The organism is Streptosporangium nondiastaticum, from assembly GCF_003011965.1.
Taxonomy (GTDB): domain Bacteria; phylum Actinomycetota; class Actinomycetes; order Streptomycetales; family Streptomycetaceae; genus Streptomyces; species Streptomyces nondiastaticus.
In genome coordinates, this window is the sequence record NZ_PXWG01000053.1 from 1 (window position 1) to 41,195 (window position 41,195).

A 41,195-nucleotide genomic window follows, 5' to 3' on the forward strand; every position below is an offset into this window, starting at 1 on the left:
GGTTCCCCGCCACCTGTCCTGGCGGGGAACCGGCCCCCCTTCGGGTTCCGTGGCGCTGTCAGGTGACAGGGAACGCCGCCGTCATGATCGTGAGGTCAAACGGCTCCGGAAGATCGACATCCTCGCCGAACTTCCCTGCGTGCAGCACACGGTAGACATCGTCCTTCGGCTCACCGTAGAGGGTGATCGTCGGGCCTCCCGGAGCCCATCGGTCGACCAGCAGATAGAGCGGCACCATCGCCCGGGCGTAACCAGCAGCCTTCTTGATCCGGTCATGGTTTGCGTTGGTCTTCGAGGTGATCTCGACGATCAGCTCGGCACCTGCCGCCGGAACGAAATTGTCGGACTCCACACGCAGAACAGCCTTGGGTACTACCGCGATATCCGGGATGAAGAGGCCGCTGCGCGAGGGAACGGACGTCCCCAGCGTCTGGTAGATGCCCCAGTCCTCGGGGATCACCTGGTACAGGCGGCGTTGGATGATGTCGGCGATGTCGTTGTGATCGATGGCGGGTGCGGGCGACACGGTGATGATCCCCTCGATGATCTCCACCTTGCAGCCCTCGGGCGCGTCCGTCTCCTGCCAGATACGGACGAGCTCCTCCCACTCGGGGTCGGAACCCGGCGAGTAGTCGAGAGGGAGTGCACTCATGGCGGTCTCCTTTTGTCGGAACATCACCGAGCCCAGCATGCCGAACGGGACCGGCGGAGGTCCACCGGTCCCGTTCACCCGTACGAGTAAGACAGCTGGCGCTTACGCGATCCGGTCCAGCACGATCGGGTTCGCCGTGAAGTCCGTGCCCTCGGGGGCGATCTCCACGCCGCCCTCCAGGGCCTTCAGCGCGTAGTCGAACTTCTCGGGGGTGTCCGTGTGGAGGGTCATGAGGGGCTGGCCCTCGGTGACCTTCTCGCCCGGCTTGGCGTGCATCTCGATGCCCGCGCCGAACTGCACCGGGTCCTCCTTGCGCGCGCGGCCCGCGCCGAGGCGCCAGGCGGAGACGCCGACGGCGTAGGCGTCGAGCTTGGTGAGGACGCCGGACGCGGACGCGGTCACCACGTGCTGCTCGCGGGCGACCGGGAGCGCCGCGTCGGGGTCGCCGCCCTGGGCCTGGATCATGCGGCGCCAGTGGTCCATGGCGGTGCCGTCGCGCAGGGCCTTGGCCGGGTCGGCGTCCTTGATGCCGGCCGCGTCGAGCATCTCGCGGGCCAGGGCGATGGTGAGCTCGACGACGTCGGCCGGGCCGCCGCCGGCGAGGACCTCGACGGACTCGCGGACCTCGAGGGCGTTGCCGGCGGTGAGGCCGAGCGGGGTGGACATGTCCGTCAGGAGGGCCACGGTCTTGACGCCGTGGTCGGTGCCCAGGCCCACCATCGTGGACGCCAGCTCGCGCGCGTCCTCGATGTTCTTCATGAAGGCGCCGGAGCCGACCTTCACGTCGAGGACGAGCGAGCCCGTACCCTCGGCGATCTTCTTCGACATGATGGAGGACGCGATCAGCGGGATCGCCTCGACCGTGCCGGTGACGTCGCGCAGGGCGTAGAGCTTCTTGTCGGCCGGGGCGAGGCCGTCGCCCGCGGCGCAGATGACGGAGCCGACGTTGCGCAGGACGTCCATCATCTCGTCGTTCGAGAGCAGCGCGCGCCAGCCGGGGATGGACTCCAGCTTGTCCAGCGTGCCGCCGGTGTGGCCGAGGCCGCGGCCGGACAGCTGCGGGACGGCCGCGCCGCACGCCGCGACGAGGGGCGCCAGCGGCAGCGTGATCTTGTCGCCGACGCCGCCCGTGGAGTGCTTGTCCGAGGTCGGGACGGGCAGCGAGGAGAAGTCCATGCGCTCGCCGGACTTGATCATCGCGGCGGTCCAGCGGGCGATCTCCGCACGGTCCATGCCGTTGAGGAGGATGGCCATCGCGAGCGCGGACATCTGCTCGTCGGCGACCTCACCGCGCGTGTACGCGTCGATGATCCAGTCGATCTGCTCGTCGGTCAGACGACCGCGGTCGCGCTTGGCGCGGATCACGGAAATGGCGTCCATCAGCACATTTTCCTTAAGTTCGTAGTCCTCAGGTCTTTCCGGGGCCGGAAAGTGACCCGGAGGGGCTGCTGCAAGAGCAACCCCTCCGGCGCTTAGGGACATCTTTAACGATTCAGGTCAGCGGGCCCAAACGCATCGGGCAGGAGCTCCGCCAACGGGCGGATGCCGGTCGCCGTGTCGACGGCCAGCTCCGGGCCGCCGTGCTCCCACAGCAGCTGCCGGCAGCGCCCGCAGGGCATGAGCACGTTGCCGTGCCGGTCGCAGCAGGTGAAGGCCACGAGCCGGCCGCCGCCGGAGGCGACGAGCTCCGAGACGAGGCCGCACTCGGCGCACAGGGCGACGCCGTAGGCGGCGTTCTCCACGTTGCAGCCGCTGACGATGCGGCCGTCGTCGACGAGGGCCGCCGAGCCGACGGGGAAGCCGGAGTACGGGGCGTAGGCCCGGGACATCGCGTCCCGGGCCTTCCCGCGCAGCTCCTCCCAGTTGGGGGAAGAGGTCACTTTCCTTGGCCCTTCCGGTAGGGCTTGCCGTTCGCCTTGGGCATCCGCAGGCGCTGCGAGGACACCGACAGGACGAGCAGCGTCGCCACGTACGGGGTCGCCACGACGAGCTCCAGCGGCACGGTGTCGGTCGTGACGTACCAGACGACCAGCAGGGCGCCGATCACACCGGCGATGGCCGCGGCCCGCATCTTGCCGGCCTTCAGGCGCCACGCGGCGAAGCCGACCAGCAGCACGGCCAGGAGCAGCAGCAGCGCGTGGACGGTCGGGCCGCCGGAGCGCAGCTGGAGGCTGTCCATGAAGCCGAACAGGCCGGCGCTCATGGCCACGCCGCCCGGCCGCCAGTTGCCGGAGATCATGGTCGCGAGACCGATGTAGCCGCGGCCGGCGGTCTGGCCGTCGGAGTACATGTGCGTGCCGATGGCGAGGAACGCGCCGCCGAGGCCCGCGAGGGCGCCGGAGACGACCACGGCCGCGTACTTGTACGTGTAGACGTTGACGCCGAGGGACTCGGCGGCCACCGGGCTCTCGCCGCAGGAGCGCAGGCGCAGGCCGAAGGCGGAGCGCCACAGCACGTAGAAGGTGCCGGCGAAGAGCAGCACGGCGACGATCGTCAGCCAGGAGACGTCGGTGACCAGGCCGCGGACGATGCCGGCGAGGTCGGAGACGAGGAACCAGTGGTGCTTCTCCACGGTGCCGAGCCAGTCGGACAGGCCCGGGATGGAGAAGTTCGGCATGTCGGCCATGACGGGCGACTGCTTGTCGTTGCCGCCCGCCTGCTGGGCCGCGCTGCCCTCCGCGCCGAACAGCAGCTTGGCGAAGTACTGCGTGACGCCGAGGGCCAGGATGTTCATGGCCACACCGGAGATGATCTGGTCGACGCCGAAGGTGACGGTGGCGACCGCGTGCACGAGGCCGCCGACCGCGCCGCCGATGACGCCGGCGAGCGCCGCGGCCCACGGGCCGTGCTGCCAGCCGATCCAGCCGGCGCAGAAGGTGCCGAGCATCATCATGCCTTCGAGGCCGATGTTGACGACGCCCGCGCGCTCGGCCCACAGCCCGCCGAGACCGGCCAGGCCGATCGGCACGGCGGCGGCGAGAGCGGAGCTGTACTGACCGGAGGAGGTCAGGTCATTGGCGTCCGTGATCATCCGCAGGACGGAGAGCAGGAGCAGGGCCCCCGCGATGATCAGCAGGACGACGGGGTAGGAGAGCTTGCGCCCGCCCTTGCTGTCCTTGTTCTTGCCGCTCAGCCGGTCGGCGAGGGCGGCGGTGAAGGTCGTACTCACGCGGAAACCTCCGCCTTCTCGCTCTTACGGGCCTGGGCGGCGAGCTCCTCGCCGACCTTGCGCTGCTGCATCTTGAGGCCGTACCGGCGCACGAGCTCATAGGCGATGACGACGCACAGGACGATGACGCCCTGGATGACTCCGACGATCTCCTGGGCGTAGCCCTCGAACTCCAGCTGGGTGCCGGTGCGGTCCAGGAAGCCCCAGAGCAGGGCGCCGGCCACCATGCCGATGGGGTGGTTGCGGCCCAGGAGCGCGATGGCGATGCCGGTGAAGCCGATGCCGGCGGGGAAGTCGGTGCCGTAGTTGTACGAGACGCCGAGCAGGGTCGGCATGCCGACGAGGCCGGCCATGGCGCCGGAGAGCAGCATGGCGGTGATCACCATGCGCTTGACGCTCACGCCGGAGGCGTGGGCGGCGGACTCGGACTGGCCCACGGTGCGCAGGTCGAAGCCGAAGCGGGTGCGGCCGAGCACGAACCAGTAGGCGAAGCCGGCGAGCACGGCGATGATCACGAAGCCGTAGATCGGCTTGGGCGTGGTCGGGATCTCGAAGAAGTGCGCCGAGTCGGGCAGGTAGGGCGTGTGAACGAGGTTGCCCTCCTTCACCGCGAGCCGGCCGTCCTTCAGGAAGTAGGCGATGACCGAGGCGCCGATGGCGTTCAGCATGATCGTGCTGATCACCTCGCTGACGCCGCGGGTGGTCTTCAGCAGACCGGCGATGCCCGACCAGAGGGCGCCCACCAGCATCGCGACGATGATGATGACCGGGATCTGGATGATGCCCGGCAGCGTGAGCGCGCCGCCGACGGCGGCGGCGAAGAAGGCCGCGATGCGGTACTGGCCGTCGACGCCGATGTTGAACAGGTTCATCCGGAAGCCGATGGCGACGGCCAGCGCGGACAGGTAGTACGGGGTGGCCTTGTTGATGATCCAGACCTGGCTGTCGGCCTTCGAGCCGAAGTCGATCATCACCTCGTAGGCGTGGAACGGGTCCTTGCCGGTGGCGGCGATGATGATCGAGGTGATCGCCATGGCGGCCACGATGGCCAGGAGCGGGGCGGCGATGCCCAGGATCACCTTGTTCTTGTCGAACTTCTTCACTTCTCGTCACCCTCCCCCGCGGTGTCGTCGCCCTTGGCGCTCTCTTCACCGGAGGCGTTCTTCTTGCCCTTGGCGGTGTCTTCGCCGGAGGCGGTCTCCTCGCCGGAGGCGGCTCCGCCTTCGGCGGACTCCTCGCCCTTGGCGGTCTCCCCGCCGGAGGCGGTCTCCGCAGTCTCTTCGGTCTCCTCGGTGTGTTCGAGGTGGCCGGTTGCGGCGCCGGTCATGGCCGAGCCCAACTCCTCCGGGGTGATCGTGGCGGGGTCGGCGTCGGCGACCAGGCGGCCGCGGAACATCACCCGCAGGGTGTCGGAGAGCCCGATCAGCTCGTCCAGGTCGGCGGAGATCAGCAGCACCGCCAGGCCCTCGCGGCGCGCCTCGCGGATCTGGTCCCAGATCTGCGCCTGCGCGCCGACGTCCACGCCCCGGGTGGGGTGCGCGGCGATGAGGAGCTTGGGCGCGTGGCTCATCTCGCGGCCGACGATCAGCTTCTGCTGGTTGCCGCCGGACAGGGAGGCCGCGGTGACCTCGATGCCGGGCGTGCGCACGTCGTACTCGCGCACGATGCGCTCGGTGTCGGTGCGGGCGGCCTTGTTGTCGAGGAGGCCGCGCTTGTTGTTGGGCTTCTCGGTGACGTGGCCGAGGATGCGGTTCTCCCACAGCGGGGCTTCCAGCAGCAGGCCGTGCCGGTGGCGGTCCTCGGGGACGTAGCCGATGCCGTCCTCGCGCCGCTTGCGGGTCGGCGCGTGGCTGATGTCGGTGCCGTCGAGGACGATCGTGCCGCCGTCGGGGTCGCGCATGCCCATGATGGCCTCGACGAGCTCCGCCTGGCCGTTGCCCTCCACACCGGCGATGCCGAGGACCTCGCCCTTGTGGATGGTCAGGGAGATGCCGTCGAGGACCGCGCGGACGACGCCGTCGGGGTCGGTCGCCGACAGGTGCAGCCCGTCCACCTTCAGCATCTCGACGTCGGTGACCGTCGACTCGCGGGTCTCCGGCGAGGGCAGCTCGCTGCCGACCATCAGCTCGGCGAGCTGCTTGGGGGTGGTCTCGCTGGGGACCGCGGTGCCGACGGTGGTGCCGCGCCGGATGACGGTGATGTCGTCGGCGACGGACAGCACCTCGCCGAGCTTGTGCGAGATGAAGATGACCGTGAGGCCCTCGGACTTGAGCTCGCGCAGGTTGCCGAAGAGCGCGTCGACCTCCTGCGGGACCAGGACGGCGGTCGGCTCGTCGAGGATCAGCGTGCGGGCGCCGCGGTAGAGGACCTTGAGGATCTCCACGCGCTGGCGGTCGGCGACGCCGAGGTCCTCGACGAGGGCGTCGGGGCGGACGGCCAGGCCGTACGCGTCGGAGATCTCCTTGATCTTCGCGCGGGCCTTGCCGCCGATGCCGTGCAGCTTCTCGGCGCCCAGGACGACGTTCTCCAGGACGGTGAGGTTGTCGGCGAGCATGAAGTGCTGGTGCACCATGCCGATGCCGCGCGCGATGGCGTCGCCCGGGCTGTGCAGGGTGACCTGCTCGCCGTCGAGCGTGATCGTGCCCTCGTCCGGCTTCTGCATGCCGTAGAGGATCTTCATCAGGGTCGACTTGCCGGCCCCGTTCTCGCCGCAGAGGGCGTGGACGGTGCCGCGGCGGACCGTGAGGCGGATGTCGTGGTTGGCCACGACACCGGGGAACCGCTTGGTGATGCCCTCGAGTTCTACTGCGGGGGCCTGCGTACCTTCGGCTTCGGTACTGGTGGACGCTTTGATGGCGCACTCTCCTCGGGGAAGGGAGCGGGAGGAAGAAGCGGAACCGCCCGGGCGGGGACCGGGTCGAGCTCCGTTGGGGCGGGGGCGACGCTACACGCGTCAATGGCACGCTACGCGCGTAGCGTTGGCCGCAGTGCCCCCGGCCGGGGGCCGGGGGCGTGTGTACGGGCCCGGCGGAGAGGTCCTCTCTCGCGCCGGGCCCGAGGGGCCTTGCGGGTCCGGCCGGTCACGCGGACCGGCCGGAAGGCGCCGGTCAGGCGACCGGCAGGGGCTTACTTGACCGTGGAATTGACCTTGACCTTGCCGTCCACGATGTTCTTCTTCGCTTCCTCGATCTTCGCCTTGATGTCGTCGATGAAGCCGCCCGAGGTGGCCAGCGAGACGCCGTTGTCCTTGAGCAGGTAGGGGTGCGTGCCGGTGAGCGGCTTGCCGTCCTTGACGCTCTTGATCATGTCGAAGACCGCCACGTCCACGTTCTTCACGACCGAGGTGAGGATGTGGTCCTTGTACTTCTCCAGACCCGGCTGCTGGTACTGGTCGGAGTCGACACCGATGGCCCAGGCGTCCTTCTGGCCCGCGACGGCCTCGATGGAGCCGTTGCCGGAGAGGCCGGCCGCCGTGTAGATCACGTCGATGCCGCGGTCGAGCATGCCCTTGGCCTTGTCCTTGGCGGCCGCCGGGTCGTTGAAGCCCTTGTCGGTGCTGCCGAGGTACTCGGAGGTGACCTCGACCTTCGAGTTGGTCTCCTTGGCGCCCTGCTCGAAGCCCGCCTGGAACTTCTTGATCAGCTCGTTGTCCATACCGCCGATGAAGCCGACCTTGCCGGTCTTGGACTTCAGCGCGGCGGCGACACCCGCGAGGTAGGAGCCCTCGTGCTCACCGAAGGTGATGCTGTCGACGTTGGCGCCCGGGACGACCGAGTCGACAATCGCGAAGTTCGTCTTCGGGAACTCCTTGGCGACCTTCTCGATCGACTTCGCGTAGTTGAAGCCGACGCCGATGACCGGGTTGTAGCCCTTGTCGGCGAGGGAGCTCAGGCGCTGCTCGCGCTCGGCCTCGGTCTCGCCGTTCTTGGCGGTCATCATCTTGCTCTTGATGCCCAGTTCCTTCTCGGCCTTGTCCAGGCCGCGAGCGGCGGACTCGTTGAAGGAGTGGTCGTCACGGCCGCCGACGTCGAAGGCGAGACCGACGCCCTGGCCGCTGCCGCCACCGGACTCGGTGGACGACTCGCCGCAGGCGGTGAGGGTGAATGCGAGAGCCGCGGTGCTGATGCCCGCGACAGCAATGGTGGATACCCGGCGCACGAGGGGCCCCTTCACTCGAAGCGCCTCCTTTGGCGCTGGTCGCCGGAATCGTAACGCGCGTAGATGGAGGGAAAAGGGGTAGAACAAAGCCGTTATCGGATCGAGGCGAACCACTATTGACCCGTTTGCGTCCTGGATAGACACATCCGGCCCAGTCCCGCCTGGGATCTGCCATCCGGACCCCGGATAGGTTTTACGTACAACGTGATCTGGCCCCAATCGGCCAGGTTTTACGTACAACGTGACCTGCGACGCTTGATCCACGCCCGGCCCGGCATCAGCGAAGCCAATATGCACGGCATTGTGCAAGCAATACGCTCCTCGCCGCCTCTCCCGCTTCCGCTCTCACCGCTCCCCTCACCACTCCTCTCACTGCCCCTCAAATCCGGTGCTTGCTACAGCTGAACCCGGTGGCCGTCCAGCAATGCGGCGGCGGTGAAGAGTTCGACTCCGGCGGTGATGGAACCCTCATCGACGTCGAAATCGCCGCAATGCAGGTCGCGGCGGGTCGTATCGCCCACGGGGCGGACGCCCAGCCGGGCCATCGCCCCCGGCACGCGCTCCAGGTACCAGGAGAAGTCCTCGCCGCCCAGGCTCTGCTCGGTGTCCTCCACGGAGTCGGGGCCGCGGCGGGAGGTCATCGCGCGGCGCAGCAGGTCCGCGATGTCGGCGTCGTTGACCACGGGGGGCACCCCGCGGACGTAATTGATCTCTGACTTGGCCCGGTGGAGGGCCGCGACCTCGTCGATCGCGGCATGCACCAGGTCGGGGGCGTCCCGCCAGGCGTGCAGGTCGAGGCAGCGGACGGTGCCGGAGAGCTCGGCGTGCTGCGGGATCACGTTGGGCGCGTGGCCCGTCTCCATCCGGCCCCAGGTGAGGGAGAGGCCCGAGCGGGCGTCGACCCGGCGGGCCAGCACCGCGGGCACGTCGATGGCGATCCGGGCGGCGGCGGTCACCAGGTCGGTGGTGAAGTGCGGGCGGGCGGTGTGGCCGCCGGGGCCGGCCAGGGTGACCTCCAGCCGGTCGCACGCGGAGGTGATGGGGCCGACCCGCAGGCCGATGCGGCCGACCTCGACCTTCGGGTCGCAGTGCACCGCGATGATCTTGCCGACGCCCTCCAGGGCCCCGCACTCGATGGCGTCGAGGGCACCGCCCGGCAGCACCTCCTCGGCGGGCTGGAAGATCAGCCGGACGGGGTTGGGCAGCCGGCCCTGCTCGGCGAGGTCGGCCAGGACCAGACCGGCGCCGAGGGCCGCGGTCGTGTGCACGTCGTGCCCGCAGGCGTGGGCCATCCTGGGGACGGTCGAGCGGTACGGGACCGTCTTGGTGTCCGGGATGGGCAGCGCGTCGAGATCGGCGCGGATCGCCAGCATCGGCCGGGCGGGCACGCCCGGCTCCCGGCCGATGTCGCAGAACAGCCCGGTGCCCGTGGACAGCGTCCGCGGGGAGAGCCCGGCCCGCTGCAGTCTCGCCTTGACCGCCGCCGTGGTCCGGAACTCCCGGTTGCCCAGCTCGGGGTGCATGTGCAAATCCCGCCGGAACGCGATGAGTTCGTCGCGCAGCCCCGGGGGGAGCGCACCGGCGAGCACCCCCTCGCCCGTCCCCTGAGAAGTGGCAGTCCCGGCGTCGCAAGGCATCAGATGGTTCACGCAGGGAAGAGTAGAGCCCCCGCCCGGGCAACTGCCCCCCGATCAAGAAAAGTTCAGCCGCATGGATGGCGCATCTGAGGGGTATGACCAGTCTTTACGGCTCAGGGAGCGCTCAGGGGGCTGGCCGGAAGTCGCCGCACATCCCGGGCCGTGTCCGTCACCTCGGACAGGAAGCCCTCGGCCCGCGGCGAGGCGCGCTCCGTGAGCCATACGGGGTCGATGTCGCAGACCGCGACGGTGATCCCGGTGCCCGCGAGGGCCAGCGGCAGCGTGTGCACGACGGTCGAGGGGAAGCTGAGGACGGTGCGGCCGACGGGCCCCCGGCGGGCCACGATCTCCAGGGGCAGTTCGGGGCGCACGACTTCCAGCCCCGTCCGGTCCGCTATGCGGCGCAGCTTCTCCGCGCTCTCGCGGCGGTGGGCGAAGTAGCGCGTGGCGCCGTGCGCGCGGGCCAGCGCCGCGACGGCCCCGAGGTAGTGCCCTGGGTCCACGACCCCGGTCTCGACCAGGGACGTTCCCACGAGGTCCGTGCCCTGGGAGATCCGGGGCGGGCCGAAGGCGGCGCGCGTCCAGGCGAAGTCGTTGGCCCTGACCTGTACGCCGGGTGGCGGTTCCACCGGGAGGGAAGTGAACGAGGTGAACACCTCCACGCTCCGGCGATCGTTGGGCGTCAGCATCCGGCGCGCTGAAGCAGAGACCGGCGCGAAGAGCAGATCGCGCGCCCCCAGGCTGCCGCGCCGGTGCCACCGTACGAGGCTTTCACCCCGCGCGAGTTGGGCGACGAACTCCATGGTGGCCGTTCCGTCGTCGACCACGACCAGCTCACGGGCCCGGGTGATCGTCAGCAGCAGCTGGACATAGCGTGAGAACGGGTCCCCGATCACGATCCGCCGCGCCCGGCGGAGCGGGCCCGCGAGGCCGCCGACCGTGGCCACCGGCGCCGTGGGCCCGCCCCGCGCCTCCTCCCAGCGCACCTCGTGCCCCTGGTCCCGCGCCAGCTCGGCCATCCGGCGCAGCTGGCCCCGCGACATCGGGTCGTGCGGCGCGAGCACGACCACCAGGAGCCCGCTGGGTTCGGGCCGTACGGCCGAGCCCCCCGGCCCGGGTCCGGCGTCCTGGTCGCGCGGCCCGGGCTGCCGGGGCACGGCGCACGCCAGGGGCGGTCCGGGCGCACCGGGGCGGCGGCCGTGGGAGGTCGTCCGGGCCTGCTGCCCGTCCGCACCCGTCGCGTACGCCCATTCGAGGACGTTGAGGAGCTGGACGGGGCTCTCGACGAAGGCGAGGGTGCGGGCGGGGCCCGGGGGTGGGGCCGGGGGTGGGGCCGGTGGCGGGCCTGGGGCCGGTTCCGGCGGCGGGCAGCCGCCCCCGGCGGCGCTCGGGGTCACGTGTCCGCCCGTCAGGCCGTGACCGGTTCGCGGTCGCCGGCCTCGGCGACGACGCCCGCGACCCGGCGCAGCTTGCGCATCGGGCCGAGCTCGCTGTCGTAGACGCGCTTCACGCCGTCGCCGAGGGACTCCTCGACGACGCGGATGTCGCGCACGAGCCGCTGCAGGCCGCCCGGCTCGACGGAGGCGGCCTGGTCGGAGCCCCACATGGCGCGGTCGAGGGTGATGTGGCGCTCGACGAAGGCGGCGCCGAGGGCGACGGCGGCGAGGGTGGTCTGCAGGCCGGTCTCGTGGCCGGAGTAGCCGATGGGCACGTTGGGGTACTCGGCGCGGAGGGTGTGGATCACGCGGAGGTTGAGCTCGGCGGCCTTGGCCGGGTACGTGGAGGTGGCGTGGCAGAGCAGGATGTTCTCGCTGCCGAGCACCTCGACGGCGTGCCGGATCTGCTTCGGGGTGGACATGCCGGTGGAGAGGATCACCGTGCGGCCGGTGGCGCGCAGGGCGCGCAGCAGCTCGTCGTCGGTGAGGGAGGCGGAGGCGACCTTGTGGGCGGGGACGTCGAACTTCTCCAGGAAGGCGACGGCCTCGGTGTCCCAGGGCGAGGCGAACCAGTCGATGCCGCGCTCGCGGCAGTGGGCGTCGATGGCGCGGTACTCGTCCTCGCCGAACTCCACCCGGTGGCGGTAGTCGATGTAGCGCATCCGGCCCCAGGGCGTGTCGCGCTCGATGTCCCACTGATCGCGGGGCGTGCAGATCTCGGGGGTGCGCTTCTGGAACTTGACGGCGTCGCACCCGGCGTCGGCGGCGGCGTCGATGAGGGCGAAGGCGTTGGCGAGGTCGCCGTTGTGGTTGATGCCGATCTCGCCGGTGACGTAGACGGGGTGTCCGGGGCCGGCGAGCTTGCGGCCGAGGGCCCGGACCGGGGCGTACGGGGCGGCGTGCACGGAATTCATACGGGGCGGTTTCCTTCGCGGTACGGGGACGGTGGTGGGGCTCGGGGCTCGGGGCGGGGGCCGGGGGCTCGGGTGGGGGCCGGGGCTCGGGCCTGGGGCCGGGCGGCTTCGGCCCCGTCGGCTCAAGGGGTGGTCAGGGCCGGCCCCAGGAGCCAGGAGGCGATCTCGCGGAGGGCGCCGCTGCCGCCGGGCGCGGAGGTCACGGCCCGGGCGGCGCCGCGGACGGCGTCGTGGGCGTCGGCGACCGCCACGGGCCAGCCGACGAGCCCGAGGCAGCCCAGGTCGTTGACGTCGTTGCCGACGTAGAGCACGCGGTCGGGGGCGATGCCCTGCTCTTCGCACCACTGCTTGAGCGCGCGGTCCTTGCGGTCGACGCCGTGCAGGACGGGCACGCGCAGCTTGCGGCCGCGCGCGGCGACGACGGCGTTCTCCTCGGTGGAGAGGATCAGCAGGGCGAGCCCGGCGCGGCGCAGGGCGGCGACGCCGAGGCCGTCGCCGCGGTGGACGGCGACGAGTTCGCGGCCGTCGGCGTCGATGAGGACCCGGTCGTCGGTCTGGGTGCCGTCGAAGTCCATGACGACGGCGTCGACGTCGGCGCGGGCGGGGAGCGCGGCGGTGCCGGGTCCGTCGAGGAGGGGCGCGAGGGCGCGGGCGCGGGCCAGGTCGTGGGGGTCGTCGACCTCCAGGACGCGGGCGGCGTCGGTGCGGACGAGTTCGGTGCGGCCGAAGAAGCGGTGCCGGGCGGCGCGGAAGCCGTCGGCGCGCATGGCGTAGGCGGCGCCGGTCTCCAGGAGGTCCTGGGGGCGGTCCTGGCGACGGGGGCGGCGGCTCTTGTCGTGGTTGACGCCGTGGGCCGCGGAGTCCTCCGCGGCGCCCTCCCGCCAGACGAAGCCGTGGAAGGGGGCGACGGTCAGGGCGCTGTCGGCGCCGCCCTCGACGACGGCCTCGGCGACGCCGTCGACGTCACCGCTGGTGAGGAAGGGGCTCGTGCACTGCACCAGCAGGACCGTGCCCACTGCGGTGCCGTGCATCGCCTCGTACGCGTCCATCGCGTGCAGCACGGCCGCCTCGCTGGTGGCGGTGTCCCCCGCGATGGCGGCGGGGCGCTGGACGACGACGGCTCCGGCGCCGCGCGCGGTGGCGGCGATGCCGGGGTCGTCGGTGGAGACGACGACGTCGGTGACGAGGCGGGCGGCGCGGCACTCGCGGACGGCGCGGGCCACGAGGGGCACGCCGCCGATGGGGGCGAGGTTCTTCGCGGGCACGCCCTTGGACCCGCCGCGGGCGGGGATGACGGCCAGGACGGCCGGGGAGACCTGGTCAACCGGTTCGGCCGGGGTGGCCTGGGCGGCCTGGGCGGCTCGCATGGCGGGCTCCTTGGGTTCGCGGGGGTTCGGGGGCGGCATCCCGGCGGCGCCGGGCACTTCTCTCCGCCGCGACGGCGAGCGGCCGGCGCGGCGGATTCCGGCGGTGCCGGACCGGGCTCCGGCGGCGCTCTTCCGGGGACCGGACGCCGTAGGGACGGTCACAGCTCCCCCACGCGGCGGATCAGCGGCGCGACCCGCTGGACGCCGTGGCGGTAGGCGCCGCGGGCCGCGTCGCGCAGGGCGGCGCGGCCCGCGCGCCGGAGGGCGCTCTCCTCGCGGGGAGTCCCCGCCCGGCCGGGAAGGGGACGGCCCCGGTGGTCGAGGCCGTGGCGGGCGAGGACGGCGGGGAGGTAGCCGGGTGCGGTGGCGGGCGTGTAGTAGGGGGCGAGCGGGGGGAGGCAGGGCCGGGCGGCGAGGGCGGCGACGCGCTGCCGGGCGGCGGCGAAGACGGCCTCGCCGGAGCCGTCGGCGGGCACGCCGTGGCGGGCGGCCCACTCCGGGTCGGCCTCGGGCACGTGGCCGGCGTCGAGCTGGTCCCAGGAGGCGAGGCAGCCCGAGCCGAGGAAGTGGTGGTTGCCGAGGGCCTCGCGGATGCCGAGGTCGGTGAGCACGGCCGTGGGGATGGCGCGGTGGAGGGACTCCAGGGCCGCGGTGGAACTGACGGTGACGAGGAGGTCCGTGCGGTCGAGGACCTCGCCCATGTGCCCGTAGACGAGGCGGCAGTTGGGCGGCAGCCCGCCGGGCAGGCGTGCGGCCAGCTTCTGGTACGGGAGTTCCTCGATGTGCGTGGTGTGCTCTCCGGGCTTGCTGCGCAGTTTGATGAGCACGTCGCGGTCCGGGTGCGCGCGGGCGTGCGCGGCGGCACGGCGGAGCAGGTAACCGCGGTCGGCACGGCTCTCGGGAACGGAGGGCTGAGCGGCGAACACGACGGTGTACGGGTGGACTTGCCCGTCCGGCGGACCGGTGCGGCGCTCGCCGAGGAACGGCAGCGCCCACTCGGTCACGCAGTCCGCACCGGCGCCCGCTCCCTCGTAGACGGCGCGGAAACGGGCCGCGTCGTCAGGAGAGTTGGCGAGGACGACGTCCGCGCCGTGGCGCAGCAGCAGCCCGTCGGCGAGCTTCTCGTAGACGACGCCCACGTAGCCGGTCACCACGACCGGCCTGGAGGGCGCGCCTTCCCAGGCGGCGGCGAGCCCGTGCAGCACGGCCTGGACGGCGCCGCCGACGCAGGCGAGGACCACGACGTCGTACCGGTCGCGGCCGGCGGTGCGCACGAACTCGGTCCCGGTGACCTCGGTGATCTCCGCCGCGGGCACGCCCACCTCGCCGAGCTGGCGGGCGGTGGGGGTCGCGCGGCCCCGCAGGAGGCGGCCGTCGAGCCGGGCGCCCGGGGCGAGCCGGTGCGCGGTGAGCGCGCCCCATTTCCACCGGGTGTCGGAGTCGGCGAGGACGGCGATCCGCAGCGGGGGTCCGGTACGTGATGGCGTACGTGATGGCACGTCGCCGACGATAGAAATCCATTCCGTTTCGTTGCCCAACGCGAGGGCAACAGCCGGTAAACAGCACACCGACGATCGGCGAATCGGCCCGGCGGCGGGGCGGGTTCATCATTCCGCCGCGCTTCGTTCACCTCCGCGCCCGCCCGCGGACAAGACGAATGCCGGGGGGCCGCCTAATGTCGCCGGGGTGGTCAAGCTCTCCGTCATCGTCCCGTTCTTCAATGTTCAGACCTTTGCGCCCGACGTACTGAGAAGCTTGCGGGCGAACGCCCGTGAGGATTTCGAATTCATTCTCGTGGACGACTGTTCGACCGATGGCACGCCTGCGCTGCTGGAGCGCGCCGGGCGCGAGCTGCCGGGGGCCGTCGTCGTCCGCCACGAGCACAACGGCGGCCTCGCCACCGCCCGCAACACCGGGCTCGGCGCGGCGCGCGGCGAGTACCTGACCTTCCTGGACGGCGACGACTGGCTGGCGCCCGGCTACTACGACCGGCTCGTCGCGTACATCGAGGAGCTGGCCGTGGACTTCGTCCGCACGGACCACGTGCAGTGCACGGGCCGCACCCGCACCGTGCAGCGCGTGCCGCACGGCCGCCGCGGGGTGGTCCTGGACCCGCGCGGCGCGATCCTGCCGGCGGACCGCTCGACGTCCGTCGACTACCCGTACGCGTGGGCGGGGATCTATCACCGGCGGCTGCTGGACGAGGGCCTGCTGCACTTCCGGGACGGCCTGCGGACGGCGGAGGACCGGCCGTGGATCTGGCGGCTGCACCGCGAGGCGCGCACTTTCGCGGTGGCCGGGCTGCTGGGCGTCTTCTACCGGCGCGGGATCGCGACTTCGCTCACCCAGATCGGGGACGTACGGCAGCTCGATTTCCTGCGCGCATTCGATCAGGTCATCGAGGAGACGGCCCTCGACCGCAATGCCGCGGAATTCCTCCCGAAAGCCGTTCGAACGTATTGCGCAATCATTGCCCACCACCTCTCGAATATCGAACGCTTTGAGCCGCAGGTGGCCCGCGCATTGCGGGCGAAGAGCGCGGGCGCACTGCGCCGGCTGCCACCGGAACTCGTCAAGGACGCCGTGAATTCCATGGACTACGACCGCGCGGTCCTCCTGCGCAGGCTGAGGCGGCGGCCGGCCGGGGCCGCGGGCGCTGCCGGGGTGGCCGCCTGATGCCCGTCCCGCCGCCTCCCGCTCGCCGCCGCACGCAGATCTTCCTCGCGTCCACGCTGTACGGCGCCGCGACGCTCACCGCCGCCCTGGACGCCGGCTGCTTCGCCCCCGCCGACCGCAGGCTGCTGCTCGTCGCCAACACCGCCGCCGTCCCGGAGACCACCCCGGCCCTCGACGAGGCGCCCGGCTTCACGCGGCTGCGCACCCGCTTCGACGGCGTCCTGTCCTGGAACGACGCGATCCGCCCCTTCCACCCGTCCGGCTGGTCGCCCCGCCCCGACGACGCGCCCTTGTGGGAGCGGCACCTGAGGCTGCTCTGGGGCCTGGGCGACGACGACGTGTCGCTCGTCGTCGAATCCATCCAGGTCAGCCCGGCGGGCGCGATCGCCCAGTGCTTCGCCGACGCCCCGCTCGACGTCTACGCCGACGGTCTCATGAGCTACGGCCCCACCCGCAACAAGCTCGACCCGCTGATCGGCACGCGCGCCGGCCGGCTGCTCCACCTGGACCTCGTGCCCGGGCTCCGGCCGCTGCTGCTCACGGAGTTCGGCGTCGCGCAGGAGATCGTCCCCACGGAGGCCTTCACCAAGGTGCTGGCCGAACTCGCCGAGGACGCTCCGGCCCTGGACGCTCCCGCGGGCGCGGCGCTCCTCCTCGGCCAGTACTTGTCGGCGCTCGACATCCTCACCCCCGAGGAGGAGGAGCAGCTGCACGTACGGATGCTGCGCGGGGCGGCCGGGCGCGGCCACCGCGCACTCGTCTTCAAACCGCACCCCGCCGCACCGGCCCGCTGGTCGCGGATGCTGGAGGAGGAGGCGGAGCGGCTCGGCGTCACCCTGACGGTCCTCGACACGCCGGTCCTGGCGGAGGTGGCCTACCAGCGGCTGCGCCCGTCACTGGTGGCCGGCTGCTTCTCGACGGCGCTGGTGACGGCGAGGACGTTCTACGGCTTGCAGGCGGCTCGCACAGGCACGGACCTGCTGCTGGAACGGCTGAGCCCGTACCAGAACAGCAACAGGGTGCCGGTGACCTTGGTGGATGCGTGGCTGCCGGAGCTGAGCGCAAGCGCTCAGGACCCCGAGCCCGAAGCGGACCTCACCGGCCTCCTGGCCGCGGTCGGCTTCGCGATGCAGCCCCAGATCTACCCGCACCTGCGCGAGGCCGCAGAAGACTACCTCCGCACCCACCTCACCCCCCGCACCCGCCGCTACTTCAAGCGCCGCCGTCTCACCGCCCTCGCCCTCCCCGGCGGAATCCCGTCGCAGCTGTCGTTCCTGCCGCGCAACGCGGCCGTCCGCAGGGTCGCCCGGCGGGCACGGGCGCTGCAGCGGCGCCTAACCAAGGCGAAGGCGCCGGCCAAGGCAATGGTGAACTCATGACCGCCCCGACCCTCCCCCGGCCGCGCCGCAAAGCGCTCCCCGAGCAACCCGCACCCTTACAGAGCCCCCACGGCGGCAGCCGCCTCCGCGCGCTGGACGCCCTGCGCCTGGTCGCCGCCCTGATGGTGGCGTTCTACCACTACGGCGGCCGGGACGGCGACGTGAGCCGCGCGTGGGGCGTCTCGCCGCGGCACGAATTCCCCACCCTGTCGGGCGCGTTCGCGTACGGCTGCCTGGGCGTCGAGATCTTCTTCGTCATCAGCGGCTTCGTGATCTGCATGAGCGGCTGGGGCCGCCCCCTGCGCTCGTTCTTCGCCTCGCGCGCGGCCCGCCTCTACCCCGCCTACTGGGCGGCGATCGCGCTGGTCACCGTGGCGTTCGCGCTGCCGTGGGTGGGCTACAAGACGGTGTCGTTCAGCGACACGCTCGTGAACCTGACCATGCTGCAGCAGCCGGTGGGCGCCCAGCGCGTGCTCGGCGTGTGCTGGACGCTCTGGGCCGAGCTGCGCTTCTACGCCCTCTTCGCGCTGTTCGTCGTGCTGCCGGGCGCGACCCGGCGCCGCGTGCTGATGTTCTGCGCGGTGTGGACGCTGGCGACGGTCGTGACGACCGCCTCGCACGTGGAGTTCCTGCGGGTCGTCGTGATGCCGGAGTACTCGTCGTACTTCATCGGCGGCATCGGCCTGTATCTGGTGCACCGCTTCGGGAACGACCTCCTGCACTGGGGCGTCGTGGCCGTGAGCTTCCTCGTGGGGCAGCACTACGCGGTGGCGGGCCTGTGGCACGTGCCGAACCCGCACTTCTTCTCGTACCGCTCCCCGTACGTGATCGTGGCCGTCGTGGCGCTCGGGTACGCGGCGGTGGCGGCCGTCGCCCTGGGCAGGGCGAGCTGGATGAACTGGCGTTGGCTGACGCTCGCGGGCGCGCTCACGTACCCGTTCTACCTGGTGCACGAGCACCTGGGGTGGGTCGTGATCGGCGCCCTGCACCGTGGCCTGGGCATCCCCTCGTACGCGACGCTCGGCCTGACCATCGCCCTGATGCTGGGCCTGGCCTGGCTCCTGCACCGCTTCGTGGAGCGGCGGCTGACGCCGCTCCTGCGCAGGTCACTCGACCCCGGCGGCGCCCGGCGTTAGCAGCGTGGCCTCGATGCCGGCGACGACGGCGTGCAGGCCGGTCTCGAAGCCGGCCTCCATCTCGCCGAAGAACTCCGCGCCGGCCGCTATGACGAGGGGGTAGCCCTTCAGGCGGTCGGCGCGGTCCTCCAGGTCGTAGGCGGGGTCGCGCTCGCCGCCCGGCACCGGGTGCACGGACTGCTCCTCCATCACGTACCCCATCGTGTACGTGTTGACGGTGAACCAGGCGCGGGCGGCGGTGCTCGGCGTGAAGCCCGCCGCCACGATCCTCTCCATCATCTCCTCGACCGGCCCGGCGTAGCTGCGGCCGGTCAGACGCGTGCCCCCGAAGACCTTGGCGCCGTCGCGGTAGCCGAGCAGGAAGCGGCGCATCACGCGGGCCGATCCGGCCAGGCACGACTGCCAGGTGCTGCTGTCGACGGCCGACAGCGGCTCGGCCATGCGGCGGAACATCTCCGTCGCGACCTCGTCGAGCAGCTCCTGCTTGTTCTTGAAGTGCCAGTAGAGCGCCGGGGCCTGGACGCCCAGCTCCTTGGCGATCCTGCGCAGGGTCAGGCCTTCGAGGCCCACCTCGTTGAGCAGGTCGAGTGCGGTTTCGGCCACTTGGGCGCGGTCGATGCGAGTTGCCACCTTGACAGCTTAACGGTGTTCAGTTCAGTCTGGGGGCAGCGCGAACTTAACAACGTTAAGGGGGATCTCGTGAACACTGCAGCAGCACCGACCACTACTGCCGCACTGGACATCACCGCACCGAACTCCGCCGCCTTGCCCGCCTCGGGCCCGGCTTCGGCGCCGGACGTCGAAGTGCTCATCGCCGGCGCCGGCCCCACCGGCCTCGTCCTCGCCATCGACCTCACCCGGCGCGGCATCCGCCACCGCCTCGTCGAGCAGGAAGCGCGCGGCTTCCCCGGCTCGCGCGGCACGGGCGTTCAGCCCCGCAGCCTGGAAGTGATGGACGACCTCGGGGCCATAGCGGCCCTGCTCGCCTCGGCCGGGCCCATCCCGCCCATGCAGTCCTGGGAAGGCACCGAGCGCGGGGCCGTGTGGCCCCTCGTCGAGCCCGGCGAACGCTCGCCCGGCACGCCCTACCCGGATGCGCTGATGTGCCCCCAGTGGCGCACGGTGGAGGTGCTGTACGAGCGCCTCGAAGAGCTGGGCGGCCGGGTGGACTTCAACACCGGCCTCACGGGCTTCACGCAGGACGAGGACGGCGTCACGGCCGAGCTGCGGCACGCCGACGGCACGGTGGAGACGGTCCGGGCCGGCTATCTCGTCGCGTCGGACGGCGGGCGCAGCGCCGTGCGGAAGGCGCTCGGCGTGCCCTTCGAGGTCGACGTCGTCGACCAGCGCCACGCGCTGATCGCCGACGTGCGGATGAGCGGCTTCGAGCGCGCGGGCGTCGACCGCGACCACTGGCACATGTGGACCACCGCCCCCGGCGGTCTCTTCGGCCTGCGCCCGCTGGAGCTCAGGACGGACACCATCCAGATCATGGCCTTCTGGTCGGACACGGCGTACGTGCCGGACCCGGCGCGCGACGCCACGCCGGAGGCCCTGGCCCGGCTCATCACCGAGCGCACGGGGCTCACCGGCCTGGTGCCCGAGGAGGTCATCTGGGCGTCGGCGTTCCAGCCGAAGGCCGGCATGGCCGCGCGCTTCCGCACCGGCCGGGTCCTCCTCGCCGGGGACGCCGCGCACATCCACTCCCCCGCCGGCGGGCAGGGCCTCAACACCAGCCTGCAGGACGCCTACAACCTCGGCTGGAAGCTCGGCGCCGTCCTGCGGCACGGCGCGCCGGACGCCCTGCTCGACACGTACGACGCCGAGCGCACGCAGGTGGCCGCCGACGTGCTGGAGCTGAGCACCCGCGTCCACGGGCAGGACCGCAGCGTCGGCTTCGAGCGGGGCATGTCGCGGCGCGGCAAGGAGACCCACCAGCTCACCCTCAACTACCGCACGGGCCCGCTGGCCCGCGAGCTGCGCCGGGATCTGCCGGAGGACGGGCTGCGGGCGGGTGACCGGGCGCCCGACGCGCCCTGCACCGACGCCTCGGGCGCACCCTTCAGCCTCTTCGACGCCTTCCGGGGCCCTCACTTCACCCTGCTGGACCTCACCGGGTCGGAGGCCGTGGGCGGGCCGGCCGCGGCGGCGGTGGCGGACGTGGAGTGGGTGCGCGTGTACCGGGTGGGCGGGCCCGCGCCCGATCTGGTCGACGTCAGCGGGCACGCCAAGGCCGCGTACGGCACGGGGCTGTTCCTGGTCCGGCCTGACGGCTATGTGGGGCTGGCCACGGATGAAGCGGCGGACGTACGGGCCTACCTGGCGCAGGTGTCGGCTCTGGAGCCGGTGCCGGCTCCGGCACAGGCTCCGGCGATACGGGGCTGAGCCGCCGCGGGCGGGCCTGGCGGTCGCGGACGGCGTCAGACCGCGTCATGGTTCGTCGCCGCCCCGGCCGCCGGGACCTTGAGGGTGTAGTCGACGGAGACGGCGAAGCGGCCGGAGGAGCCGCGGATCTCCAGGGTGTGGTTGCCGGGCTTCAGCGGCTCCGTCTGCACCCACAGCCCGCAGGCGTGGGTGCGGAAGGTCCCGCCGCCGTCGGTGAGCGGGTTGCCCTCCTCGGCGGTGACCCGTACGGGCGTGGCGTCGTAGCGCTCGGTCCGCAGGGGCTTGCCGTCGAGGGTGGCGGTGCCCTTGGCGGGGGCCATGAACTCGGAGCAGCCGGCCTGGTCGCTCATCAGGTTCACGAGCGGGAAGGCGAGGCGCCGGTTCGCGGGGACGGCGCAGGTGCGCTTGGCGCGCTCCCCGAAGGTCCCGGCCAGGAACCAGACGCCGCCGTCCTTCTGGCCCTGGGCGCACATGCTGCCGTCCCGGTCCTCGACGGGGTTGGAGCCGCTGGGGCTGGAGGACGCCCAGGTCCACCAGCGTCCCTGCAGGTCGGAGGGGGTGAGCGGGCCCGCCGCCGCATCGGGGGCCGCGGTGGCGGTGGCTCCGCCGTTCGGGGTGCTCTTCGCGTCCGCGTGTTTCGGGGCGGGCGTGCCCGCGCAGCCGGCGGCCAGCAGGGCGGCGCCGAGCAGCAGCGCTGCGGGGGCGACAGGTCTTCCAATACGCATAGGCGAACCCTAAGGTCCGATATGCCCATTAAGGCGTGAGCAACGCAGGGCGGCCAGGGCCGAGAGGAGCAACGGAGGGGGCGTACGGAGGAGCGGGGGGCGGCCGACAGTCGGCGGACCGGGCGGCTCGGCGAACCGACGCGCCGGCGCGCCGACGGCCGACGGCTCGGAGATCGGTGGCCGCCGGCCGTCGGCGCGGTCCGGAGAACTGCTGGCGTCAGGGGTGACGTCAGGTCAGAGAACCAGTGACAGCAGCAGGACCAGAACAAGAGAGACGACGGAGATCACGGTCTCCATCAGCGACCAGGTCTTGATCGTCTGGCCGACGTCCATGCCGAAGTATTCCTTCACCATCCAGAAGCCGGCGTCGTTGACGTGGCTGAAGAACAGCGAGCCGGCGCCGACGGCGAGGACGAGCAGCGCGGTGTGGGTCGTGCTCATGCCCTCGGCGAGCGGGGCGACGAGTCCGGCGGCGGAGATGGTGGCGACCGTCGCCGAGCCCGTGGCGAGCCGGATGCCGACGGCGATCAGCCAGGCCAGCAGCAGGGCCGAGACGGACCAGTCCTTGGAGAAGTCGAGGATCATCCGGCCGACGCCCACGTCGATCAGCGTCTGCTTGAAGCCGCCGCCCGCGCCGACGATCAGCAGGATGCCGGCGATGGGGGCGAGGGACTTCTCGACGGTCCCGGCGAGCCGGTCGCGGCCGAAGCCGGCGGCCCGGCCCAGCGTGAACAGTCCGACGAGGACGGCGGCGAGGAGAGCGATCAGCGGGGAGCCGATGACGTCGGTGACGCGCTGGACGTGGTTCTTGGGGTCATCCACGACGATGTCGACGAGCGCCTTGGCCAGCATCAGGACGACCGGCAGCATGACCGTGGCGACGGTGACGCCGAAGCCCGGGCGGCGCTCCAGCTCGGCCGAGGGCCGCTGGGGTATCAGCTTCTCGGGCGGGGCGATGTCCACCCAGCGGGCGGCCACCCGCGAGAACAGCGGCCCGGCGACCACGGCGGTCGGCACGGCGATCAGCACGCCGAGGGCGAGGGTCACACCGAGGTTGGCGCCGATGGCGTCGATGGCGGCCAGCGGGCCGGGGTGCGGGGGCACGAGGCCGTGCATGACGGACAGCCCGGCGAGCGCGGGGATGCCGATCCGCATCAGGGAGTGGTTGCCCCGCTTGGCCACGAGCAGCACCACCGGGATCAGCAGCACGATGCCGACCTCGAAGAACAGCGGCAGGCCGATGACGCCCGCGATCAGCACCATCGCCCACGGCATCGAGCGCGGCCCGGCCTTCGCGAGGATCGTGTCGACGATCTGGTCGGCGCCGCCGGAGTCGGCGAGGAGCTTGCCCAGGATCGCGCCGAGCGCGATGAGGACGCCGACGCCCGAGACCGTCGACCCGAGCCCTGCGGTGAAGCTCGCGATGGCCTTGTCCATCGGCGCGCCCGCCGCGGCCCCGAGCACCAGCGAGCCGATGGTCAGGGAGAGGAAGGCGTGCAGCTTGAGGCGGGTGATGAGGAGGACGATGACGGCGATGCCGACGAGGACGGCGATCCCCAGCTGTGCGTGACCCGCCGAGGTGATCGGTCCGGCGGGGGCCGCGGCCAGCATCTCGACGCTGAGAGTGCTCACGGGGCTTCCTTGGTGGAGGAGGTGGAGGGAGGGAAGGGGCTAGAGCTGCCTCAGGGCCCGGGCGGCCCGCTCGGCGATGACCTCCGGCCCGGGCGTGACGTCGACGTCGACGCCCGCCTCGTCCGCGCCCAGGGGTTCGAGGGTCGCGAACTGGGAATCCAGCAGCCTGGTGGTCATGAAATGGCCCTTGCGGGCCGCCATGCGCCCGGCGATCAGGTCGTGGTCGCCGGTGAGGTGGAGGAAGACGAGCCCGGGCGCGGCGGCGCGCAGCCGGTCCCGGTAGGCCCGCTTGAGCGCGGAACAGCTGACGACCCCGCCACGGCCCGCACGGCCCGCGGCCCACGCGCCGATGGCGTCGAGCCAGGGGGCCCGGTCGGCATCGTCGAGCGGGGTCCCGGCGGACATCTTGGCGATGTTGGCGGCCGGGTGGAAGTCGTCGCCCTCGGCGTAGGGGACTCCGAGGGCCTCGGCGACGAGCGGTCCGACGGTGGTCTTGCCCGTGCCGGCGACGCCCATCACGACGACGACGCGGGGATGTGCCGGACGGCTGCTCATCGGGGCCTCACTGTCTTCATTGACGGGGGTGTGGCCACACTGAAACGCATTACGTACGACATATTCAAGCCCCTGTGACTCAAACGTCATACTTAATTTGCCGCGGGCGGGGATCGTAGGCTTGCCCCATGGAAAACCAGGGGCAGGGGCTGCACGCGCGCGTGCTGGAGTCCCTCGGGCCCGCGATCACCTCGGGCACGTACCCGCCGGGCAGCGTCCTGCGCACGGACGAGCTCGAACAGCGCTTCGACGTCTCCCGCACGGTCATCCGGGAGGCGATACGCGTCCTGGAATCCATGCACCTGGTCACCTCCCGGCGCCGCGTCGGCGTCACGGTCCGCCCCACCGAGGAGTGGAACGTCTACGACCCCCAGGTCATCCGCTGGCGCCTCGCCGGCGCCGACCGCCCACGCCAGCTGCGCTCGCTCACCGTGCTCCGCTCGGCCGTCGAACCGGTGGCCGCCGGGCTCGCCGCCCGCCTCGCCACGCCCGAACAGTGCGAGGAGCTCACCCGGCACGCCCTCGGCATGGTCGCCACCTCACGCGGCCAGCAGCTCGGCGCCTATCTGGTCCACGACGTGGCCTTCCACCGGGTGATCCTGCGCGCCTCCGGCAACGAGATGTTCGCCCGCCTGGGCGACGTCGTCGCCGAGGTCCTCACCGGCCGCACCGAACACCAGATCATGTTCACCGACCCGGACCCCGCCGCCGTCACCCTCCACGTCCGCGTCGCCGAAGCCGTACGCGCACGCGACGCCGCCCGCGCCGAGGCCCTGACCCGCGAGATCACCGCGGGCGCGATGGCTGAACTGGACATCCTCGCGCCGTAACGGGCCCATGGCGGGGCCGTGACGGGAGTGTCGCGGGCGCGCCACAAAACCACAGAGGTGCGACAAAATGATCGCCATCTCGAACGACCGTCCGTAGCCTGATCCCATGCGCCACGAGAACGACCACGCCCGGGATCGCGACCACGAAGGCGAAGACCAGCCCGTCTTCATCCGCCAGCGCTACGGCACCCGCTGGGTCTACAACCACCGCAACCCGGTGGGCCTCGCCCTCATCATGATCGTCCCCATCGTGGCCATCGGAGCGCTGCTCCTGATGACGCGGGGGGCGGGGCGGTAGAGGCCGGCCCCTGATCCACGCAGCGCGCGAACGCCTCACCGGTCATCAGCCTTGCCTCGCGACAGATGAGACTGTCGCGTCAAGGCGCAACTGAGATGCCATTGGCCCACACAAATTAACCTTCGCCACGTGCGGCGCATCAAGGATATCGGTACGGAAATCATACCGCTCGATCCATTCCAGATTCAAAGCTGATCGCGCCCCCGCTTCGGCGCCACCAGACATCGAGAAGACCATACCCGGATGCGCCGTCCCGGAAAGACAGCGGACAACACAGACCACCCCTTCCGCATTCACGGCAACGATCTCCAGGATTTGCAGCCGAACTTCGCCGACACCTTCACCCATGACGGTAGGCCTCCAATATGAACCGGTCAATTTGATCAGGAGACAGCTTTGGTATGTCTCGCAGAAGTTGACTCAAGTCGCCTATTCTGATTCTCCTGGGTACGTCGACCCCCATGGCACTGAGGATCTCACGAGCCTTGGCAGCAGGTATGGCGAAGCCGGCCCGCCGAGCGAGCTCCGTCGCGGGAAGCTCGACAGCGACCTCCGCTTCCGCGGGGATATAGCCCCTGTGGGTGGGAATTCCCTCAAGGGAACTCCTAGGGATACCCAGGACGACACTTTCACCAAACTCTTCCGAATGCGTCGCGAACACTGTGGCGACCCCAGGGTCCGATGACGTGGGAGTAATACCCATCTCCTGCGTTCCCGGACTCCCCTCGAAATTCGGAGTGGTACCCCGGAACAGATGGTCGCCATGCTCATACTCCGGCGCAAGTCCCAGCGGGTCCGTCCACGTGTGGGGATTGTGGACGTAAGCCGCAGGATTGGGAGCCGGGGCCAGGCCCAGGGGATCCGGAGAGGCATAACGGGCCGATTCCGGGTCGTAGTGGCGGTGGTAGTTGTAGTGGAGGCCGGTTTCCGGGTCGAAGTACTGGCCCGGGAAGCGGAGGGGGGTGTACGTCGTGCTGTCGCGTGACCATGCCGTCGTGCCCCACAGGGTGGAGCGGGTGCGCCACGCCGTGCGGCCCGTCTCGTCGATCAGTTCCGTCGGCGTGCCGACCAGGTCCGTCACGATCGCGAAGAACCGGCGGTCCACCTCGTGTTGGGGCGCGTCCGCCGCCGAGATGCGTTCCGTCTGGGATATCGGGTGGAGGCCCTGGTAGTCCCAGGTCAAGGTGATGGGGTTGGGCAACCCCACTGCCGTGCTGGTTTGTTCAGCAAGTTTCGCGCCGTCCCACGTGAAGTCCACGCGTTCCGCCACCTCGCCCGTCGCCGACAGGCGTTCCTTGGATATTCGGCGGCCCAGTGGGTCGTACGCGTAGCGCCAGCGCGTGCCGTCCGGAGTCACCACCGACCTGAGGCGGTCCTCCGCGTCCCATTCGTAGCGCCATGTGTCGGGTTTACGAGACAGGCGCGTCTTCTGGCGGACCACCACCCGGCCCTGCGCGTCGTGCACGTAGCGGATTCCGCCCGCGCGCGTGATGCGCGTGCCCGTGTACGTGCGCGCGCCCTGCGCCTCCGCGCCCGGGTGTCTCGCCGGCCACTCCGCCTCCGTCTGGTTGCCGGCCTCGTCGTAGGCGTACCGTTCCTGCCAGTTCGCCGCGCTGACCGTCGTGACGCGGCCCGCCGCGTCCAGCTCGAAGGTGCGGGAGCCGTTCATCACGTCCGTGATGCCGGTGAGGTGGCCGTCGCGGCGGTAGGTGTAGGCGCGGTGCTGGAGGAGCTCCTCCCCGGCGCCCTCCAGGCCCTGGGAGACCAGGCGGCCGACCGCGTCCCACGCCGACGACAAGGTCAGGCCCTGCCCGAAGCGGCGCGCCACCTCCCGGCCCGTCGCGTCGTGTTCGAGGCCGAAGACCTGCCCCGAGGCGGTCAGGGAGGCTCGCCGCCCCGCCGCGTCGTACGTCCACGTGCTCACCGCCCCGCCCGGCGTCACCCGGCGCGTGCGCCGCCCGAGCGCGTCGTACGCGTAGGTGAGCGTCCGGCCGTTCGTCGTCTCGGACTTGACGCGGCCGAGCCGGTCCCGGCTGTAGACCACCGTGGCGTCGGGGCCGCACGCCTCCGTCAGACGGCCCGCCGCGTCATGCACGTACGTCGTCTCCGCGCCTGCCGCGTCCTTCCGTACGACACGCCCCAGCACGTCGTGCTCGTACGTGATCGTTTCGCCCAGCCCGTTCGTACGGGATACGAGCCGCCCCGCCGCGTCATGCGTGTACGTCAGCGTCCGGCCGTCGAAGTCGGTCTCGGCGGCCGGACGCCCGGCCGGGTCGTAGACGTAGTCCCAGGTCAGGCCCTGCGGGTTGGTGACACGGGTGAGCTGGAGGAGGGTGTCGTGCGTGAACTCGTGGCGCACGCCGTCAGGGCCGGTCCGCGCCGTCAGGACGTCGAAGGGCCCGTACTCGTAGCGCGTGACGCCGCCGAGGGCGTCCGTGTGCGTCGTGCAGTTGCCCTCGCCGTCGTACGTCCAGCGCTCCTCGGCCCCGTCGGCGGCGATGCGGCGGGCGAGCCGCCCTTCCACCGTCCACGTCAGGCGGGTCGTGGAGCCGAGCGGGTCGATGACGGTCGTCACGCGGCCGAAGGAGTCCCGGCGGTAGCTGGTGACGGCGCCCAGCGGGTCGGTGATCTCGACGGGCAGGCCCGCCCTGTTGCAGGTGATGCGGGTGGTGTTGCCGAGGGGGTCCGTCACGGACGCGAGGTTGCCGAAGGCGTCGTACGCGTAGCGCGTCTCCGCGCCCGAAGGGTCGGTCGTCGATGTGCGGTTGCCGGCATCGTCGTAAGCGTGGCGCCACACCGTTCCGTCCGCGCCGGTCGTCGTCCCGGGCAGGCCGAGGGCGTCGTACGTGGCCGCGATCCGCTTCCCGTCCGGACGGAACACCTCGGCCAGGCGACCCTCCTCGTCGTAGCGGAACTCCGTCCTGTGGCCCAGGGGATCCGTGCGCGAAAGGAGACGGTTGTGGCGATCCCAGGTGGACTGCGTCGTGGCGCCCGAGGGGTCGGTGACGGCAATGATCTGCGAACGCCGGTTGATCGTGTAGGCAGTCGTGTGGCCGAGCGCGTCGGTCACCTTGGTGACGCGCAGACCGCTGTCCGGGTCAGGGGCTCCGTACGCGAGGGTGCACCGCATGTGCCCCTCTGTCCCCGACTCGAAGACGCAGCGGTCCTGATCGTCGTACGCGTACGTGTAGTGCGTACCGTTCCGGTCGGTCCACGACGCCATCCGGCCGCGCTCGTCGTAGCCGAAACGCAGCGGCTGCCCCGAGGAGTTGACGACCTCCGTGAGGCTCCCCGCCTCGTCGTAGCCGTAGCGGATCAGCTGCGTGTCATCCGCCAGGTGCAGGGCGGTGATGCGGCCCGCCTCCGCGTCCGTGGTGATGCGGATGCGGTAGCCGCCGGAGTGGGCGAGCGCGGTGGGCGTGCCGCCGGCGTCGTACTCGTACGTGATCCAGTGGCCGTTGCGGTCGGTCAGCTGGTGCAGGAGGGCACGCCCGCTCTTCCCTTCGGAGCCGAAGGGGGAGAAGTGCCTGGTGTGGCCGCGTTCCGGGTCGGTCACGCTGTACGTGCCGTCCTGCTCGATCGCCAGCGACCACCGCGGGCCCCTCGCCGGCAGCGTCGGCACACCGGCCACCGGATGCGGGTACTCCAGCAGCCGCCCGTGCTCGTCGACGAAGATCACGCCCTCGTCGTCGATCTCCAGGCGCTGGTCCATGGTGCTCGCCCACGACGGGCCGAACCACCGGCCGGAGACGTAGCCGGACTTCACGTGCCGGGAGAAGACGACAGGGAGCGCGCCGGGGAGCGTGACGTCCGTCTGGGGGAGGAACATGCGGCCCGTCGCGATGTCCACCGGGTCGGTCTTGCCGGTCTCCACGTTCTGCGGGTCGCCATTCGGCTCCTGCCGGCTCTCCCGCGCCGCCCGACGCGCCGCGCTCTCCGCCCCCTCCTCACCCGCTCGCGCCCCGGCCCGAGCCCCCGCCCGCGCCCCGATCTCCGCCCCTTCCCGCGCCGCCCCCGCCCCGAAGCGGGTGCCCGCCCCCGCGACCCCGCCACTGGGCAGGGAGAGGAGGAAGTTGCCGAGGAGGCGTCCCCCGGCCTCGGACGGGTCCGATCCCCAGCCGGGGCCGAGCAGGGCGCCCGGAATGCGCTCCGGGTGGGACGCGAGGGAGACGAGACCAGCAGCCGTGTTGCTGACGCCGTTGAGGTACTCCGCGGGGTGGGTGACGTTGTACGGGTCCAGCGGGTTCATGCTGCGGCCGAACTTCACCAGGTCCGTACCGGCCCGGAAGACACCGCCGCCGAAGTGGAGCAGCTCGACCTGCGCGCCCTGCGCGAAGTCCTCGGCGTCGCCCTTCATGCGGGTGTGGAAGGCCGGCTCCCGCGGGGCCGCCCCGACCGCCTTGTCGATCTTCGCCTTGGCCTCGCCCGCCGCCGTGTCGCGCTGCTTGCGCGCCTCGTCCAGGACGCGGTGAGCCTCCTTGATGTCGGAGGCGCCGGGGTCGTGGAAGTCTCCCGGCCGCTCGCCCGGGTCCTTGCCCTCCTTCAGCTTCGCGTTGTACGCGTCGACCTTGTCGTTGTAGGCCTTCGTGGCCGTCTCCGTCGCCTTCTTGCCCTGCTTGTAGAGGCGGATCGCCTCCATCGCCTGCTTCTGCGCCCAGCGGACGGTGTGCGCGTACGAGGCGAGCGCGTTCGCGGCGTCCTCGCAGGCGTCGGCTGCCTGCGCCCACTTCTTCGGCTCCGGCGCGAAGTGGGTGTCGAAGCCCTTCGCGCCCTCGCCCTTCCACTCCCCGGAATGGACGCGCTGAAGCCCGGAACGAGCCGTGTCGAAGGCCTTCTGGAAGGCGTGGAGGTGCTTGGCGGCGGCTTCGATGTTCCCCGGCTCGCCGTGGATGAGGCCGAGCGGGTTCTCGGTCTGCCCGAGCTGCTGTTCCTTGACCTCGGCGCCGAGTTCCGAAGCCGCGCGGTCGCCCAGGTACCGGACGGCGAGCGCCTCGTCGTGCGCGCCGACCTTGTCGAGGACCTTGGCGGCCTTGCCCGCGCCCCACTCGACGGCTTCGCCGGCCTTCTTCTCGACCTTGTGCATGCCCTTTTCGGCGAGTTCGCCGACGGCGTCGAGCGGGTCCCAGATGCCCATCAGCCGCCCACCTCGGGCTCGCCGGACTGCGGGTGCCGGCCGCCGTCCAGCTCGTCGGCGAGCTTGTTCGCCGCGTCCGTGCCCTGACGGCCGAGCGGGCCCTTGCCGAAGCCGTTGCCCGCGCCGGTGGAGGCGTCGCGGAGGGTGTTCGCCCAGACCTGGCGGCTGTTCTCGCCGGCCTTGCGGAAGGATTCGGCGCTGTAGTCCGGGTTGCGGAGGTCGTTGACGGGGTTGTCGGCGAGGATCTCGCTCATAGACCTCTTCTCGACGTCCTCCTCCATGAGGTGCGGGTTGCCCATCGCGGCGTTCACGCCCACCTTGAACGAGTCCCGGATGTACACGTCCTGCTCGTGGTAGTAGCCCGCGGCGAGGCCGACCCGCTCGGCGAACTGGCTGCCGTCGTGGACCAGGGCGCGCACCCCCCAGTCCCACCGGTTGCAGAAGGTCTTGAAGGCGGCCGCCAGCCCCTCGTGCCCCAGTTCCACTCCGCTGAGGGCCAGTTCGTCGAAGCCGCGGCCCACGGCCGCCTCACCGGGCGTGCCGAGGGACTTCAGCTCGCCTATGGCCTCGTTGATGCCCTTGGCGATGTTGGCGAGCGCGGCGGAGTCCGCGGCGAGGTTCGGGTCGTTCACACCGCACTCTCCGTGTCCGCATCCGTGTCCGCGTCCGTGTCCGCGTCGACGTCCGCGTCCACGGCGTACGCGTCCGGCACGATCCCGGCCACCGGCGGGAACAGCACGGGCTGCGGCCCGCCGACATCGAGCGCGACGCCCGCCGGTACGCCGACCGCCGGCACGACCACGTCCAGGAGCCGTGCGCCCAGCACGGTGCGGTACGTCCAGTCGGTCGTCCCGTCCGTCGTCCCGTCCGCGCCCTGGGCGAGCGCGAACCGGCCGAGCGCCGCCTCGTCCGTGAAGGCGTGAATCCACCGGATCCCGCCGTACTCGGCGGACCACAAACCGTCCTGACTGTCCGACGGCACCAGCACCGCCGTGCGCCGGAACCAGCCGACCAGCGCGGCCGGCCGCCCCTCCTCCGCGTACAGTGCGCGGATTTCGTCCGTCAACGCCGACGATGACGTCACTCTCGCCTCCCCAAGCCAGAGGAAGGGTACAAAATGAGGCCAGAGGTGCACTCACGGTATTCGGAGCGAAGAGCTTCGAACCACGGGGGAGGGACCGGATGGCAGACACGCCAGAGACGCCAGAGGCGCCAGACAGGGCAGACACCACGGGCTTAACGGACCTGACGGACCTGACGGACAGTGGGCTGGTCGCCCAGGCACAGGCACTGGCCGCGGGCGACGTCTCCTCGCGCGAGCTCGTCGAGCGCGCGCTCGCCCGCATCGCGGAGACACAGCCCCTGCTCAACGCTTTCCGCCGCGTACGGGCCGGGGCCGCACTCGTCGAAGCGGACGCGGCGGACCGGCGACTGTCGGACGGCGAACGAGCCCCGCTGCTGGGCGTCCCCATCGCCGTGAAGGACGACGTCGACGTCGCCGGGGAGCCCACCGCCTTCGGCTGTGCAGGCGAATTCCCGCCGAAATCCGCCGACAGCGAGGCCGTACGGCGGCTCCGCGCCGCGGGCGCGGTCATCGTCGGTAAGACGAACACGCCCGAGCTCGGGCAATGGCCCGTCACGGAAGGCCCGGCGTTCGGCGCGACCCGCAACCCCTGGAGCACGGAGCACACACCCGGCGGCTCCTCGGGCGGCGCCGCGGCAGCCGTCGCCGCGGGCCTCGTCCCGGCCGCCCTCGGCTCGGACGGCGCCGGCTCGCTCCGGATCCCCGCCGCCTGGACACACCTGGTCGGCATCAAACCGCAGCGCGGACGCATCTCCACCTGGCCCGAGCCGGAGTCCTTCCGCGGCATCACCTGCCACGGCCCCCTGGCCCGTACGGTCGCCGACGCCGCGCTCCTGCTCCACGCGGCGAGCGGCAGCCACGCCGGGGACCTCCACCGGCCGCGCCCCGTCGACGTCCTCAGCGCCACCGACCGCGACCCCGGCCGGCTGCGGATCGCGCTCTCCCTGCGTCCCGCCTTCGCCGCCGCCCGCCAGCGGCTCGACCCCGAGGCCCGTTCCGCGACCCTCCGCATCGCGGAACGGCTCGCCGCCCTCGGCCACGAAGTGGTCGAGGAAGAGCCGCGCTACGGGCTGATCGGGCTCACCTTCGTGCCGCGCTCGATGTCCGGTGTACGGGAATGGGCCGGGCGCGTCCCCGACCCCGCCCTGCTGGACGCCCGCACGAAGGTCAACGCCCGCGGCGGGCTGCTGCTGGGCGGCGGCATCCTGCGCGTGGCGAGGGCGGCGGAGGAGCCGCTGCGGCGGCGCGTGGGAGAGATCTTCGACCGCTTCGACGTGGTCCTGACCCCGACCACCGCGGTCCCGCCGCTGCGCATCGGGGACCTGACCGGCCTGTCCAGCAGCCGTACGGACGCGGCGATGATCTCAGCCTGCCCGTACTCCTGGCCCTGGAACGTCCTCGGCTGGCCCGGCATGAGCGTCCCGGCCGGCTTCACGGCCGCCGGCCTGCCGCTGGGCGCCCAACTCCTCGGCCCGGCTCACAGCGAACCGCGGCTCGTCTCACTCGCCGCGCAACTGGAGGCGGCGGAGCGGTGGTTCGAGCGCCGGCCCGGGCCCGTCGGTGACGTGGCTGCGGGTGATCGAACACCAGACAGCCTTGGACGCCCCGCAGGTGAAGCCGTGGGGTGAGGAATAGACCCCCCACCTGTCGGCGAGCGAACGGACGAGGGCCAGACCGCGGCCGTCGACGTCGTAGGGGTGGGGGTTCGACCGCGGTGTCGGTGGCAGATCCTCGGTGTCCCACGCCGTCAGCGTGAGCACGTCCCACTGGGACCAGGAGATACGGAGTTCCGCTTCGTCGACGGTGTGCACGATCGCGTTCGTGAGCAGCTCACTTGCCAACAGTTCTGCCCGCGCGGCGAGTTCGCCGAGCTTGTGGGCTGTGAGCGCGGCCCGGACGGTGCTGCGCGCGAGGGGGATCGCGCGGGCATCGTTCGGCACGCGCAGCCGGTATTCGAACGGCTCGATCTCAGGAGCGGCGGGAGCGGGCTTCGGGGCAGGCAGGAGCATGTCGCCTCCGGCGGGGTGGGGTGAAGTGATCGCCTGCCCGGTGTCATTGCCGGGGCCCGCGCCTGCGTGGGGGCAGGGCGGGGCGGTGCGCTTCCGGGTGGCGGTGAGCTCACGGTGTGAGCTGCGCGACACTCAACGTAGGGTGCTAAGTAGCACCCCTGCAACAGGTTCGGAGGAGTTCGCCCGTAGGGGTGTGCCGTGGCATCGTGACGACCGTTGACGCCTCAAAGCAGGGAGAGTTGGCGCATGCCGCCCAGGAACAACCCGACCGCCCGGCAGGTCCGGCTGGGCACAGAGCTGCGCAGGATGCGCGAACGGGCAGGTATGAAGGCCGGTGAGGCGGCGCGCCTGCTGGGGGGGTGAGCCCCATGCAGATGAGCCACATGGAGACGGCTCGCCTCGGCGTCGGCAGAGAGCGCCTACGCGCCCTGGCCGCGCAATACGGGTGTGCCGACGTCGCGTACGTGGATGCACTGGCCGCCATGACGGGGCGCCGGGGCCCGGAGTGGTGGGAAGAGTTCCGGGATTCAGTGGCGCCTGCGGCCTTGGACCTTGCCGCGCTGGAGTGGTACGCGAAGGGTGTGCAGGGGTTGCAAACCGTGCACATTCCCGGGCTGCTGCAGACCAGCGCCTACACGCGCGCTCTGTTCAGCTACTTGAGCCCTGACGCCATGCTGACCGAGCTCGACGCCGAGGTGGAATTCCGCCGACGCCGTCGTGTGATCCTGGAACGCGATGCTCCTGCGCCGTACTCGGCGATAGTTCACGAGGCGGCACTGCGCGTGCTGGTCGGTGGCCGGGACGTCGCCCGGGAGCAGCTCGATGCCCTCTTGGAGCAGTCCGAGCGACCGGGCGTGACCATCCGCGTCATTCCGTTTTCCGCCGAGGGCTTCGCGGGAATGGGCTACTCGATGCTGTACGCAACGGGCCCCGTTCCGCAGCTGGACACCGTACAGATCGACCACGTGCACGGCAGCGTCTTCCTGGACGCCGAGGAGCAGCTTGCCCACTACCGGGATCGCTGGAGAACGGTCGAGCGCTCGGCCCTGGGGCCCGAGGAGACGCGAGATCTCATTCGTCGCGTCGCGCGCGAGCTCTGAGGGGTCAGCGATGAGCCAAGTAACGTGGCAAAAGTCTTCCTTCTCCGGCAACGGCCCCGGTAACGACTGTGTCGAAGTGGCTGAGGTGCACGGTGCGGTGGCAGTCCGTGAGAGTGACGACCCCAGTAGATCAATAACAGCCTCGTCGGAGTCATTCGCCGCGCTGATACGCACGCTCAAGGCGGGCGCCTTCGGGTGACGCCCGCGTGGCGGGGTGCGGGTTCGCGGGGCGGCTTCCCCCTTCGGCGCGGAAATCCACCGGCCGGTCAGGGTTGCGCGGCATACAAGCGGGCCCACAATCTCACACGCACCCCCTCCCGAGACGACCCGAGGGATGAAAGGCGCATGAAGAGCTCAGGATGCCGTCAGCAACGGGGAAGGTTTCGGCGCGATCCCCGCCTTCACCACGGAAGTAAGGTAACAATGGAGCGAATCCGCGTCACCGATTTCCACGGCAAGCCCCAGAATTACATTGCCGAGCTCGACGTCACGACAGATTATCTCGAATCCCACTGGGGCGCCCACGATGTCTCCATGGATGACCTCGGGCCATGGTTCACCTTCGCGTTCACGCTCCCCAGCGGGACCTTGGCCGCCTTGGTACGCGAAGTCGAGAACGCACCGAACCCCGGATACATTCTGACGGCCATCGGCAAGAACGGACTCCCGGGCACCCTCGAAGAGTTCCTCGCCGAGTCAGGCATCTCCGCGGACCGGGTGACCCGTCGAGGATTCGAATAGCCGAAAGGACCGCCGGGTTCGATTCCCCCATGAAGAGCTCCCATTTCTACAGAAGGTTCTCCCGCGTCACCGAATCTCCCCTCGGCTTTCCCGTTCCCGCCGATGCGAGGTACGCATCGGCAGCCCGGATGCGGGAGCTGACGGAAGCAGCGCGCCGGAAGGGGTTCAGCAGGAAGGGGCCCGGCGATGACGAGTCGTGCGCGCCCGGGTTCATCGTGGTTCCGTACCACCCCGAGTCCTCCCCGGAGGCCTGCTGGATGTGCTTCGTCTTCGCACTCCCGCCGGAAGGCGCAGATCCCGGCATCCCCGGCCGCGCGCTCGGCGGTCCGTACCGGCTGGACATCGCGGTGCGGGACTTCTACTCACTCGCGAAAGCCGGAAGGAAGACTCGCGACCTCTTCCTTGCGCGCCTCGTCTGGAAGGCGGCATCCCGGGCGGAAGACTGACCGCGTCCTCGGCGACGCCGCGACCACGGTCACCCCGGCGACCGGCTACGCATGGTGCATCACGCGACGCAGCGCCCACGGGCATGGTGCCCCTCAGCCCCGCACTCCACAGTCGATAAAGTTTTCGACCATGGACATGGTGAGCACCGGGGAGGGGTCCGTCAGCGTGTCGCCACCGGCCATGGCACCCCCGTGGACCGCGCCGAGCGAGATCGAGCGCCGGCTGTACGAGGCGAAGATGCGCGGCGACTGGCCCGCCTTCTTCGATGTGCTGGCCGGCACCGATCTGTTCCTCGCCGTCTCGCGGCGGCAGGCAGACTCGGCTCCCGACTCCGTGTTCTTCACCCCGTACTGGAATCCGCAGACGAACACGCAATGTCTGGCGGTATTCACCGAGGGGATGCTTCCGGTGCCGGTCCCCGACCCGGTGTTCGTCTCGCGTTCCTTGGAGTGGTACGGCCGCGCCTGGCAGGACGCTGATCCGCCGTTCCTGGCCGTCAATCCCGGCAGTCCCTGCGAGGCGTTCCTGCCGACGACGCCCGCTCACCGGGCCGTCTGGCGGCAGCATCACGAGCGCGCCCGAAGCGCCCTCGGTGCCTGCGGGCACGGGCACGCGCACTGCGGCCGACTGCGTGCTCTCCACGTCGGCGGTCCTCTGCACGGGCCGGTCGCCCACGGGCTGGCCTGTGCGGCGCTGCTGTTCGTGAAGAACGGCGAGTTGTGGAACGCCATGGCCTATCACGGCTCGGGCTATCACCACGAGCGGTACCGGCTGGAGAAGTTCTGGGACGTCACCAGCCGCGAGAGCTGGTACCGCGCCCAAGAGCAGCTGCTCAACGCGGACATGGTCAGTGATGTATGGCAGTTCGTCCTGGGCGTCCGGCACGCGCTCGCCCGGGATTTCGCGGGCGCCGTCACCGTCGAGCACTGGCGCGAGAGCGCCGAGCGCGTGCTGCGGCGCAGGATCGAGGAGGCCGGGGAGGCTCGGATCACGCCCGAAGGGGTCACCCGGGGCCGGGTCGTCTCGGCCGCCGAGGCGGAGTCCCAGGTCGCGGGCGTACGGCGGATGATTGGGCGCATCGCCCGCTACGAGGCCCGCTTCCGCGCGGACGGACTGCTGCCGGAGGGCGCCTACATCCGTACGACGGAGGCCTGGGACTACGGGCGGGCTTCCGGCATGGCCCGCTGGGGGCTCGGGGCGCGTTTCTGTACCTTGGAGGAGGCCGAGCGGGCGGTGATCCGTGCCGGTCGTGCCGCGCAGTCCGCCTACCGTTCATGGGAGGACTTCTCCGCCGGCTTCATCCTTGGGCGGTGCCTCCACTTCGACGAGGAGGAGTTCGGCAGCTGGTACCAGGAAATGGTCGACGCTCACCGCGTCCTCACCACTGACCCTGCCAGCCCCTGGCTCAACATCCCCTGGAAATAAGCAGGAAGCCCCGACGTCACCCTGACATCCAGCCCCTACGGGTATGGCTATCCCCACCTCTCGGAAGGGAGTTGGCCTCATGGGCGAGCCGACGCACCGTCAGCCAGCCTTGTCCCCATGAGATCCCGTACCCGCACCGCCGTGATCGTCGCCCTGTCCGCCGCCGCCTGTGCCACCGCGCTCGCCGTTCCCGCGCAGGCCGCCTCCTCGCCCGCCGGCTCTCCCGCCCTCAAGTGGCACGCCTGTACCGCCGAGGGCAGCGCCCCCGGCAGCGAGTGCGCCACGCTTCCCGTTCCCCTCGACTACAGCAAGCCCTCCGGCCCCACCGTCGACATCGCCGTCTCCCGGCTCCGGTCCGACCGGCCTCACGCCCGGCGTGGTGCGTTGCTGTTGATTTCCGGTGGGCCCGGGGGGTCGGGGGTGCGTGATCTCGCCCGTGACGGGGAGAAGGTGCGGAAGGCCACCAAGGGGGCGTATGACATCGTGAGTCTCGATCCGCGCGGGGTCGGCGGCAGTACCGCCATCGACTGCGGGATCGACGAGGACGACCGGCAGATGCTCAACTTCCGGGCCTGGCCGCGCCCCGACGGCGACATATCCGACGGTGTCGCCCGCTCCCGCCGCGTCGCCGAGGCCTGCGCCCGTAACGGCGGGGACGTCCTGCGCAGTCTCACGACGCGCAACCAGGCGCGGGACACGGACCGGTTCCGCGAGGCCCTCGGCGAGAAGAAGCTGTCCGCCGTCGGCGTCTCGTACGGCACGTACGTCGGTGCCGTCTACGCGCAGATGTTCCCCGAGCGCACCGACCGCTGGGTGCTGGACAGCAGTGCGGACCCCGATCCCGCCCGCGTGGCGCACGGCTGGCTGAACAACATGTCGGGCGGCGCCGACGACGCCTTCCCCGACTTCGCCCGGTGGGCCGCCGACCCGGCCCGCGGGAAGGACCGGCTGGCCGAGCGGGCCGAGGACGTCCGGCCGATGTTCCTGGCGCTCGCCGCCGAGCTGGACCGCAAGCCCCGTACGTTCAAGGACACGGGCCACGCCTTCACCGGCAACGTGCTGCGGCAGGTGCTGCAGATGAGCCTGTACGGGAAGGAGCGCTACCCGACCGTCGCCGGGCTGATCCAGGCCGCCCGCAGCGGAGGCGACGGGCCGGTCACCGCGCCCGACCCCTTCCCCGAGCCGCTCTCGCAGCGCGACGCGGCCGTGTTCGCCGGCATCGTCTGCAACGACGTGGCCTGGCCCCGCGACCCGGCCGCGTACCGGCGTGACGTCGCCGTGGACCGCGTACGCCATCCGCTCACCGGGGGCATGCCGGCGTCCATCACCCCGTGCGCGTTCTGGAAGGACGCGCACGCGGAGAAGGCCACCCGCATCACGGACCGGGGCCCGTCCAACATCCTCATGGTGCAGAACCTGCGCGACCCGTCCACGCCCCACCGCGGAGCTCTGAAGATGCGCGAGGCCCTCGGCGACCGTGCCCGCCTCGTCTCCGTGGACGCCGGCGGCCACGGCGTGTGGCTCGACAGCGGCAACGCGTGCAGCGACCGTGTCGTCAGCGAGTTCCTGGTCACCGGCGAGCGGCCGGCCCGGGACACGGTCTGCCGCGCCGGGCACTAGTCAGAACAGCACTAGTCAGAACAGCTGCTGCTGGCCGTCCATCGGCGGCTCCTCCGGGTCGAACAGCCGCGGTTCCGTCGCCAGCAGCGGCGCCGAGCGGCGCGAGCCCGGGCAGGACACCAGCTCGTACGAGAAGGCGGGGCGGCGGCCCGGCGGGTCGTGGCGGGCGTAGCGGCCGCCGACGACGGCGATCTCGCGAGTGCATACGGGGCAGGCGCGGCGGGGAGCGGACATACCCTCCAGTGTCTCTTACGGAAGACAGTGGTCAGAAGACGTCCGCCGGGACGTGCGTCCCCCACACCTCCCTCAGCGCGTCGCACACCTCCCCCACCGTCGCCCGCGCCCGCAGCGCGTCCTTCAGCGGGTACAGGACGTTGTCCGTCCCCGCGGCGGCCCCGCGCAGGGCGGCCAGCGCCGCCTCCACCGCCCGGCCGTCCCGCTCCGACCTCAGCCGCGCGAGCCGCTCCCGCTGCCGGGCCTCGATGGCGGGGTCGACGCGCAGCGGTTCGTACGGCTCCTCCTCGTCGAGCCGGAAGCGGTTGACGCCGACGACGACGCGCTCGCCGCTGTCGGTCTCCTGGGCGATGCGGTACGCGTTGCGTTCGATCTCGGCCTTCTGGAAGCCCTGTTCGATGGCGGCGACCGCCCCGCCGCGGTCCTCCACGCGGGTCATGAGGTCCACCGCGGCCGCCTCGACCGCGTCGGTCAGGGACTCCACCGCGTACGAGCCGGCGAAGGGGTCCACCGTCGCCGTCACGTCCGTCTCGTACGCGAGGACCTGCTGCGTGCGCAGCGCCAGCCGGGCGGCCTTGTCCGTCGGCAGGGCGATGGCCTCGTCGAAGGAGTTGGTGTGCAGGGACTGGGTGCCGCCGAGGACGGCCGCGAGGCCCTGGACGGCGACGCGCACGAGGTTCACCTCGGGCTGCTGGGCGGTGAGCTGGACGCCGGCCGTCTGGGTGTGGAAGCGCAGCATCTGCGACTTGGGGTCGCGGGCGCCGAACTCCTCCTTCATCACCCGCGCCCAGATCCGCCGGGCCGCCCGGAACTTGGCGACCTCCTCCAGCAGCGTCGTGCGCGAGACGAAGAAGAAGGACAGGCGCGGGGCGAACGCGTCGACGTCCATGCCGGCGGCCACCGCCGTGCGGACGTACTCGATGCCGTTGGCCAGGGTGAAGGCGATCTCCTGCGCGGGCGAGGCGCCGGCCTCGGCCATGTGGTAGCCCGAGATCGAGATCATGTTCCACTTGGGGAGCTCGGTGCCGCAGTACGCGAAGGTGTCGGCGACCAGCCGCAGCGACGGCTTCGGCGGGAAGATGTACGTGCCGCGGGCGATGTACTCCTTGAGGACGTCGTTCTGGACGGTGCCGGTGAGGCGGTCCGCGGGGACGCCCTGCTCCTCGCCCACGAGCTGGTACATCAGCAGCAGGAGCGCGGCGGGGGCGTTGATGGTCATCGACGTGGAGACCTCGCCGAGCGGGATGCCGCCGAAGAGGACCCGCATGTCCTCGACGGAGTCGACGGCGACGCCCACCTTGCCGACCTCGCCGCTCGCGACGTCCGCGTCGGAGTCGTGGCCCATCTGCGTGGGCAGGTCGAAGGCGACGGAGAGGCCGGTGGTGCCGTGCGCGATGAGCTGCCGGTAGCGGGCGTTGGACTCCGCGGCGGTGCCGAAGCCCGCGTACTGGCGCATCGTCCAGGGCCGGCCCGTGTACATCGTCGGGTACACGCCCCGCGTGTAGGGGTACGCGCCGGGCTCGCCGAGCCGCTCGGCGGGATCCCAGCCGGCGAGGGCCTCGGGGCCGTAGACGGGCTGGAAGGGCAGGCCTGATTCGGTCGACCGGGTCATGGGATGCGACGCCTCCCGCTCTCCGCTGCGGAGCGGCCTCGGTTGCGGACGCTTACGGACGTTTGCGTACGTTCCTCAACTACGGACGTTTGCATACGTTCCTCAACCGGACTCTAGCGGCGGGGCGGCGAGAAGAAAGGGGGGCGCGGGCAGAGCCGGGGGAAGAGCCCCGCCCGCGCCGATGCGCAGGAGCCGACGGTATGGGGGGAACTCCGGCTCGTGCGCAGCCGATGACCAGTCGGCTTCACTTCCTACAGCGCCGCGGGGTCGGAAAACGTCACACCCGGGGCCTGAGCGCCGAAACCCGTACTGCTCCGGACGGGCGGCACAAGGCGGAATACTCCGTTCGGACCGCCGTTCCCGCCGTCGTCGCTGCCGTCGCCGCCCTTGCCGGAACCGGTCCGTCCGCCGGTGAGCCCGCCGGATCCGGTGACCGTGCCGGAGCGGGCCGCGTCGTCCGCCTTGACCAGGCGCTCGCAGAAGGCGCGCAGGTCGACGGCGCTGCCGATGCCGGCGGCGCGCTCCAGCGTGCGGACGTCGTCCTCGTCGACGGCGTTGCCGCGGTTCTTCTGGGCGTCCAGGTAGTCGCGGCACATGCGGACGGCCCAGGCGCCGCCGGGCTTCGCGGCGTCGCCGCGGCCGTTGTCGTCCTTGTCGCCCTTGCCCTTGCCGGGGCGCGGCGACGCGGACGGGGAGTCCGCGGGCTCGTTCCTGTCGCCGGGCGTACGGCTCCTGCCCGCGCCGGGCGCGGAGCTGCCGGACCCGTCCGGGGTGCCGCTGCCGCTCGGGCCGCCGCCCCGGCCGCGGGACGGCGAGGCGCCGGGCGCGCGGCGGCCGTCC

35 protein-coding genes and 2 pseudogenes are annotated in these 41,195 nt (G+C 71.4%); 13 read left to right on the forward strand and 24 right to left on the reverse strand.

The features are described from left to right. Positions 1-58: 58 nt before the first annotated feature. The 12 genes from B7P34_RS19650 to B7P34_RS19705 form a co-directional block, all read right to left on the reverse strand. Positions 59-652, reverse strand: a complete 594-nt coding sequence (locus B7P34_RS19650) for a Uma2 family endonuclease (protein WP_106678237.1) — start codon at positions 650-652, stop codon at positions 59-61. 102 nt (positions 653-754) lie between these two features. Next, the gene (locus B7P34_RS19655) at positions 755-2,032 is read right to left on the reverse strand and encodes a thymidine phosphorylase (protein ID WP_106678193.1); all 1,278 of its coding nucleotides are present in this window, start codon (positions 2,030-2,032) and stop codon (positions 755-757) included. A gap of 104 nt (positions 2,033-2,136) precedes the next feature. Beyond that, a complete protein-coding gene (locus B7P34_RS19660; protein ID WP_106678194.1) occupies positions 2,137-2,532 on the reverse strand; it encodes a cytidine deaminase in 396 nt (131 codons plus the stop codon). Beyond that, positions 2,529-3,821 (reverse strand): ABC transporter permease, encoded by a 1,293-nt coding sequence (locus tag B7P34_RS19665; protein WP_106678196.1) that lies wholly within the window; start codon positions 3,819-3,821, stop codon positions 2,529-2,531. Before B7P34_RS19665 ends, B7P34_RS19660 begins: the two co-directional genes overlap by 4 nt. Beyond that, on the reverse strand, positions 3,818-4,924 hold the full coding sequence (locus B7P34_RS19670) for an ABC transporter permease (RefSeq protein WP_106678197.1): 1,107 nt from the start codon (positions 4,922-4,924) through the stop codon (positions 3,818-3,820). Before B7P34_RS19670 ends, B7P34_RS19665 begins: the two co-directional genes overlap by 4 nt. After that, the gene (locus B7P34_RS19675) at positions 4,921-6,675 is read right to left on the reverse strand and encodes an ABC transporter ATP-binding protein (RefSeq protein ID WP_223268019.1); all 1,755 of its coding nucleotides are present in this window, start codon (positions 6,673-6,675) and stop codon (positions 4,921-4,923) included. Before B7P34_RS19675 ends, B7P34_RS19670 begins: the two co-directional genes overlap by 4 nt. A 272-nt stretch (positions 6,676-6,947) precedes the next feature. Further along, positions 6,948-7,979 (reverse strand): BMP family lipoprotein, encoded by a 1,032-nt coding sequence (locus B7P34_RS19680; RefSeq protein ID WP_106678239.1) that lies wholly within the window; start codon positions 7,977-7,979, stop codon positions 6,948-6,950. 395 nt (positions 7,980-8,374) lie between these two features. After that, positions 8,375-9,628: an amidohydrolase gene (locus tag B7P34_RS19685; RefSeq protein WP_223268014.1), complete on the reverse strand. Its 1,254-nt coding sequence runs from the start codon at positions 9,626-9,628 to the stop codon at positions 8,375-8,377. 101 nt (positions 9,629-9,729) lie between these two features. Next, positions 9,730-11,013, reverse strand: a complete 1,284-nt coding sequence (locus B7P34_RS19690) for a hypothetical protein (RefSeq protein ID WP_223268015.1) — start codon at positions 11,011-11,013, stop codon at positions 9,730-9,732. 11 nt (positions 11,014-11,024) lie between these two features. Continuing rightward, positions 11,025-11,966, reverse strand: coding sequence for an N-acetylneuraminate synthase family protein (locus tag B7P34_RS19695; protein WP_106678201.1), 942 nt, complete (start codon positions 11,964-11,966; stop codon positions 11,025-11,027). A gap of 122 nt (positions 11,967-12,088) precedes the next feature. Continuing rightward, entirely contained in the window at positions 12,089-13,333 is a 1,245-nt protein-coding gene (locus B7P34_RS19700) for an acylneuraminate cytidylyltransferase (protein WP_106678241.1), read from the reverse strand. Between the two features lie 158 nt (positions 13,334-13,491). After that, positions 13,492-14,832 carry a DUF6716 putative glycosyltransferase gene (locus B7P34_RS19705; protein WP_223268016.1) on the reverse strand — a complete coding sequence of 447 codons (1,341 nt, stop codon included), beginning with the start codon at positions 14,830-14,832 and terminating at the stop codon, positions 13,492-13,494. 187 nt (positions 14,833-15,019) lie between these two features. Between B7P34_RS19705 and B7P34_RS19710 the strand changes: the two genes are divergently transcribed. From B7P34_RS19710 to B7P34_RS19720, 3 genes are read left to right on the forward strand one after another with little or no spacing between them, the layout of a single operon-like run. Then, positions 15,020-16,009 (forward strand): glycosyltransferase family 2 protein, encoded by a 990-nt coding sequence (locus B7P34_RS19710; RefSeq protein WP_106678204.1) that lies wholly within the window; start codon positions 15,020-15,022, stop codon positions 16,007-16,009. After that, positions 16,009-17,388 carry a polysialyltransferase family glycosyltransferase gene (locus tag B7P34_RS19715; RefSeq protein WP_106678206.1) on the forward strand — a complete coding sequence of 460 codons (1,380 nt, stop codon included), beginning with the start codon at positions 16,009-16,011 and terminating at the stop codon, positions 17,386-17,388. The genes B7P34_RS19710 and B7P34_RS19715 overlap by 1 nt, the downstream gene beginning before the upstream one ends. Next, positions 17,385-18,524, forward strand: coding sequence for an acyltransferase family protein (locus tag B7P34_RS19720; protein ID WP_106678208.1), 1,140 nt, complete (start codon positions 17,385-17,387; stop codon positions 18,522-18,524). Before B7P34_RS19715 ends, B7P34_RS19720 begins: the two co-directional genes overlap by 4 nt. Here B7P34_RS19720 and B7P34_RS19725 read toward each other — a convergent pair. Further along, entirely contained in the window at positions 18,495-19,154 is a 660-nt protein-coding gene (locus B7P34_RS19725) for a TetR/AcrR family transcriptional regulator C-terminal domain-containing protein (RefSeq protein ID WP_106678210.1), read from the reverse strand. The two genes, B7P34_RS19720 and B7P34_RS19725, sit on opposite strands and share 30 nt — an antisense overlap. Before the next feature lie 69 nt (positions 19,155-19,223). Here B7P34_RS19725 and B7P34_RS19730 point away from each other — a divergent pair, with 69 nt between their 5' ends. Further along, positions 19,224-20,909, forward strand: a complete 1,686-nt coding sequence (locus B7P34_RS19730) for an FAD-dependent monooxygenase (RefSeq protein WP_223268017.1) — start codon at positions 19,224-19,226, stop codon at positions 20,907-20,909. Between the two features lie 35 nt (positions 20,910-20,944). Here B7P34_RS19730 and B7P34_RS37555 read toward each other — a convergent pair whose 3' ends face one another. The 3 genes from B7P34_RS37555 to B7P34_RS19745 form a co-directional block, all read right to left on the reverse strand. After that, positions 20,945-21,634 carry a signal protein gene (locus B7P34_RS37555; protein WP_189382905.1) on the reverse strand — a complete coding sequence of 230 codons (690 nt, stop codon included), beginning with the start codon at positions 21,632-21,634 and terminating at the stop codon, positions 20,945-20,947. Between the two features lie 234 nt (positions 21,635-21,868). Then, positions 21,869-23,266, reverse strand: a complete 1,398-nt coding sequence (locus B7P34_RS19740) for a GntP family permease (protein WP_106678212.1) — start codon at positions 23,264-23,266, stop codon at positions 21,869-21,871. 39 nt (positions 23,267-23,305) lie between these two features. Next, positions 23,306-23,821 carry a gluconokinase gene (locus B7P34_RS19745; protein WP_106678213.1) on the reverse strand — a complete coding sequence of 172 codons (516 nt, stop codon included), beginning with the start codon at positions 23,819-23,821 and terminating at the stop codon, positions 23,306-23,308. Positions 23,822-23,949: 128 nt separating this feature from the next. On the opposite strand from B7P34_RS19745, the gene B7P34_RS19750 reads away from it, so the two are divergent. Beyond that, a complete protein-coding gene (locus B7P34_RS19750) occupies positions 23,950-24,651 on the forward strand; it encodes a FadR/GntR family transcriptional regulator (RefSeq protein ID WP_106678215.1) in 702 nt (233 codons plus the stop codon). 106 nt (positions 24,652-24,757) lie between these two features. Continuing rightward, positions 24,758-24,949, forward strand: a complete 192-nt coding sequence (locus B7P34_RS19755) for a hypothetical protein (RefSeq protein ID WP_106678217.1) — start codon at positions 24,758-24,760, stop codon at positions 24,947-24,949. A 45-nt stretch (positions 24,950-24,994) separates the two neighbouring features. On the opposite strand, the gene B7P34_RS36790 is transcribed toward B7P34_RS19755, so the two are convergent. Genes B7P34_RS36790 through B7P34_RS19770 form a run of 4 tightly spaced genes read right to left on the reverse strand, consistent with a single transcriptional unit; the run spans position 24,995 to position 31,167 of the window. Next, positions 24,995-25,297, reverse strand: a complete 303-nt coding sequence (locus B7P34_RS36790; protein WP_146166862.1) for a hypothetical protein — start codon at positions 25,295-25,297, stop codon at positions 24,995-24,997. Further along, positions 25,290-30,083, reverse strand: coding sequence for a putative T7SS-secreted protein (locus tag B7P34_RS19760; RefSeq protein ID WP_106678219.1), 4,794 nt, complete (start codon positions 30,081-30,083; stop codon positions 25,290-25,292). Before B7P34_RS19760 ends, B7P34_RS36790 begins: the two co-directional genes overlap by 8 nt. Then, a complete protein-coding gene (locus B7P34_RS19765; protein ID WP_189382907.1) occupies positions 30,083-30,715 on the reverse strand; it encodes a hypothetical protein in 633 nt (210 codons plus the stop codon). Before B7P34_RS19765 ends, B7P34_RS19760 begins: the two co-directional genes overlap by 1 nt. Beyond that, positions 30,712-31,167: a hypothetical protein gene (locus B7P34_RS19770; RefSeq protein ID WP_106678221.1), complete on the reverse strand. Its 456-nt coding sequence runs from the start codon at positions 31,165-31,167 to the stop codon at positions 30,712-30,714. The genes B7P34_RS19765 and B7P34_RS19770 overlap by 4 nt, the downstream gene beginning before the upstream one ends. Before the next feature lie 98 nt (positions 31,168-31,265). On the opposite strand from B7P34_RS19770, the gene B7P34_RS19775 reads away from it, so the two are divergent. Beyond that, complete coding sequence (locus B7P34_RS19775; RefSeq protein WP_106678223.1) at positions 31,266-32,795, forward strand: amidase; 1,530 nt, start codon at positions 31,266-31,268, stop codon at positions 32,793-32,795. A gap of 48 nt (positions 32,796-32,843) precedes the next feature. On the opposite strand, the pseudogene B7P34_RS38715 reads toward B7P34_RS19775, so the two are convergent. Continuing rightward, positions 32,844-33,176, reverse strand: a pseudogene (locus B7P34_RS38715) (ATP-binding protein); the annotation flags it as partial. Positions 33,177-33,544: 368 nt separating this feature from the next. Here B7P34_RS38715 and B7P34_RS19785 point away from each other — a divergent pair. The 6 genes from B7P34_RS19785 to B7P34_RS19810 all read left to right on the forward strand — a co-directional run bounded on the left by B7P34_RS19785 (position 33,545) and on the right by B7P34_RS19810 (position 38,509). Further along, entirely contained in the window at positions 33,545-34,276 is a 732-nt protein-coding gene (locus B7P34_RS19785) for a DUF5753 domain-containing protein (protein ID WP_223268018.1), read from the forward strand. Positions 34,277-34,286: 10 nt separating this feature from the next. Continuing rightward, positions 34,287-34,475 carry a DUF397 domain-containing protein gene (locus tag B7P34_RS19790; protein ID WP_106678225.1) on the forward strand — a complete coding sequence of 63 codons (189 nt, stop codon included), beginning with the start codon at positions 34,287-34,289 and terminating at the stop codon, positions 34,473-34,475. A 224-nt stretch (positions 34,476-34,699) separates the two neighbouring features. Further along, complete coding sequence (locus B7P34_RS19795; RefSeq protein ID WP_106678227.1) at positions 34,700-35,017, forward strand: hypothetical protein; 318 nt, start codon at positions 34,700-34,702, stop codon at positions 35,015-35,017. A 29-nt stretch (positions 35,018-35,046) separates the two neighbouring features. Beyond that, positions 35,047-35,463, forward strand: a complete 417-nt coding sequence (locus B7P34_RS19800; RefSeq protein WP_146166863.1) for a hypothetical protein — start codon at positions 35,047-35,049, stop codon at positions 35,461-35,463. Between the two features lie 130 nt (positions 35,464-35,593). Then, positions 35,594-36,889, forward strand: a complete 1,296-nt coding sequence (locus tag B7P34_RS19805) for a DUF1266 domain-containing protein (protein ID WP_189382909.1) — start codon at positions 35,594-35,596, stop codon at positions 36,887-36,889. 117 nt (positions 36,890-37,006) lie between these two features. Continuing rightward, entirely contained in the window at positions 37,007-38,509 is a 1,503-nt protein-coding gene (locus B7P34_RS19810) for an alpha/beta hydrolase (RefSeq protein WP_106678231.1), read from the forward strand. A gap of 15 nt (positions 38,510-38,524) precedes the next feature. Here the strand turns inward: B7P34_RS19810 and B7P34_RS19815 are convergent, their stop codons facing one another. The 3 genes and pseudogenes from B7P34_RS19815 to B7P34_RS37560 all read right to left on the reverse strand — a co-directional run. Continuing rightward, positions 38,525-38,743, reverse strand: a complete 219-nt coding sequence (locus B7P34_RS19815; protein ID WP_106678233.1) for a hypothetical protein — start codon at positions 38,741-38,743, stop codon at positions 38,525-38,527. Between the two features lie 31 nt (positions 38,744-38,774). Then, the gene (locus B7P34_RS19820; RefSeq protein WP_106678235.1) at positions 38,775-40,355 is read right to left on the reverse strand and encodes an acyl-CoA mutase large subunit family protein; all 1,581 of its coding nucleotides are present in this window, start codon (positions 40,353-40,355) and stop codon (positions 38,775-38,777) included. A 251-nt stretch (positions 40,356-40,606) separates the two neighbouring features. Further along, positions 40,607-41,195 (reverse strand): annotated as a pseudogene (locus B7P34_RS37560) (hypothetical protein); the annotation flags it as partial.

Bases quoted from the DNA above. Each gene is read 5' to 3' on its own strand.
- B7P34_RS19650 (WP_106678237.1), bottom strand. From the start codon at position 652: ATGAGTGCACTCCCTCTCGACTACTCGCCGGGTTCCGACCCCGAGTGG.
- B7P34_RS19655 (WP_106678193.1), bottom strand. From the start codon at position 2,032: ATGGACGCCATTTCCGTGATCCGCGCCAAGCGCGACCGCGGTCGTCTG.
- B7P34_RS19695 (WP_106678201.1), bottom strand. From the start codon at position 11,966: ATGAATTCCGTGCACGCCGCCCCGTACGCCCCGGTCCGGGCCCTCGGC.
- B7P34_RS19700 (WP_106678241.1), bottom strand. From the start codon at position 13,333: ATGCGAGCCGCCCAGGCCGCCCAGGCCACCCCGGCCGAACCGGTTGAC.
- B7P34_RS19715 (WP_106678206.1), top strand. From the start codon at position 16,009: ATGCCCGTCCCGCCGCCTCCCGCTCGCCGCCGCACGCAGATCTTCCTC.
- B7P34_RS19720 (WP_106678208.1), top strand. From the start codon at position 17,385: ATGACCGCCCCGACCCTCCCCCGGCCGCGCCGCAAAGCGCTCCCCGAG.
- B7P34_RS37555 (WP_189382905.1), bottom strand. From the start codon at position 21,634: ATGCGTATTGGAAGACCTGTCGCCCCCGCAGCGCTGCTGCTCGGCGCC.
- B7P34_RS19745 (WP_106678213.1), bottom strand. From the start codon at position 23,821: ATGAGCAGCCGTCCGGCACATCCCCGCGTCGTCGTCGTGATGGGCGTC.
- B7P34_RS19750 (WP_106678215.1), top strand. From the start codon at position 23,950: ATGGAAAACCAGGGGCAGGGGCTGCACGCGCGCGTGCTGGAGTCCCTC.
- B7P34_RS19755 (WP_106678217.1), top strand. From the start codon at position 24,758: ATGCGCCACGAGAACGACCACGCCCGGGATCGCGACCACGAAGGCGAA.
- B7P34_RS36790 (WP_146166862.1), bottom strand. From the start codon at position 25,297: ATGGGTGAAGGTGTCGGCGAAGTTCGGCTGCAAATCCTGGAGATCGTT.
- B7P34_RS19760 (WP_106678219.1), bottom strand. From the start codon at position 30,083: ATGGGCATCTGGGACCCGCTCGACGCCGTCGGCGAACTCGCCGAAAAG.
- B7P34_RS19775 (WP_106678223.1), top strand. From the start codon at position 31,266: ATGGCAGACACGCCAGAGACGCCAGAGGCGCCAGACAGGGCAGACACC.
- B7P34_RS19785 (WP_223268018.1), top strand. From the start codon at position 33,545: ATGCAGATGAGCCACATGGAGACGGCTCGCCTCGGCGTCGGCAGAGAG.
- B7P34_RS19790 (WP_106678225.1), top strand. From the start codon at position 34,287: ATGAGCCAAGTAACGTGGCAAAAGTCTTCCTTCTCCGGCAACGGCCCC.
- B7P34_RS19795 (WP_106678227.1), top strand. From the start codon at position 34,700: ATGGAGCGAATCCGCGTCACCGATTTCCACGGCAAGCCCCAGAATTAC.
- B7P34_RS19800 (WP_146166863.1), top strand. From the start codon at position 35,047: ATGAAGAGCTCCCATTTCTACAGAAGGTTCTCCCGCGTCACCGAATCT.
- B7P34_RS19805 (WP_189382909.1), top strand. From the start codon at position 35,594: ATGGACATGGTGAGCACCGGGGAGGGGTCCGTCAGCGTGTCGCCACCG.
- B7P34_RS19810 (WP_106678231.1), top strand. From the start codon at position 37,007: ATGAGATCCCGTACCCGCACCGCCGTGATCGTCGCCCTGTCCGCCGCC.
- B7P34_RS19815 (WP_106678233.1), bottom strand. From the start codon at position 38,743: ATGTCCGCTCCCCGCCGCGCCTGCCCCGTATGCACTCGCGAGATCGCC.
- B7P34_RS19820 (WP_106678235.1), bottom strand. From the start codon at position 40,355: ATGACCCGGTCGACCGAATCAGGCCTGCCCTTCCAGCCCGTCTACGGC.